At 58.9% G+C, this 56,069-nt stretch carries 49 protein-coding genes, 1 tRNA gene and 3 pseudogenes; 24 read left to right on the top strand and 29 right to left on the bottom strand.

Translation table 11 applies throughout. The features are described 5' to 3' along the window. Nucleotides 1-783: 783 nt before the first annotated feature. The 3 genes from ACVWZU_RS01965 to pyrR all read right to left on the bottom strand — a co-directional run bounded on the left by ACVWZU_RS01965 (nucleotide 784) and on the right by pyrR (nucleotide 3,007). Complete coding sequence (locus ACVWZU_RS01965) at nucleotides 784-1,356, bottom strand: metal-binding protein (protein WP_414341609.1); 573 nt, start codon at nucleotides 1,354-1,356, stop codon at nucleotides 784-786. 79 nt (nucleotides 1,357-1,435) lie between these two features. Continuing rightward, nucleotides 1,436-2,407, bottom strand: a complete 972-nt coding sequence (locus ACVWZU_RS01960) for a putative 2-dehydropantoate 2-reductase (RefSeq protein WP_414373596.1) — start codon at nucleotides 2,405-2,407, stop codon at nucleotides 1,436-1,438. 51 nt (nucleotides 2,408-2,458) lie between these two features. Then, a complete protein-coding gene (gene pyrR / locus ACVWZU_RS01955; protein ID WP_457443166.1) occupies nucleotides 2,459-3,007 on the bottom strand; it encodes a bifunctional pyr operon transcriptional regulator/uracil phosphoribosyltransferase PyrR in 549 nt (182 codons plus the stop codon). A gap of 160 nt (nucleotides 3,008-3,167) precedes the next feature. On the opposite strand from pyrR, the gene ACVWZU_RS01950 reads away from it, so the two are divergent. Next, nucleotides 3,168-3,698 carry a pentapeptide repeat-containing protein gene (locus ACVWZU_RS01950; protein WP_414356737.1) on the top strand — a complete coding sequence of 177 codons (531 nt, stop codon included), beginning with the start codon at nucleotides 3,168-3,170 and terminating at the stop codon, nucleotides 3,696-3,698. An 84-nt stretch (nucleotides 3,699-3,782) separates the two neighbouring features. On the opposite strand, the gene ACVWZU_RS01945 is transcribed toward ACVWZU_RS01950, so the two are convergent. After that, nucleotides 3,783-4,496 carry a biliverdin-producing heme oxygenase gene (locus ACVWZU_RS01945; protein WP_414351378.1) on the bottom strand — a complete coding sequence of 238 codons (714 nt, stop codon included), beginning with the start codon at nucleotides 4,494-4,496 and terminating at the stop codon, nucleotides 3,783-3,785. A gap of 593 nt (nucleotides 4,497-5,089) precedes the next feature. Here ACVWZU_RS01945 and rpoB point away from each other — a divergent pair. The 4 genes from rpoB (at nucleotide 5,090) to ACVWZU_RS01925 (ending at nucleotide 15,189) form a co-directional block, all read left to right on the top strand. Further along, nucleotides 5,090-8,509 carry a DNA-directed RNA polymerase subunit beta gene (gene rpoB, locus ACVWZU_RS01940; protein ID WP_457443070.1) on the top strand — a complete coding sequence of 1,140 codons (3,420 nt, stop codon included), beginning with the start codon at nucleotides 5,090-5,092 and terminating at the stop codon, nucleotides 8,507-8,509. Nucleotides 8,510-8,624: 115 nt separating this feature from the next. Beyond that, nucleotides 8,625-10,508: a DNA-directed RNA polymerase subunit gamma gene (locus ACVWZU_RS01935; protein ID WP_457443068.1), complete on the top strand. Its 1,884-nt coding sequence runs from the start codon at nucleotides 8,625-8,627 to the stop codon at nucleotides 10,506-10,508. Nucleotides 10,509-10,571: 63 nt separating this feature from the next. Continuing rightward, entirely contained in the window at nucleotides 10,572-14,486 is a 3,915-nt protein-coding gene (locus tag ACVWZU_RS01930) for a DNA-directed RNA polymerase subunit beta' (protein WP_457443066.1), read from the top strand. After that, nucleotides 14,467-15,189: a uracil-DNA glycosylase gene (locus ACVWZU_RS01925; protein WP_457441572.1), complete on the top strand. Its 723-nt coding sequence runs from the start codon at nucleotides 14,467-14,469 to the stop codon at nucleotides 15,187-15,189. The genes ACVWZU_RS01930 and ACVWZU_RS01925 overlap by 20 nt, the downstream gene beginning before the upstream one ends. On the opposite strand, the gene tenA is transcribed toward ACVWZU_RS01925, so the two are convergent. The 5 genes and pseudogenes from tenA to ACVWZU_RS01900 all read right to left on the bottom strand — a co-directional run bounded on the left by tenA (nucleotide 15,186) and on the right by ACVWZU_RS01900 (nucleotide 18,109). Beyond that, complete coding sequence (tenA, locus tag ACVWZU_RS01920) at nucleotides 15,186-15,839, bottom strand: thiaminase II (protein WP_457443165.1); 654 nt, start codon at nucleotides 15,837-15,839, stop codon at nucleotides 15,186-15,188. The genes ACVWZU_RS01925 and tenA overlap by 4 nt on opposite strands. Then, nucleotides 15,809-15,958 (bottom strand): annotated as a pseudogene (locus ACVWZU_RS01915) (RNA-guided endonuclease TnpB family protein); the annotation flags it as partial. The pseudogene ACVWZU_RS01915 and the gene tenA, both read right to left, overlap by 31 nt. 131 nt (nucleotides 15,959-16,089) lie before the next feature. After that, nucleotides 16,090-17,115, bottom strand: coding sequence for a long-chain acyl-[acyl-carrier-protein] reductase (locus tag ACVWZU_RS01910; protein ID WP_457443064.1), 1,026 nt, complete (start codon nucleotides 17,113-17,115; stop codon nucleotides 16,090-16,092). Nucleotides 17,116-17,142: 27 nt separating this feature from the next. Continuing rightward, nucleotides 17,143-17,292, bottom strand: a pseudogene (locus ACVWZU_RS01905) (RNA-guided endonuclease TnpB family protein); the annotation flags it as partial. A gap of 85 nt (nucleotides 17,293-17,377) precedes the next feature. Beyond that, a complete protein-coding gene (locus ACVWZU_RS01900; protein ID WP_041436745.1) occupies nucleotides 17,378-18,109 on the bottom strand; it encodes an aldehyde oxygenase (deformylating) in 732 nt (243 codons plus the stop codon). A 194-nt stretch (nucleotides 18,110-18,303) separates the two neighbouring features. On the opposite strand from ACVWZU_RS01900, the gene ACVWZU_RS01895 reads away from it, so the two are divergent. Continuing rightward, nucleotides 18,304-18,612, top strand: coding sequence for a hypothetical protein (locus ACVWZU_RS01895; RefSeq protein WP_414330858.1), 309 nt, complete (start codon nucleotides 18,304-18,306; stop codon nucleotides 18,610-18,612). Nucleotides 18,613-18,626: 14 nt separating this feature from the next. On the opposite strand, the gene ACVWZU_RS01890 is transcribed toward ACVWZU_RS01895, so the two are convergent. Then, nucleotides 18,627-19,121, bottom strand: coding sequence for a pentapeptide repeat-containing protein (locus ACVWZU_RS01890; RefSeq protein WP_414413465.1), 495 nt, complete (start codon nucleotides 19,119-19,121; stop codon nucleotides 18,627-18,629). Between the two features lie 100 nt (nucleotides 19,122-19,221). Between ACVWZU_RS01890 and ACVWZU_RS01885 the strand changes: the two genes are divergently transcribed. Next, nucleotides 19,222-19,530, top strand: coding sequence for a gas vesicle protein GvpV (locus tag ACVWZU_RS01885; protein WP_238376787.1), 309 nt, complete (start codon nucleotides 19,222-19,224; stop codon nucleotides 19,528-19,530). A 165-nt stretch (nucleotides 19,531-19,695) separates the two neighbouring features. Here ACVWZU_RS01885 and purU read toward each other — a convergent pair whose 3' ends face one another. The 3 genes from purU to ACVWZU_RS01870 are packed head-to-tail and all read right to left on the bottom strand — an operon-like array spanning nucleotide 19,696 to nucleotide 21,180. Beyond that, the gene (gene purU, locus ACVWZU_RS01880) at nucleotides 19,696-20,544 is read right to left on the bottom strand and encodes a formyltetrahydrofolate deformylase (protein ID WP_457443062.1); all 849 of its coding nucleotides are present in this window, start codon (nucleotides 20,542-20,544) and stop codon (nucleotides 19,696-19,698) included. A 57-nt stretch (nucleotides 20,545-20,601) separates the two neighbouring features. Then, a complete protein-coding gene (locus ACVWZU_RS01875) occupies nucleotides 20,602-20,862 on the bottom strand; it encodes a hypothetical protein (RefSeq protein WP_414409269.1) in 261 nt (86 codons plus the stop codon). Nucleotides 20,863-20,865: 3 nt separating this feature from the next. Further along, complete coding sequence (locus ACVWZU_RS01870; protein WP_457394579.1) at nucleotides 20,866-21,180, bottom strand: TatA/E family twin arginine-targeting protein translocase; 315 nt, start codon at nucleotides 21,178-21,180, stop codon at nucleotides 20,866-20,868. Between the two features lie 245 nt (nucleotides 21,181-21,425). Between ACVWZU_RS01870 and secA the strand changes: the two genes are divergently transcribed. Then, nucleotides 21,426-24,299 carry a preprotein translocase subunit SecA gene (gene secA, locus ACVWZU_RS01865; RefSeq protein WP_457443060.1) on the top strand — a complete coding sequence of 958 codons (2,874 nt, stop codon included), beginning with the start codon at nucleotides 21,426-21,428 and terminating at the stop codon, nucleotides 24,297-24,299. A gap of 289 nt (nucleotides 24,300-24,588) precedes the next feature. Here the strand turns inward: secA and thyD are convergent, their stop codons facing one another. Continuing rightward, nucleotides 24,589-25,515: a thylakoid membrane protein ThyD gene (gene thyD / locus ACVWZU_RS01860; protein WP_457443058.1), complete on the bottom strand. Its 927-nt coding sequence runs from the start codon at nucleotides 25,513-25,515 to the stop codon at nucleotides 24,589-24,591. 229 nt (nucleotides 25,516-25,744) lie between these two features. Beyond that, complete coding sequence (locus tag ACVWZU_RS01855; RefSeq protein WP_457443163.1) at nucleotides 25,745-26,938, bottom strand: RNA-guided endonuclease InsQ/TnpB family protein; 1,194 nt, start codon at nucleotides 26,936-26,938, stop codon at nucleotides 25,745-25,747. Nucleotides 26,939-27,392: 454 nt separating this feature from the next. Here ACVWZU_RS01855 and ACVWZU_RS01850 point away from each other — a divergent pair, with 454 nt between their 5' ends. Then, the gene (locus tag ACVWZU_RS01850; RefSeq protein WP_457443056.1) at nucleotides 27,393-27,731 is read left to right on the top strand and encodes a slr1601 family putative cell division protein; all 339 of its coding nucleotides are present in this window, start codon (nucleotides 27,393-27,395) and stop codon (nucleotides 27,729-27,731) included. Here ACVWZU_RS01850 and hemB read toward each other — a convergent pair whose 3' ends face one another. Next, entirely contained in the window at nucleotides 27,732-28,718 is a 987-nt protein-coding gene (hemB, locus tag ACVWZU_RS01845) for a porphobilinogen synthase (protein WP_457411533.1), read from the bottom strand. A 25-nt stretch (nucleotides 28,719-28,743) separates the two neighbouring features. Further along, a complete protein-coding gene (locus ACVWZU_RS01840) occupies nucleotides 28,744-29,703 on the bottom strand; it encodes an alpha/beta hydrolase (protein WP_457443054.1) in 960 nt (319 codons plus the stop codon). Nucleotides 29,704-30,089: 386 nt separating this feature from the next. Here ACVWZU_RS01840 and ACVWZU_RS01835 point away from each other — a divergent pair, with 386 nt between their 5' ends. Continuing rightward, nucleotides 30,090-30,206: a photosystem II reaction center protein I gene (locus ACVWZU_RS01835; protein ID WP_011434021.1), complete on the top strand. Its 117-nt coding sequence runs from the start codon at nucleotides 30,090-30,092 to the stop codon at nucleotides 30,204-30,206. Between the two features lie 293 nt (nucleotides 30,207-30,499). Here the strand turns inward: ACVWZU_RS01835 and ACVWZU_RS01830 are convergent, their stop codons facing one another. Together ACVWZU_RS01830 and ACVWZU_RS01825 are read right to left on the bottom strand one after the other, a co-directional pair. Next, nucleotides 30,500-30,940: a hypothetical protein gene (locus ACVWZU_RS01830; RefSeq protein ID WP_457411529.1), complete on the bottom strand. Its 441-nt coding sequence runs from the start codon at nucleotides 30,938-30,940 to the stop codon at nucleotides 30,500-30,502. 175 nt (nucleotides 30,941-31,115) lie between these two features. Continuing rightward, complete coding sequence (locus ACVWZU_RS01825) at nucleotides 31,116-31,748, bottom strand: biotin transporter BioY (RefSeq protein WP_457443052.1); 633 nt, start codon at nucleotides 31,746-31,748, stop codon at nucleotides 31,116-31,118. A 35-nt stretch (nucleotides 31,749-31,783) separates the two neighbouring features. Here ACVWZU_RS01825 and ACVWZU_RS01820 point away from each other — a divergent pair, with 35 nt between their 5' ends. After that, entirely contained in the window at nucleotides 31,784-32,632 is an 849-nt protein-coding gene (locus ACVWZU_RS01820) for an inositol monophosphatase family protein (RefSeq protein WP_011434024.1), read from the top strand. Here the strand turns inward: ACVWZU_RS01820 and ACVWZU_RS01815 are convergent. Next, on the bottom strand, nucleotides 32,617-33,204 hold the full coding sequence (locus ACVWZU_RS01815) for a thioredoxin family protein (RefSeq protein WP_041437584.1): 588 nt from the start codon (nucleotides 33,202-33,204) through the stop codon (nucleotides 32,617-32,619). The two genes, ACVWZU_RS01820 and ACVWZU_RS01815, sit on opposite strands and share 16 nt — an antisense overlap. A 207-nt stretch (nucleotides 33,205-33,411) precedes the next feature. Between ACVWZU_RS01815 and ACVWZU_RS01810 the strand changes: the two genes are divergently transcribed. From ACVWZU_RS01810 to ACVWZU_RS01800, 3 genes are all read left to right on the top strand, one after another. Further along, complete coding sequence (locus ACVWZU_RS01810; RefSeq protein ID WP_457443161.1) at nucleotides 33,412-34,191, top strand: TatD family hydrolase; 780 nt, start codon at nucleotides 33,412-33,414, stop codon at nucleotides 34,189-34,191. A gap of 225 nt (nucleotides 34,192-34,416) precedes the next feature. Then, entirely contained in the window at nucleotides 34,417-36,921 is a 2,505-nt protein-coding gene (locus ACVWZU_RS01805) for a sensor histidine kinase (protein WP_457443050.1), read from the top strand. Between the two features lie 4 nt (nucleotides 36,922-36,925). After that, nucleotides 36,926-37,297, top strand: a complete 372-nt coding sequence (locus tag ACVWZU_RS01800; RefSeq protein WP_457443048.1) for a DUF309 domain-containing protein — start codon at nucleotides 36,926-36,928, stop codon at nucleotides 37,295-37,297. Between the two features lies 1 nt (nucleotide 37,298). Here ACVWZU_RS01800 and ACVWZU_RS01795 read toward each other — a convergent pair. The 3 genes and pseudogenes from ACVWZU_RS01795 to ACVWZU_RS01785 all read right to left on the bottom strand — a co-directional run bounded on the left by ACVWZU_RS01795 (nucleotide 37,299) and on the right by ACVWZU_RS01785 (nucleotide 38,911). Continuing rightward, nucleotides 37,299-38,493, bottom strand: a pseudogene (locus tag ACVWZU_RS01795) (RNA-guided endonuclease InsQ/TnpB family protein). A gap of 75 nt (nucleotides 38,494-38,568) precedes the next feature. Beyond that, nucleotides 38,569-38,730, bottom strand: a complete 162-nt coding sequence (locus tag ACVWZU_RS01790; protein WP_011434030.1) for a hypothetical protein — start codon at nucleotides 38,728-38,730, stop codon at nucleotides 38,569-38,571. A 91-nt stretch (nucleotides 38,731-38,821) separates the two neighbouring features. Beyond that, nucleotides 38,822-38,911, bottom strand: coding sequence for a cytochrome b6-f complex subunit PetN (locus ACVWZU_RS01785; protein ID WP_244349857.1), 90 nt, complete (start codon nucleotides 38,909-38,911; stop codon nucleotides 38,822-38,824). Between the two features lie 156 nt (nucleotides 38,912-39,067). On the opposite strand from ACVWZU_RS01785, the gene ACVWZU_RS01780 reads away from it, so the two are divergent. Together ACVWZU_RS01780 and ACVWZU_RS01775 are read left to right on the top strand one after the other, a co-directional pair. Then, nucleotides 39,068-39,313: a hypothetical protein gene (locus ACVWZU_RS01780; RefSeq protein WP_049749597.1), complete on the top strand. Its 246-nt coding sequence runs from the start codon at nucleotides 39,068-39,070 to the stop codon at nucleotides 39,311-39,313. Nucleotides 39,314-39,467: 154 nt separating this feature from the next. Continuing rightward, nucleotides 39,468-40,052 (top strand): SRPBCC family protein, encoded by a 585-nt coding sequence (locus ACVWZU_RS01775; RefSeq protein WP_414329799.1) that lies wholly within the window; start codon nucleotides 39,468-39,470, stop codon nucleotides 40,050-40,052. A gap of 192 nt (nucleotides 40,053-40,244) precedes the next feature. On the opposite strand, the gene ACVWZU_RS01770 is transcribed toward ACVWZU_RS01775, so the two are convergent. Further along, complete coding sequence (locus ACVWZU_RS01770) at nucleotides 40,245-42,233, bottom strand: DICT sensory domain-containing protein (protein WP_457443046.1); 1,989 nt, start codon at nucleotides 42,231-42,233, stop codon at nucleotides 40,245-40,247. 185 nt (nucleotides 42,234-42,418) lie between these two features. On the opposite strand from ACVWZU_RS01770, the gene ACVWZU_RS01765 reads away from it, so the two are divergent. From ACVWZU_RS01765 to ACVWZU_RS01750, 4 genes are all read left to right on the top strand, one after another. Further along, nucleotides 42,419-42,862, top strand: a complete 444-nt coding sequence (locus ACVWZU_RS01765) for a 2TM domain-containing protein (protein ID WP_011434035.1) — start codon at nucleotides 42,419-42,421, stop codon at nucleotides 42,860-42,862. Between the two features lie 120 nt (nucleotides 42,863-42,982). Then, a tRNA-Gly gene (locus tag ACVWZU_RS01760) sits at nucleotides 42,983-43,053 on the top strand. 776 nt (nucleotides 43,054-43,829) lie between these two features. Further along, nucleotides 43,830-44,831: an ABC transporter substrate-binding protein gene (locus ACVWZU_RS01755; RefSeq protein ID WP_457443044.1), complete on the top strand. Its 1,002-nt coding sequence runs from the start codon at nucleotides 43,830-43,832 to the stop codon at nucleotides 44,829-44,831. A gap of 61 nt (nucleotides 44,832-44,892) precedes the next feature. Continuing rightward, the gene (locus tag ACVWZU_RS01750; RefSeq protein WP_414342291.1) at nucleotides 44,893-46,533 is read left to right on the top strand and encodes an ABC transporter permease; all 1,641 of its coding nucleotides are present in this window, start codon (nucleotides 44,893-44,895) and stop codon (nucleotides 46,531-46,533) included. Between the two features lie 22 nt (nucleotides 46,534-46,555). On the opposite strand, the gene ACVWZU_RS01745 is transcribed toward ACVWZU_RS01750, so the two are convergent. Both ACVWZU_RS01745 and ACVWZU_RS01740 read right to left on the bottom strand, forming a co-directional pair. Then, entirely contained in the window at nucleotides 46,556-47,047 is a 492-nt protein-coding gene (locus tag ACVWZU_RS01745) for a hypothetical protein (protein WP_457443042.1), read from the bottom strand. Beyond that, entirely contained in the window at nucleotides 47,037-47,243 is a 207-nt protein-coding gene (locus ACVWZU_RS01740; RefSeq protein ID WP_457443040.1) for a hypothetical protein, read from the bottom strand. The genes ACVWZU_RS01745 and ACVWZU_RS01740 overlap by 11 nt, the downstream gene beginning before the upstream one ends. 190 nt (nucleotides 47,244-47,433) lie before the next feature. Here ACVWZU_RS01740 and ACVWZU_RS01735 point away from each other — a divergent pair, with 190 nt between their 5' ends. From ACVWZU_RS01735 to gndA, 4 genes are all read left to right on the top strand, one after another. Further along, nucleotides 47,434-48,786 (top strand): ABC transporter substrate-binding protein, encoded by a 1,353-nt coding sequence (locus tag ACVWZU_RS01735; protein WP_457443039.1) that lies wholly within the window; start codon nucleotides 47,434-47,436, stop codon nucleotides 48,784-48,786. A gap of 112 nt (nucleotides 48,787-48,898) precedes the next feature. Continuing rightward, nucleotides 48,899-50,101 carry a carbohydrate ABC transporter permease gene (locus ACVWZU_RS01730; RefSeq protein WP_457443037.1) on the top strand — a complete coding sequence of 401 codons (1,203 nt, stop codon included), beginning with the start codon at nucleotides 48,899-48,901 and terminating at the stop codon, nucleotides 50,099-50,101. Between the two features lie 91 nt (nucleotides 50,102-50,192). Beyond that, entirely contained in the window at nucleotides 50,193-50,714 is a 522-nt protein-coding gene (locus ACVWZU_RS01725) for a pentapeptide repeat-containing protein (protein ID WP_457396412.1), read from the top strand. Between the two features lie 94 nt (nucleotides 50,715-50,808). Then, a complete protein-coding gene (gene gndA / locus ACVWZU_RS01720; protein ID WP_457443035.1) occupies nucleotides 50,809-52,227 on the top strand; it encodes an NADP-dependent phosphogluconate dehydrogenase in 1,419 nt (472 codons plus the stop codon). Here the strand turns inward: gndA and ACVWZU_RS01715 are convergent. The 3 genes from ACVWZU_RS01715 to nadC form a co-directional block, all read right to left on the bottom strand. Continuing rightward, nucleotides 52,224-53,717 carry an L-aspartate oxidase gene (locus tag ACVWZU_RS01715; protein ID WP_457443033.1) on the bottom strand — a complete coding sequence of 498 codons (1,494 nt, stop codon included), beginning with the start codon at nucleotides 53,715-53,717 and terminating at the stop codon, nucleotides 52,224-52,226. The genes gndA and ACVWZU_RS01715 overlap by 4 nt on opposite strands. A 29-nt stretch (nucleotides 53,718-53,746) precedes the next feature. Next, nucleotides 53,747-54,835: a quinolinate synthase NadA gene (nadA, locus tag ACVWZU_RS01710; RefSeq protein ID WP_414342299.1), complete on the bottom strand. Its 1,089-nt coding sequence runs from the start codon at nucleotides 54,833-54,835 to the stop codon at nucleotides 53,747-53,749. Between the two features lie 198 nt (nucleotides 54,836-55,033). After that, on the bottom strand, nucleotides 55,034-55,891 hold the full coding sequence (nadC, locus tag ACVWZU_RS01705; RefSeq protein WP_011434043.1) for a carboxylating nicotinate-nucleotide diphosphorylase: 858 nt from the start codon (nucleotides 55,889-55,891) through the stop codon (nucleotides 55,034-55,036). Nucleotides 55,892-56,069: the final 178 nt, after the last annotated feature.

Here is a 56,069-nt window from a genome sequence, read left to right as displayed (position 1 = left end):
TTCGGTCTTGTCTTCCGGTTCCCGAAGCCAGATTGCCCCCTTCCAAAGCCATAACCCTCAGCCGCTGTTGCTCCTTTACACTGCCACCTCCACAGATTGACATGAGCAAGCAAAAAATCTCTCTATCAACTGATTCTGACTCTCATTAGCACAGAACCTTGCTTAGCCTTGGAGAGGAGAAAAAGGGATCCCTGCTGACGCAGATGGCCAGCTCTGCCAGCACAGGATCCCTGCCGCATCCAAGACAAGAGAGGAAGACTGATGGATATGACTCCACCACTCAACTGAGTAACAGCATAGCTTTATTGAGATTGAATCGCAATACCTAGCCAACGTAAGAGGAAATGTTCTTGACAAAACTGCTTCAAGTAGTCGTTTCAAGTTAGGGTGAGACGCTTGGGCTACTGAGGAGAGCCTTCTGATTCCCTGTATTCAAGGCTTTAGGTATGGGTGCAGTGTCCCAGTTTGAATCGAAATGGCCACAAGCAGAGTACCTGGGCTAAAGGGTAATTGGCCAAGATTTGCAGTTTCAGCCCTCTTGAGAGGATAGGTCGCGGAGTTGTGGGCACAGCACAGGTTCAAGGGGGGGTGAGGGGCTGATAGCAGTCGTGGTTCTTATTCAACTGCTCGCGCAGCGGGCCGGAGGCCTTAGCAGGAAGCAACCGGTCGTTTGTTTCACCTTGACGGTGAGATAAATGACTACGCGTTGCGGAACAGTAGGTAACCTCACTGCCATTCAAATGCCGTGGCGGGCGAAAAATCAAACCTTGGCCCAATGGATCCCTAGCCACGATAGCTGAGTCGCCTGGCAGGAGATCGAACCTGACGGCGTTTTCTGCGCCAGCGTTTCCAGCGGGAGACCATCCAGTCGCTTAGGCTGTGGTTCACCGATCCCAGTTCCAACCCCATCCCAATCCAAAAGAGCATCTCGGCGTGAACTTGCAGCAATTGCCAGAGATCGCTGCCCCACACCCAGGGTTGCCACATCCACCAGCCCAACCGGGATCCCAGCCAAGCCCCCAGCAGGCCAGCTCCTCCTGCCCATAGGCTCAAGTACAGTACCCGCACGGCGGTGCCCACGATGGGCCCATGAGACCAAAAGGAGCGATGCCGCATCCACTTGCGGTAGGGCAGCCAAATCCAGCGCAAGAACAGCCAGCGTTGATACTGTCGGGAACAGGTGTCCAGATCTCCAGAAAACATCAGGCCGCTGAACAGATAGGCGGATCCCACAGCCAGGGCAACTGTGGTGCTGTTCCCCAACACACCGGCGGCTAGGGTGATGCCGGGGGCCGTCCAGAGGGTAATGCGATCGTGGGTGGATCCCAGCGGCATAAAGCCAGAGCAACAGTACACGACTGCGGCTCAGTCTACCCGCAAGCAAAGGAGAAAGCCTGCTCCAGCCCTGGGATCGCTCCGCCGGATCTTGAAAAACTTAAGCCTGCTGCTCCCCAGGGATCCCTCGATTCAGGCGATCCAACACCTGCAACTGTCGGTAGAGCATTTCAACCCGTGGCAGATGGATCCCAGCTTGTCGAGCGTACTGCAGTGGGTTGCCGAAGATCACCTGCAGTTCCAGAGGACGTTTGCGCTCATAGTCGATTTTCATGCTGGTGCGGTAGGGGGCCATTTTCTCGGTATTGGTGAGCATTTCTTGGATCAGGGAGTCGGGAAGCAGGCGATCACAAGCTGCAGCTCCCTGTATCACCTCCTGCATCAGCGTTTCCGCCAAAGCACGGGCCTCAGGGTCTCGAATCATTTGCTGAGTATCGGCATTGAACACCACCGAGAGGCCGTTGAAGGGAATATTCCAGACCAGTTTCTGCCAGCGGGCCAACATCAAATCTGGTGAGAGCGAAGTCGGGATCCCTGCCCGTTGAAAATCGGCTTGAACTTGTTGAAGGCGGGGCGTGATCCCTTGGGGGGCATAGCCAGGGCCGTACTCTGCCAGCAGCACCGAACCGTAATCCAGATGGTGAATGTGGCCGGGGCCAACCTTATTGGAGCTGATGAAGCAGAGGCCCCCCATGACCCGCTCTGGGCCAACGCAATCGGCAATCTCGGGTTCCACCCCCAGCCCGTTTTGCAACAAGATCACCACGCCATTCTCGGCCAACACAGGCGGGATCAAGTGCGGCAGAAGCGCATTTTGGGTGGCTTTCAAAGCCACGATCACGCCTTCGCAAGCCGGCATGTCCTCCACGGCTGCGTAGGCATTCACCTGGGGCAAATGAAAATCCCCCCAGCAGGACTGCACCCAGAGGCCGCTTTGGCGAACATGGTCATAGTCGCTGTGCAGCAGAAAATGCACCGAAAAGCCCGCCTGTTGCAATTTCGCCCCATAAAATCCTCCCAAAGCACCCGTACCCAAAACAGCGTAACGGCGAGTTTCCGGCAACCGAGGCATGGCAGTGAGTTTCGGCAGGTCATCCCCAAAATACCGCACCCCAGCGCTGGCTCAGGACTTGATCTTTGCCGTTTTGTCTATCAACAGCACCCGATCTTCCGCATCGGTTTCCCGCAGATGGACTCTCACCGTTTGCTCCGGTTCTGTAGAAAGCTGACAACCGCAGTAATCGGGCTGGATGGGAAACTGTCGGTGACCCCGGTCGATCAACACCGCCAATCGCACCCGTTCCGGTCGCCCAAAGTGGTTTAGAGCCTCCAAAGCTGCTCGCACGGTGCGACCGCGAAAGATCACATCATCTACCAGCACCACCTCTTGGCCGGTCAGGTCACGCGGCATTTCGCTGCGATCGGGGGTGCGCAACCCGCCGGCGCTCAAATCGTCGCGGAAAAAAGTGATGTCCAGCTCCCCCACTTGGGGCGGGATCCCCAGCAGAGTGGCAATCCGATCCCGCAGGCGGTAGGCCAGGGGAACTCCCCGGGTGCGAATGCCGATCAACGTCAACTTTTGGGGGTGGGGGTGATCCCTGCCGATCGCCTCTGCCAGACCCTCGATTAGCCCGGCCAACTGCTCCGCATCGAAGACCTCGATCTCGGACATGGATCCCTGTCGCCCCCTCGCCAATCGCGGATCTGGTCTGTAGAAGACTTTAGTAGAAGACTTTAAGATAGCCCAACCTGCCGGCGGGATCCCTATCCGGTAAGATAAAACCAGAAGCAATTCCCAAGCCATGGAGGTTTCCTTGAGGGAGGGATCCACGATGTCTGTTGCTTGGCTGGCTTCGGTTCTGGCGAGGCGGTCTTGGCTGAGCCGTTTCCTGCGGGGGATGGTGCTTTGCGGGCTGATACTGTGCCTGGGGGTTACTCCGCTGGGATCCCCGGCCCAGGCAGAGGACTACACCAAACGAGATCTGCAGGGGGTGAGCTTTGCAGGGCAAGACCTGAGCGGCTGGAAGTTTCTCAAGGCCAACCTGCGCCAAAGCGATCTCAGCCACGTGAAGGCGGCAGGGGCAAACCTATTCGGGGCCAATCTCAGCAAAGCCAACTTGCGCGGGGCCGACCTGCGGGGGGCCACTTTGGACATGGCCAACTTACAGGGTGCGGATCTGCGAGAAGCGCAACTGCAGGACAGCATGATGTGGCTGGCCCGAGTCGAAGGGATCCAAATTGATGGGGCCGATTTCACCAATGCCTTAATACGCCAAGACGCCCTCTCCATCCTCTGTGAACGGGCCACCGGCGTTAACCCTGTAACCGGTCGGGCCACCCGCGACACTCTTGAATGTGACTGATCCTCACCCCCGGCTCTTCTCCCAGAGGGAGAGGGGAGATAGGCAGCAGAACCCATCGCCTCACTGCCCTCTGGAATCCGGATTTTAGGAGCTGGGAGCGGCTGCCTCAGAACGGGCGGGCTTGCGTTGAAACTGGCTGAGCAGCGAATTCCAGGCCAAGCGGGCCATCGACAACAGCCAATTGCCCTCCAACTCCCTAAACAGATCCATGTTCAGCTTGAAGGCATAGTTGGCCTCTGCCACAATGCGGTCGATGGTGGTTTGATCCAGCTCCAACGCATCCAGCTGGGCGCGGTAGCGCTGCTTGAATTTGCCCTCATGAGGGATCTGCTCGAAATCGTAGAAGGCCGTTCCTTCCCCCTGCGGCAAGCCCATGGCCCGGCGGGCAATGTTTTTGAGGATTTGACCGCCCGACAGGTCGCCGATGTAGCGGGTGTAGGCGTGAGCGATCAGCAGAAGCGGATCTTTTTCCACCACTTCCCGAATGCGGTTGACATAGACCTGGCAGGCAGGGGAGGGCTTGACCACAGCGCGCCAATTGGGGCCGATAAAATAATTCAAGTCCTTCTCCAGGCTGGTCTTGCGCCACAGCTCCGGGTAGTAGAACCGGCCCACCAGCGGGTGCTCTCGCAGTTGGGCAAAGCCCTCTTCCAGAGCACTGTAGACAAAGTAGAAATTGCCCACGTAGCGGCTGTAGGCCCGCTTATCCACCACTCCCTTCAGGAAACACTTGATAAAGGCCATGTTCTCGGCCATGGTGTGGGACTGCTTGGTGCCCTCTCGCAACTGGGCCGACAAGCTGTGGTCCCGGTTATACAGATCACTTTTTTTATTCTGATTGTTCTGACTTTGACTCACAAAACCCTCCTCGCCAACAAACTGTGCTTCATTAGATCACCCGCAGATCACCCGCAAGCCATCCCGAGGTTCCCCCAGCCTGAGAAGCTTTGTAAACCCATTCCCGATCCTTTCTCATGATTGATGGCTCCGCGTCTTGCCCCCTAGCCTGCATCAACAGCGTGCATCTCAAAAGCGACAAAGACCGGCGCCGCGTCCACCCTGGCGACCGGCTGAGCCTGTCAGAACCACCCCTCCGATCCCCACGGTCGACCGGAAATCCGAGCTGGAGCAGCGGATGATCCGTAAAAACGGTCAAAGATTAGAATAATCTGCCTGAGTGTGAATGGATGTGAACAATCCTTAAGGCACGGTGGGAATCGTCCCTGCTCCGGCAGCCAAAAGGGGATCCCCAGCGGTTTTGCCGAGATTTTCCAGGTGCGCCCCCACGGGATCCGGACAGTCCCTCGGCCTTTGTAACGTTCGTTGACGATCGTTGGCGGGGTTTCTATAATGAGAAGCCTGACTGCAGCGCGACCCCTCCCGAGCAACGCATGACACAATTAGCAGTGCCATCCCCTGTCGCTCCTACCTTTCCTGACCTGGTGGAGATTCAGCGGGAGAGTTTCTTGTGGTTTTTGCGAGAAGGGTTTGAAGAGGAGCTTCTCAGCTTTTCCCCCATCGTCGATTACACTGGTAAGCTGGAGCTGCACTTCCTGCCTGAATATCGCCCTGGGGATCCCTCCAAAGGGTACAAGATCAACCGCCCCCGCTACGACCCCGAGGAGGCCAAGCGGCGGGATGCCACCTATCAAGCGCAGATCCGGGTGCCCACTCGCCTGATCAACAAAGAGACCGGCGAGATCAAAGACATGGACGTCTTCATCGGCGAACTGCCCTTGATGACGGATCGGGGCACCTTCATCATCAACGGCGCCGAGCGGGTGATCGTCAACCAAATTGTGCGCAGCCCCGGCGTCTATTACAAATCGGAGCTGGACAAAAACGGGCGTCGCACCTACAGCGCCAGCCTCATCCCCAACCGCGGTGCCTGGCTGAAGTTCGAGACCGACAAAAACGGCCTGGTGTGGGTGCGCATCGACAAAACCCGCAAGCTCTCGGCGGCAGTTCTGCTGAAAGCCTTGGGCCTGAGCGACTCCGAGATTTACGACAACCTGCGCCACCCCGAATTCTTCCAGAAAACCATGGAGAAAGAGGGGCCCTACACCGAAGAAGAAGCCCTAATGGAGCTGTACCGCAAGTTGCGGCCCGGGGAACCCCCCACCGTATCGGGTGGCCAGCAGTTGCTGGAATCCCGCTTCTTCGACCCCAAACGCTACGATTTGGGCCGGGTAGGGCGCTACAAGCTGAACAAAAAGTTAAATTTGAACGTAGCCGAAAGTGTGCGGGTGCTTACCGTCACCGACATTTTGGCCGTCATCGACTACCTGATCAATTTGGAGTACGACATCGGCCATGTGGACGACATCGACCACCTGGGCAACCGCCGCGTGCGCTCCGTGGGCGAGCTGCTGCAAAACCAGGTGCGGGTGGGCCTGAATCGCCTGGAGCGGATCATCCGAGAACGGATGACAGTCTCCGAGTCGGAAAACCTCACCCCGGCCTCTTTGGTCAACCCCAAACCCTTGGTGGCGGCCATTAAGGAGTTCTTCGGCTCCAGCCAGCTCTCCCAGTTCATGGATCAGACCAATCCCCTGGCGGAGCTGACCCACAAGCGCCGGTTATCTGCCCTGGGCCCCGGCGGCCTAAGTCGGGAACGGGCCGGCTTTGCGGTGCGGGATATCCACCCCAGCCACTACGGCCGCATCTGCCCCATCGAAACTCCAGAAGGCCCCAACGCCGGGTTGATTGGATCCCTGGCCACCCACGCCCGCGTCAACCAGTACGGCTTTATCGAAAGCCCCTATTACCGGGTCGAGAACGGCGTGGTGCGCAAAGATCTGGGCATGGTCTACCTCACTGCCGATGAAGAGGACGAGTACCGCGTGGCCCCGGGGGATGTGCCGGTGGATGCCGAGGGCCGCATCACTGCCGACTTGGTGCCGGTGCGCTACCGCCAAGAGTTCACCACCGCCCACCCCACAGAAGTGCACTACGTCCAAGTGGCGCCGGTGCAGGTCATCTCGGTGGCCACCTCCTTGATCCCCTTCCTGGAGCACGATGACGCCAACCGTGCCTTGATGGGAGCAAACATGCAGCGGCAGGCGGTGCCCCTGCTCAAGCCGGATCGGCCCTATGTGGGCACGGGCCTGGAAGCCCAGGCGGCACGCGACTCCGGCATGGTGGTGGTGTCGCGCACCAATGGCGTGGTGACCTATGTCTCTGCCGACGAAATCGTGGTGCGGCCAGACGACGGCGGGGATCCAATTGTCTATCGCCTGCAGAAATACCAGCGCTCCAACCAAGACACCTGCCTCAACCAGCGTCCCCTTGTCTATACGGGGGATCGGGTGGTGGCTGGCCAGGTGCTGGCGGATGGCCCGGCGACCGAAGGGGGCGAGTTGGCTTTGGGCCAAAACGTGTTGGTGGCCTACATGCCCTGGGAGGGCTACAACTACGAAGATGCCATCTTGATCAGCGAGCGGCTGGTCTACGACGATGTCTTTACCTCGGTACACATCGAGAAGCACGAGATCGAGGCCCGGCAAACCAAACTGGGCCCTGAGGAGATTACCCGCGAAATCCCCAACGTGGGGGAAGATGCCCTGCGGGACCTGGATGAGAACGGCATTGTGCGCATTGGGGCTTGGGTGGAGGCCGGCGACATTTTGGTGGGCAAAGTCACCCCCAAAGGGGAGTCGGATCAGCCCCCAGAAGAGCGGCTATTGCGGGCCATTTTCGGGGAAAAGGCTCGGGATGTGCGGGACAACTCGCTGCGGGTGCCCAACGGCGAGCGCGGTCGGGTGGTGGATGTACGCATCTTTACCCGCGAACAGGGGGATGAGCTGCCTCCCGGCGCCAACATGGTGGTGCGGGTCTACATTGCCCTCAAGCGCAAAATCCAGGTGGGGGACAAGATCGCGGGCCGTCACGGCAACAAAGGCATCATCTCCCGCATCTTGCCGATTGAGGACATGCCCTACCTAGCGGACGGCACACCGGTGGATGTGGTGCTCAACCCCTTGGGGGTGCCTTCCCGGATGAACGTGGGCCAAGTGTACGAGTGCCTGCTGGGCTGGGCAGCAGAACATCTGGGAGTGCGCTTCAAGCTGATGCCCTTTGATGAGATGCACGGTTTAGAAGCCTCCCGTCTGACGGTGGAGGCCAAGCTGAGGGAAGCCCGAGAGAAGACCGGCAAGGACTGGATCTTCAACCCGGAAGGCAAGTACTGCGGCAAAATCCAGGTGTTTGATGGTCGCACCGGGGAGCCCTTCGACCAGCCCGTTACGGTGGGCCGCGCCTACATGCTGAAGCTGGTGCACTTGGTGGACGACAAGATCCACGCTCGCTCCACCGGCCCCTATTCTTTGGTGACCCAGCAGCCGCTGGGGGGCAAGGCGCAGCAGGGCGGCCAGCGCTTTGGGGAGATGGAGGTGTGGGCTTTGGAGGCGTTTGGGGCGGCCTACATCCTGCAGGAGCTGCTCACCGTCAAGTCCGACGACATGGTGGGGCGCAACGAGGCTCTCAACGCCATTGTCAAGGGCAAGCCGATCCCTCGACCCGGCACGCCGGAGTCCTTCAAGGTGCTGGTACGGGAGTTGCAGTCCCTCTGCCTGGATGTGTCGGTACACAAGGTGGAGGTGGACAGCGAAGGGCAAACCCACGATGTGGAAGTGGATCTGATGGCCGATACCTCCAACCGTCACACTCCCTCTCGACCCACTTATGAATCGGTTACGGCTGAGGATCTCTCGCCATCACCCGCCTTTACCAGAGTGCTCCGCACCGCTGACGCGAATGCCAGCCGTAGCCGTGAGGAAGATGAGGACGGAGAAGAGGAAGAGGACTTTTGAGTGTTGAGAGGGCTCCGTGCCGCTGACGCGAACGTGACGGGGATCCCATTCAACCCACGAAGGAGGGTGGGGCTTCCCTCTCCTTTGGGTTCAGCAAGCCAGGAGGAAAACGGCGATGGCCAAAACAGAGCAACGCTTTGACTATGTCAAAATCGGCTTGGCTTCTCCAGAACGGATCATGGAGTGGGGCCAGCGCACCCTGCCCAATGGTCAAGTGGTGGGGGAAGTCACCAAGCCCGAGACCATCAATTACCGCACCCTCAAGCCGGAGATGGATGGTCTTTTCTGTGAGCGCATCTTTGGGCCGGCCAAAGACTGGGAATGCCACTGCGGCAAGTACAAGCGGGTACGGCATCGGGGGATCGTCTGCGAGCGCTGTGGGGTGGAGGTGACCGAGTCGCGGGTGCGCCGCCACCGCATGGGCTACATCAAGTTGGCTGCCCCCGTCACCCACGTTTGGTATTTGAAAGGGATCCCCAGCCACATCGCCACCCTGTTGGATATGCCGCTGCGGGATGTGGAGCAGGTGGTATACTTCAACGCCTACGTAGTGGTGGATCCGGGCAATGCCCAGAATCTCTCCTACAAACAACTGCTGACGGAGGATCAATTCCTCGAGATCGAAGATCAGATGTACGAGGAGGGATCCGAACTGCAACTGCCGGAGAACTGGGCGATGATCGGGGCGGAGGCCATCGAGCGCCTGCTCAAGGATATCGACCTGGAAAAAGAGGCGGAGCAACTGCGGGAGGAGATCACCACTGCTCGCGGCCAAAAGCGGGCACGCCTGATCAAGCGGCTGCGGGTGATCGACAACTTCATCGCCACCGGATCCCGTCCGGAGTGGATGGTGTTGCGGGTGCTGCCGGTGATCCCGCCGGATTTGCGTCCCATGGTGCAGTTGGATGGGGGCCGCTTTGCCACCAGCGACCTCAACGATCTCTACCGTCGTGTGATCAACCGCAACAACCGCCTGGCCCGGCTGCAGGAGATCATGGCGCCGGAGATCATTGTGCGCAACGAAAAGCGCATGCTCCAGGAGGCGGTGGACGCGCTGATCGACAACGGTCGGCGGGGGCGCGTAGTGGCGGGGGCCAACAACCGTCCCCTCAAGTCCCTCTCCGACATCATCGAGGGCAAACAGGGGCGCTTCCGGCAAAACCTGTTGGGCAAACGGGTGGACTACTCCGGGCGTTCGGTGATCGTGGTGGGGCCCAACCTGCGCATGCACCAGTGTGGCCTGCCCAAAGAGATGGCCATCGAGCTGTTCCAGCCCTTTGTCATCCACAAATTGATCAAGCGGGGCATTGTCAACAACATCAAGGCTGCCAAAAAGCTGATCCAGAGCAATGACCCACAGATTTGGGATGTGCTGGAAGAGGTGATCGACGGCCACCCTGTCTTGCTCAACCGCGCTCCCACGCTGCACCGCCTCGGGATCCAAGCCTTTGAACCGATCCTGGTGGAGGGAAGGGCGATTCAACTTCACCCTCTGGTTTGCCCCGCCTTCAATGCTGACTTCGACGGCGACCAGATGGCGGTGCATGTGCCCCTGTCGTTGGAAGCCCAGGCGGAAGCTCGCCTGCTGATGCTGGCCACCAACAACATCCTCTCCCCGGCCACCGGCGCTCCCATCATCACCCCCAGCCAAGATATGGTGTTGGGGTGCTACTACCTGACGGCGGACAACCCCCACGCGCCAGATATTGGCGATCGCTTCTTCGCCAGCTTGGAAGATGCTCTCATCGCCTACGACCGCGGTGCTATCGGCCTGCACAGCAAGGTCTGGGTGCGCTACCACGGCCCGATGGAGTTGGGCAAGGGCGAAAAAGAGTCCGAGCCGCAAATCATCGAAGAACCGGGCGGCATTCGCCTCAAGATCACCAACTACCGCCGTATCCGCGAGGATCAAGACGGCAACGTGATCAGCCAGTACATTCGCACCACGCCGGGCCGGATCATTTTTAACAAGACCGTGCAAGATATTTTGTCTGCGTAGTTCATCCTCTGCCGTAGGACGGCTCTTCTCTCCCCTCTCTCCTCTTCTCTCTAGCGAGGCATCATGAGCGAAAAAGGACGATTTTCCGCTGGCCTGGCGCGGCAGGCTGCCGACGGCAACAAAGCCGACACCCCCTTGCCCCCTGTGCCCTTTCGCAACTATCAAATTGGCAAAAAAGAGCTGCGCAACCTAATTGCTTGGTCTTTTGCCCGCTACGGCACGGCCCGCACTGCTCAGATGGCGGATGCTCTGAAGACCCTGGGCTTCAAATACGCCACCCAGGCAGCCGTCTCCATCAGCGTTGAAGACCTGCGCGTTCCCCCCAGCAAGCGGCAGTTGTTGGCACAAGCGGAAGCCGAGATCGAGGCGGCCACCGAGCGCTATACCCGTGGAGAAATCACAGAGGTGGAGCGCTACCAAAAGGTGATCGACACCTGGAACCAGATCAACGACCAGATCAAAGAGGAGATGCTCAACAACTTCCGGCAGAACGATCCCCTCAACTCCGTTTACATGATGGCCAACTCGGGGGCAAGGGGGAACGTCTCCCAGGTGCGCCAGTTGGTGGGCATGCGCGGCCTGATGGCCAATCCCCAGGGGGAGATCATCGATTTGCCCATCAAAACCAATTTCCGCGAGGGCCTGACCGTTACCGAATACATCATCTCTTCCTATGGGGCCCGCAAGGGCTTGGTGGATACGGCCCTGCGCACCGCCGACTCCGGCTACCTCACCCGCCGTTTGGTGGATGTGTCTCAGGATGTGATCGTGCGGGAATCTGACTGCGGCACTGAGCAGGGCATCCTTCTGGAATACCTGATGGACGGGGACAAGGTGGTGGTGTCTCTGGAGGAGCGCTTGGTGGGCCGAGTGTTGGCGCGCGACGTGGTGCATCCACAAACCCAGGAGATCCTCGCCCGCCGCAACCAAGAGGTGGATCACGACTTGGCTAGAACCATTGCAGAGGCTGGCATCCGCCAGGTGATGGTGCGTTCTCCCCTCACCTGTGAGGCCAACCGCTCCGTGTGCCGGATGTGCTACGGCTGGAGCTTGGCCCATTCCCGCTTGGTGGATCTGGGGGAAGCGGTCGGGATCATCGCCGCCCAATCGATTGGGGAGCCGGGCACCCAGTTGACGATGCGCACCTTCCACACGGGAGGCGTGTTTACAGGGGAGGTGGCCCGCCAAATTCGCGCCCCCTTTGCCGGCGTCGTGCGCTTCCCGAAAAACCTGCGCACCCGCCCCTTCCGTACCCGCCACGGCGACGATGCTCTACAAGTGGAGGTAAACAACCAAATCATCTTGGAAGGCCCAGACGGTCAACGGGAGTCCTTCGACATGACCCAGGGATCCACCCTGCTGGTGCGGGACGGAGCCCAGGTGCAGCGGGATCAGTTGATTGCAGAGGTGTCCCTGGCCAAGGCCAGCCGTAAGAGCACCGAGAAAGCCCAGAAAGAGGTGGTGGCCGACCTGGCTGGAGAAATTCGCTTTGCCGATCTGCCCATCGAGGAGAAGACTGACCGCCAGGGTAACACCACCTACACTGCCCAGCGGCAGGGATTGATCTGGGTGATGTCTGGACAGGTGTACAACCTGCCTCCGGGGGCCGAGCCGGTGGTGAAAAACGGGGATCGGGTGCAGGCGGGGGATGTGATCGCCGAAACCTCGCTGGTGACGGAGCATGGCGGCATTGTGCGGCTACCGGAGCGCAGCGACACCAGAAGTGGGCGCGAGGTGGAGATCATCAACGCTTCGGTGGTGTTGCGGGAAGCACGGGTACGGGTGGAATCCCACCAGGGGCGGGAACAATTTTTGCTGGACACTTCCAGTGGGCAGACCTTTGTTCTCAAGGCTACTCCGGGCACCAAAGTGGGCAACGACGAGGTGGTGGCGGAGCTGATCGACAACCACTTCCGCAGTCAGACGGGAGGCTTGGTGAAGTTCGCCGGCATTGAGGTGGCACGGCGCGGCAAGGCCAAGCAAGGTTACGAAGTCATCCAGGGCGGCACCCTGCTGTGGATCCCAGAAGAGACCCACGAGGTGAACAAGGACATCTCCCTGCTGAACGTGGACGATGGCCAGTATGTGGAAGCAGGCACTGAGGTGGTGAAAGACATCTTTTGCCAGAATGCCGGTGTTGTCGAAGTCATCCAGAAGAACGACATTCTGCGGGAGATTGTCATCAAGCCGGGATCCCTGCATCTGGTGGACAACCCCGCCGACTTGGAAGTGAAAAGTGGCACCCTAATCCAGCCAGGGCAACCGGTGCTCAGCAGCATCGTTCCCGACCGACTGGTCTACCTGGAACACGTGGAAACTCCCGAAGGCCCAGGCTTGCTGCTGCGTCCGGTGCAGGAGTACGAGATCCCCGACCGGCCCTTGGTGCCCACTCAAGAGTCCACCAGCGAGTCCGGTCGCTCCATTCGTCTGCGGGCGGTGCAGCGGGTTCCCTTCAAAGATGGGGAGCGGGTGAAGTCGGTAGGCCCTGTAGAGCTCCTGCGCACCCAACTGGTGCTGGAAATCGATACCGACGCCCCACAACTGAAGGCCGATATCGAGCTGATCCAAGATGAGAAGGATCCAGATATTCGCCGCCTGCAACTGGTGATTCTGGAAACCCTGTTGCTGCGCCGCGACGTGGAAGCGGATCTGACGCAGGGGAGTACCCACACGCGGCTGTTGGTGAAGGAAGGAGACTCCATCGCCAGCGGAGATGTTATCGCCCGCACCGAAATCCAAGCCAAAAAGGCCGGGATCGTCCAAGGGATCCGCCAGGGAGCGGAGGTGGTACGGCGGGTGCTGGTGATTACCGACGACGATCTGGTGCAGGTGCCCCTGACGGGCCCAGCCAATGTGGAAGTGGGGGCGCTGGTGCGGGCTGGGGACGAGCTTGCTCCCGGGATCCCTTCTCCACAGTCAGGACAGGTAATGCAGATAACGGACGGCCAAGTCCTGTTGCGGATGGCGCGGCCCTACTTGGTTTCTGCGGGTGCCATTCTGCAGGTACGAGATGGCGATCTGGTGCAGCGGGGGGATTCCCTGGCCCTCCTGGTGTTTGAGCGGGCCAAGACGGGGGACATCATCCAGGGTCTGCCGCGGATTGAGGAGCTGCTGGAGGCCCGCAAGCCCAAGGAAATGTGTGTGCTGGCCAAGCGGCCCGGCACCGTTCAACTGAGCTGGCGGGGAGAGGAGCCGGATTTGAAGGTCATCGAAGCCGATGGCACGGTTAGAGACTATCCTGTGCTGCCGGGGCAGAGCTTGATCGTGGTAGATGGACAGCCGGTGGGGGTGGGGGATCCCCTTACCGATGGCCCTGCCAACCCCCACGACCTCTTGGAGATCTACTACGAGTACCATCGCCAAACCTTGGGAGATGACCAAGCCGCACGGTTGGCTCTGCGGGAGGTGCAGCGCTTCTTTGTCAACGAAGTGCAGAACGTCTACCGCTCCCAGGGGGTGGAGATCTCCGACAAACACATTGAGATCGTGGTGCGCCAGATGACCTCCAAGGTGCGGGTGGATGATGGTGGCGACACCATCCTGTTGCCGGGGGAGCTGGTGGAGTTGCGGGAAATCCAGCAGATCAATGCCACCATGGCCATTACCGGAGGGGCGCCAGCCAAATATACGCCCGTCCTGCTGGGGATCACCAAGGCCAGCTTGAACACTGACAGCTTCATCTCGGCGGCCAGCTTCCAGGAAACCACCCGCGTGCTGACTGAGGCGGCCATCGAGGGCAAATCCGACTGGCTGCGCGGGTTGAAAGAAAACGTGATCATCGGGCGCTTGATCCCGGCAGGCACGGGCTTCACCACCTACGAGGAGATTGCCGCCGAGCCGGAGCCTGACGAAGAGGAGGAAGAGCCTGCGGTGTTGCCGGAGCTGCCGCCTCGTTTGATCTTGGAAGATGATCAATTGATCGACGATTCCACCCCTGCCTTCGACGAGCTAGAGGAGGATGACGACGAGGAGGAGTGAGGCGCTGGGTCTCCAGGATTGGGCCACTTTGCAAACTGAAATCGTCAGTTGCTGCCGCTGCCCCCGCTTGGTGGCCTGGCGAGAGTCAGTCGCCCTTCAGAAGGTGGCCCGTTTTCGGGAGCAGTCCTACTGGGGCAAGCCCGTTCCGGGATTTGGGGATCCGCAGGCGCGGCTGTGGGTGATCGGGTTGGCGCCGGCAGCCCATGGGGGCAACCGCACCGGGCGCGTGTTTACCGGGGATCCCAGCGGGGACTGGCTGTTTCGCGCCCTGTACCGAGCCGGGTTTGCCAATCAGCCCACCTCTACCCACCGAGAGGATGGCCTGCAATTGCAGGATTGCTACATCTCGGCAGTGGTGCGCTGTGTGCCCCCGGAGAACCGCCCCACCGCCATAGAAGCCAAGACCTGCCTGGGCTACCTGAAGCAAGAGCTGGAGCTGCTAACCCAGGTGCGAGTGATCCTGACGTTGGGGCATTTTGCCTTCCAACACGCTCTGACGCTCTTGCCACCTCTCAGGCCCCGTCCCCGCTTTGGCCACAACTGCGTTATTCCCCTGGCAGAGGGTCGCTATTTGCTGGCGTCTTACCATCCCAGCCGGCGCAACACGGCCACACGGCTGCTGACGGAGCCGATGTTGGATGCCGTTTTCGCGCAAGCCCAGCAGTTGCTGTCTGGTAAGCCAGCCCGACCGGCTGAGGATTAGGCGGGTTGCCAAGATTCGAGGCGATAGGCACTGTCCCAAAACAGCCATTCCAACCGGGAGGCAGTGACAAAAGCTGCCCTCATCTTTTCCCGCAGCGGTTCTGTAGCCTGCTGAGCGACGGAGTCGGTGATGTCCAAAGCCTGCTGCACCACTTGGGCAAATTCTTCCCCGGCGTAGGTGTCGATCCACTGTTGGTAGGGATTGTCAGGCTGCGCGGTGCGATAGATGGCGGATCCCACCTCTCGGTAGATCCAAAAGCAGGGCAGCACAGCGGCAATGGCCACCTCATAGGGATCCACAGCCGCCGCAGCCAACAAAAAACGGGTATAGGCGAAGCAGGCAGGGGCATAGGCTGTTTCGGGTTGAATGTCGTAGAGGCGAAAATAGCTTTCGTGCAGGCTGCGTTCGGCCACAATGGCTCCCAGGGCAAAGTTCAAGAAACTCACCACCTGCTCAGCCCCTTCGGAACGAGCTCCAATCAAGGCCAGGGCGCGGGCAAAGTCGGTGAGATAAAGAGCATCCTGCTGCAAGTAAAACTGGAACCGCTGCCGCGATAGGCTGCCCGCTGCCAACTCTCGGTTGAAGGGGTGATCGAGGATTTGCTTGTAGATGGGGTAAACTACCCGACTCCGACCGCTAAAGCAGTACAGGGCGGGCTTTCGGTAGCCCTGAGCCTGCTCTGCCCTACCAGAGAACAAAACAGGCCCGAACCTCTAGGCTGGTTTACAGCAGCCCCCAAGAGCGCAATTACGTTTGCACCATTAAGGTCCATTGTACTTCATCAAAGCGCATTCCTCCCAACACTGAACCTACGGGTACAGTGCGGGGCTCCTGCGATTTCTAGCTGACCAGGGCCAGCACCTCTGCTGGGGCTGAGGCTTTCTTCATTTTGAATCTCAATTAGGCTTCGGGCATGAGGGGGCGGAACCCATGCTTGCGGGAAAGCTGCCCGATCAGATCCAATTTCTCAAGGGTGATCAAATTACGGCCCCAACTGAAATTGGTGTACAGCCCCTCAAACTCCAGCAGCATGGATTCAGCAAAGCAGGCAAAAAGCTGACGGGCCGGGTTGGCCACATTCAAAAACTGCATGATGTTCCATTCAATATCCAAAGAGTGCTCCACCATCCCCCCGTCAATGACGTAGAGTCCCTTTCGCTGCAAGCTGGAGGCGATGTTCTTCGGGTAGCCACCGTCGATGATGACACAGGGATCCGGCAAAACTTGGGGATTGAGGGCCATGCCTTGGCTCATGCTGGCCACCCAAACGATAAAGTCAGCGCGGGGCAGGGCCTCTTCCAGCGAAGAGATCTCCCCCTGCTTGAGCTTGGCCTGCAATTCCTCCAGACGCCGTCGCTCTCGGGCGATGAGCAACAATTTGCCCAAGTGAGTGCGGGCCACCAACCATTGACAAATGGCGCTGCCGATATCTCCGGTCGCCCCCACCACCGCAACCGTAGCGGCTGCCAAGTCCATGGCGTAGCGCTGGGCCGCCAACTGCAGTTGCTGACAGATGATGTAGGCCGTGTGGGTATTGCCGGTGGTAAAGCGTTGGATCTCCAAGTCAATGTTGCGGACTCGCCGGAGACTGTCGAGGCGAAAAGTCTCAAAAATGATGCTGCTAAATCCCCCCAAAGCCGTAATGTTCAAGCCGCGCCGCTGGGCTAGGGCCATGGCATTCAACACTTTCCGACAGGCGGCCTTTACCCGTCCCCCCGCCAACATCTCCGGCAAGAAACAGGATTCGACGTACTGCCCATAAATCTTTTGGCCGGTGATGCTGGTTACCGTGATCTCGTCCACCACCTGAGGGGGAGCCATGCACCAGAACTCCAGGTCGCTCTCCGCATATTCGGAATAACCCAGCTTGTCTGCCACCCGCTTCGCATGGGCCAGGCTGGTCAAGTGCCCGATCAGGCCGAACATAAAGGTTTACCCGCTTGGATAAGTAAACTACCCGACTCCGACCGCTAAAGCGTTACGGGGCGGGCTTTCAGTAGCCCTGAGCCTGCTCTGCCCTACCAGAGAACAAAACAAGCCCGGACCTCTAGGCTGGTTTACAGCAGCCCCCAAGAGCGCAATTACGTTTGCACCATTAAGGTCCATTGTACTTCATCAAAGCGCATTCCTCCCAACACTGAACCTACGGGTACAGTGCGGGGCTCCTGCGACTTCTAGCTGAGGTGGGTCATGCTGCCCGCAAACCCTGGGCTGAGAGGCGCATCACCTCGCGGGTGCTGAAGCCGATGTTGGCCAGCGCCTCGCCATAGGCAATCATAAAATCCTCGACGATGGCCTCGCGATCCATATAGATGGCTTCTACATCCTGGTCCACCTGCTGCAGCATCTGCCAGACCAAGGGCAGGTTCTGGGCGTTGGCCGCTTCGATCTGCCCTTTGACCTCGCCAAAATGCTCCCCTAGCCAGCGCTCTCCAAAATTGAGGTGCAGATATTCATCCTTGACCACCCCCTCGGTGATCTTGCGGGCAAACTCATCGGCGACGGGGATGTAAATGTTGTAGGCGGCAATGGCAAAGCATTCGATGATCAGCGACTGAATGACCAAGCAGGTAACTAGGTCTCCGGCTGCTGCCGCTTTTTGGAAATTGTTGCGCAAAGGGGCGAAGAAAGTGCGGGCAAACTCCCTATCCGGCTCTACCTGCAGGTTTTTGCCGCAGGATTGAAAGCCTTTCATGTGCCGCAATTCCATCTTGGCCAGCTTGTGCAGCTCCTCTGCCCCTTCCGGCAACATCTCGGCCAGCTTGAGGTAGTTGTCGTGGGCTTCTTGTTCCCCTTCGATCACAATGCCGTTGATGCGAGAGTAGGCCTGCCGGTAAACCGCGCTGCCATAGTCCAAGGTGGTGCCACCCTCATCGGCTAAAGGCTGGGGGGTATTGGGCAGGACGTTCACTGGGGCCATACTCATGCATCTCCTCTCGGTGTTGTTTGGGTGTTGTTGATTGTCTATGCTGACTCGACAATCGCCTCGATTGCAGTTGAATCGCTCTCTTAATCAGAATAGCTGTAGCTGCCGCAGAATTGGCGGGATTCCTTTTGCGGAATGATAGGGGTCTGCTAGGGTGAGGGTTCGAGTGCCGTTGTGGAGCCTGCTGTATGTCTGCTCTTGGGGATGGCCTGAACCAACTGCGCCAGTTGCTGGTGGAGCTGGAGGAACGATCCCTCGATCAGCCGATTGGCAGTGCCGAGGAGGTGTTGCAGGCCATTGAGCTAGCCACGGCTTTTGAGCTGTTTGAGGCGGAGAGCAGCGGTTTGCTGCTGCAGATTGTGGCCAATCTCTGGGATCGGGTACGGCAGCAGGATTTGTCTCCAGGGGAGATTCAGACGGTATCGGAGAAGTTGCGGGCGGTGGGCTATACCGATGCCGAAATTCAGGAGATCCTGGACTTGGAGCCGGAGGACTAGCCCCATTTCCCCCTCTAGGCTTGAACCATGCCCAGCTCCACCGGTGTAACACCCGCTTCCATCTGAGTGGTGGCGTCGTAGCAAGCCCCTCGCAGGTTGGCCAGCTTGAGTTTGCACCGGGCCAGAAGGGCTCCTCTCAAGTTGGCCCCGGTGAGATTGGCCCCTGCCAGGTCCGCTTGGCTGAGATCGGCTTCGCTCAAGTCCGCTTCCGCCAGGTTGGCCCCACGCAAGTTGGCTCCTTGCAATCGGGATCCCTGCAGCTTGGCTTTCTCTAGGTTGGCCAGCCGCAGGTTGGATCCCTGCAGATCCGCTTGGCTGAGGTCGGCGCCGCTCAGGTAGGCCCGCTCCAGGTTGGCAGAGGCCAGCTTTGCCTGGCGGAGAATGGATCCCCCCAAGTCGATCCCGGCCAAGTCGGCCCCGGCCAGATCAGCTCCGGCCAGTTGGCTGTTGCTGAAGTCGCGCTCACCGCTGCCGTAGCGTTGCAACAGGTCTGCTCCAGTTTCCACCATCGCTGTTTTCCACACCGGACGAATGGATCCTACCTAGGAATAGAAGGGCCGCCAAGAGCACGCTAGGATAGGCGCAAGCCGTTTTCCGGGATCCCCCCTTATGAGCTTGCCCCGTGTGCCCCGAACTCGACCTCGCCCCAAGCTGCGCTCGATCCCTCGCCGCCAAACCGAATCCGCCCTCTATGCCGAAATGCAGCAGCTCACTGTCGAAAAGCAGCGGCTCAACCAAGAGCTAGAGTTTATTCGAGAGCGGCAAGGGCAAATCCACGCGCGACTTCAGGAAATCGAGCAGGCCATGCAGCACCTTCAGCAGGAGGCAAAAGCCTTCCGGGATCCCGCTCCTGCCTCTGAACCCGCCCAGCTCAGATCCCGCCCTTCCCGCTTCCCGCCCATGACCTTCGAGTATTGAGGGATCCTATAAATCTCAAAGAAGACCCAAGATTCAAAGCAGACCTAAGCAACAAGTCAGGGGATTCTGTAGCCAACTTAACTATTTGCTGCTTATCTCAACCCGACTCCAGAATCTGGGCCAGCGAACAGCTGTTCTCAAGCTGGCTGCACAGTTACCTGAACTTCAGGCAAACACCACCGTTTTGTTGTGGTACACCAGCACCCGATTCTCCAGGTGATACCGCACTGCCCGTGCCAGGACTAGGCGTTCCATGTCGCGGCCTTTGCGGACGAGGTCGGCAACGGTATCGCGGTGACTGACCCGCACCACGTCTTGCTCGATGATCGGCCCTTCGTCCAGATCTTCGGTGGCATAGTGGGCAGTCGCGCCGATGATCTTCACCCCCCGTTGATGGGCGCGGTGGTAGGGGTTGGCTCCGGCAAAGGCGGGCAGGGTGGAATGGTGAATGTTGATGACCGGCGGGGCTTGGCGGAGCAGCGACCCACTCAAGACCTGCATGTACTTGGCCAACACCACCAGGTCAATTCGATATTCCTGCAGGAGAGCGAGCTGACGGGCTTCGGCTGCGGCTTTGCCCTCTGGAGAAACGGGGATGTGGTAGTAATCGATACCGAAGGAGCGGGCCACCGATTCCAGGTCGGGGTGATTGCTGATGATCAAGGGGATCTCGGCGGGCAGTTCTCCGGCCCTTTGCCGCCAGATCAGATCCAAAAGGCAGTGGCTTTGCTTGCTGGCCCACACTGCAATGCGACGGCGAGTGTCGGAAAAATGCAGTTCCCAGTTGGCTTGGATCCCACGGGCAATGCCTGAAAAGGCGGGGACAATTTCCGCTCGCTCCAGTTGGAAGCCCTGCAAGTCCCACTCGATGCGGCTCAAGAACAGTCCTGCCTCGGGATCCGTATGGTGATCGGCGTGAATGATGTTGCCGCCGTAGCTGTAGATGAAGCTGGAGAGCTTGGCTACCAGCCCTTTTTGATCAGGGCAAGATACCAACAGGGTGGCACTGGGCATCGGTAGACAACAGCCTCAACTTTGTGGGGACTGGCTCTCCCCAAGAGCAATCCATTCTCAATCTACCCGGTTGATCTCTTCCAATAGCCAGGGATCCACCGGCTGGCCATCCCAACGCTTCAAGTCGATGCGAATCCACATCGCCGCAGAAGAGCCGGCAGGGGGCAGTTCCTGGTGAAACGAGATCTCATAGTCAGACGGGTTTTGGCCATGCTGCCGCAGCCAGGTCTCCACCTTAGCAGGAGCAAAGTAGGACTGCCCTTGCTCGAACAGGCGCGTGATTTCCAGGCCGAAGCAAAGGGGGTTGAAGCGGGCCATAGGTTAGGCAGCGTCTGCTGTTTGAGCGTCGTCGGCTGCGGATGGGGGGGGAGCCATCTCTGAGGTGGGTGTATCGGCTGTGGCGACCGACTCGGCTTTGGGCTCAGCCGCGGCTGCTGTTCGGGAAGCCTTGGGAGTGGCAGCAGCCGTTGTCCCGCGGGTGGCTTTCTCCAGCTCTTGGGCCTCTTTGTTCAGTTGCGCCTCGAACTCTCTGGAAGCATCCTGCAGGCTGCGCAGGGTTTTGGCCAGCGTGCGACCAATCTCCGGCAGTTTGCGGGGCCCGAAAACCAGAAGAGCCACCGCAAAGATAACCAACATTTCCGGCAGTCCAACACCCAAAAAATTCATGAGCTTTGCAGAGTACGGTTTGCTCGGGAGCCCTTCCCTAGACTGACATTTTCTCGCCGCGGACTGCAAGTAACTGCCGGCTCTCCTCATCTATCCGATGGCTCTGGTGTTTTGCTCTCAGCTCATCCAGGCCAACCTCTCCCTGGCCGGCCAAGTCAAAATGGTAGAATTGCATCGTTAATCAATCAATGTCCTTCATTGGCCTAGGCTTGCCCATGCTCCAAACCCTACAAAAGCTCCTCGGGGATCCTAACGATCGGAAGATCCGGCAGTACCGTCCTGTCGTCAAGCTGATCAACTCGCTGGAGATCGAGATCGCCTCTCTTTCGGATGCGGAGCTCAAGGCCAAGACCACAGAGTTTCGCCAGCGCTTGGACAGAGGAGAATCTCTGGACGATCTCTTGCCGGAGGCATTTGCCGTGGTGCGGGAGGCCGCCAAGCGAGTTTTGAACTTGCGCCATTACGACGTACAGCTCATCGGCGGCATGGTGCTGCACGAAGGCCAGATTGCCGAAATGAAAACCGGTGAAGGGAAAACCCTGGTCGCCACCCTGCCCGCCTATCTCAACGGTCTCACCGGGAAAGGGGTTCACATCGTTACCGTCAACGGCTACTTGGCGCGGCGCGACTCGGAGTGGATGGGACAAGTGCATCGTTTCTTGGGCCTGACGGTTGGTCTGGTGCAAGAGGGCATGTCGCCCGAAGAAAAGCGCCGCAGCTACAACTGCGACATTACCTACTGCACCAACAGCGAGCTGGGCTTCGACTACCTGCGGGACAACATGGCCACCGATATCAAAGAGGTGATGCAACGGCCCTTTAACTACTGCATCATCGACGAGGTGGACTCAATCCTTATCGACGAGGCCCGCACTCCCCTGATCATCTCCGGTCAGGTGGCTCGCCCCTCCGAAAAATATCTGCGGGCAGCCCAGGTGGCGCGGGAGCTGATCCGAGATGAACACTATGAGGTGGATGAAAAAGCCCGCAACGTCATCCTTACCGACGAGGGGTTTGAAGCCGCCGAGCGGTTGCTGGGAGTCTCTGACCTGTTTGATCCCAAGGATCCCTGGGCGCACTTTGTCTTTAACGCGGTGAAGGCCAAAGAGCTCTTCATCAAGGATGTCCACTACATCGTCCGCAATCAAGAGGTGGTGATCGTGGACGAGTTCACCGGGCGGGTGCTCCCCGGCCGCCGCTGGTCTGATGGGCTGCACCAGGCGGTGGAGGCCAAAGAGGGGGTGCCGATTCAAAGCGAGAGCCAAACCCTGGCCACCATCACCTACCAAAACCTTTTTCTGCTCTATCCCAAGCTTTCCGGCATGACGGGCACGGCTCGCACTGAGGAGGCCGAGTTCGGCAAAACCTACAACCTGGAAGTTACGGTGATCCCCACCAACCGACCCATCCGCCGCAAAGATGCCCCCGACTTGGTGTACAAGACCGAAAGGGGCAAGTGGCAAGCGGTTGCCGAGGAAATTGCCCACATGCACGCCCAGGGGCGCCCCGTCCTTGTGGGCACCACCAGCGTGGAAAAATCCGAACGCCTCTCGGCCATGCTCAAGGAAATGGGGATCCCCCACAACCTCCTCAACGCCAAGCCGGAAAACGTGGAGCGGGAGGCGGAGATCATCGCCCAGGCGGGGCGAAAAGGCGCTGTAACCATTGCTACCAACATGGCCGGTCGAGGCACGGACATCATCTTGGGAGGCAATGCGGAGTACATGGCCCGCCTCAAGCTGCGGGAACGGCTGATGCCCAAGCTGGCTCAATTGGACGCCGACAACCCCTTGGGATCCGTTCAGATGGTGGGACGGGGGGGTGGCCAGGGATTTGGTGGGACAGCACCCAAGCCGAAAAAATCCTGGACGGTGGTCTCCCCCAATTTTTACCCCTGTGAGCTGTCGGCCCGCACCAGCCAAGCCTTGGACGAAGTGGTGGCGGCAGCGGTGACCAAGTATGGGCTGAACCGTCTGCCAGAGCTGGTGGTGGAGGATCTCATCGCAGTAGCTTCCGAGAAAGCGCCGGTGCAGGATCCGCTAATTTTGCAACTGCGGGAGGTTTACAACAGCATCAAAGCCGAGTACGAAAAAATTACTGAGGCCGAGCACGAAGAGGTGGTGAGGCTGGGGGGCCTGCATGTGATCGGTACGGAGCGCCATGAATCCCGCCGTATCGACAACCAGCTGCGGGGCCGCGCCGGGCGACAAGGGGATCCCGGCTCCTCGCGGTTTTTCCTCAGCTTGGAAGACAACCTGCTCAAGATTTTCGGTGGCGAGCGGGTAGCCAAGCTCATGGACATGTTCCGGGTGGAGGAGGATATGCCCATCGAGCACCCGCTGCTCAGCAGCAGCCTGGAGAATGCGCAGAGAAAAGTGGAAGTGTACTACTTCGACATGCGCAAGCAGGTGTTCGAGTATGACGAGGTGATGAACAACCAGCGGCGGGCCATCTACTCAGAGCGGCGGCGCATCTTGGAGGGGGAAAACCTCAAGACCAAGATCCTCGACTATGTGCGCAAAACCGTTGGCGAGATCGTGCGAGCGCATGTCAACCCAGAGCTGCCCCCGGAAGAGTGGGAAATTGACAAGCTGACCGCCAAGATGCAGGAGTTTGTGCCGCTCCTGAAGCAAAACCTCAAGGTTGAAGACCTGCAGGATCTCTCCTACGAGCAGATCTTGGACTACCTGATCAAGCAGGCAGAACTGGCCTATGAGGCCAAAGAGGCTTTTCTGGATACCTTTGAGCCCGGTTTGATGCGCAAGGCAGAGCGCTTTTTCCTGTTGCAACAGGTGGACACCCTCTGGCGGGAACACCTGCAGCAGATGGAGGCGCTGCGGGAAGCTGTGGGCCTGCGAGGCTACGGTCAGAAGGATCCCCTGATCGAGTACAAGAACGAGGGCTACGAGCTGTTCCTGGAGATGATGGACAACATCCGCCGCAACACGGTGTACAACCTATTCATCTTTACTCCCCAAATTGTGCAAGTGCCCCAGGCATCGCGACCGGCTCCGGCACCCACTGCGGCTGCCAGCCCTGATCCCAGCTCTGCTTCAGGGGTGGTGGAAGCCGATTTCACGGAAGAATAATTGGCGTAGAGAGAAGTCAGCGGGGGAGCATGACTCTAGTCAATGATAAGCTCAACTATACTGAAAATAATGTATAATATGTTCAGTACGGATTACTACCAGTTGATCTTTCTGTTTACTTTCGAGTCTGCCAACATGGTAGCCAAAGCAAAGCAGAAAATTGGTAGTAAGACGACACGGAAACTGCGCTTTGGGTATTCTACTCAAAGCTTTGCGGGATACCGCCATTCTGTTTGGAAACAAACAGAATGCTATCGCTGCATAGTTGAACAGTGATGTTCAGCAGTGTTCAGCGTAAATGTATCAGGAGGATCTGTCGTAATGCCTCTTTCAGTTGTGGGTACTGGAAGGTAAAGCCCATCTGCAAAGCCGCTTGCGGGATCACTTTCTGCCCCGTCAAAACCACTTGAGCTGCCTCGCCCAACAGCAGTTCCAACGCCAGCTCCGGCACAGGCAACCAAGAGGGGCGACCCAAGACCTGGCCTAAGGTTCGGCAAAACTCTTCCATCTGCACCGGGTTGGGAGCGGTGGCGTTGAACACTCCGGATCCCTGCTCCAGCAGGAAGCAGACCAAGCTCACCCAATCCTCGCGGTGGATCCAAGACAGCCATTGTTTGCCGGAGCCGATCGTTCCGCCGATAAAGAACTGAAAGGGGGCCAGCATCTGCCCCAGCGCTCCTCCATCCGGACCCAACACAATCCCCGTGCGCAGGATGGCCAAACGGATCCCCAATTCCTCAACCGGCCGGGCGGCAGCTTCCCAAGCTTGACAGACTTCTGCCAGAAAATCTTGGGCCGGGGGATCCGTCTCTGTTAAGGGTTCTCCTGCCGGATGGGATCCGTAGTAACCCACCGCCGAGCTGCTGATCATCACCTGGGGCTTTTGGTTGAGGGAGGCGAGGGCTTGGACAAGGGCCTGGGTGGTTTCCACACGGCTACGACGGATTTCTTTTTTCTTGGTCTCTGTCCAGCGAGAAGAAGCCAAAGGCTCTCCGGCCAAGTTGACAATCCCCTCGTACCCTTCCAGGGCGGCTGCCCAGGCTTGCGGTTGGTAGGGATCGTAGGGCAGCAGCTTGAGGCTGGGGGATTCCCCCAAAATGCGGCGGGCCTGCTCCAGGCGGCGGGTCAAGACCAAAACCTGATCCCCTTGCTCCAGCAGACGGGCCACCAAGCGACGCCCGATAAAACCACTTCCACCTGTGATGACAATGCGCATGATGTGGATCCGACTTGCATCTGCACAAGCCCTGTGCCGCCCTTGTCCTTTGAACGGTGCAGAGCCTTTCCGCTATTCGAACCTCTAGCCTAGCGCGTTTCCTGCCCCGCGTTGGCCATTGCCTGGGATCCCGCCATCCGTTTGCTGAGCTTGGCGAAGTGGCAGAGCCCAAGAAAGCCCAAGAATAAAAATGTTTTGCGGCAAAGCGTAAACTACCCGACTCCGACCGCTAAGCGGTACGGAGCGGGCTTTCAGCAGCCCTGAGCCTGCTTTGCTCTACCAGAGAACAAAACAGGCCCGAACCTCTAGGCTGGTTTACGACAGCCCCCAAAAGCGCAATCACATTCGCACCATTAAAGTCCGCATCCCCTTCCCATCCACAGTGTCCACACTTGAACGACTTACCACTGCGGTAGGATTGCGCAGGGTCGGGATGGATGTGCAGGCACTTGTGGCAGGTCTGGCTGGTGTAGGCGGGCGGCACCAGCACCACAGTCACCCCCGCAACTCTCGCCTTGTATTCCAGAAACTGCCTCAGTTGGTAGAACGCCCAACTGTTGGCCCGCCTACGCTCTGTCTTGCTGCGTGGCTGTTGATTGACCCTTTCCCGGATCCCTGTCAGGTCTTCCAGAGCAATAGCGCTGTTTGTCGCCTTTGCCCTAGAGACAATAGCTTTGGAGATGCGATGATTGACCCACACTTGAAAGCGTCTCTCCTTGCCAGACAGCCGTTGCAACAGTTCTCTGCATCTGCGCCGCGAACTGCGTGTGCCCTTACTGGCTTTGCGTTGGAGTACCGCCCTCAACCGGGAGTAGTGGTCGCGGACTCTGTTCAGCTGCTGTCCATTCCAGTTGTCCCCTTCTGAGGTATGAGCGATATCCGTCCTTCCAAAGTCCACCCCGATCACCTTGTCGGTATCTTGTTGCTTGGGTGGCTTTCCCTCTACGCAAATCTGGATGTAGTAGGAGCCATCCTTCCGCTGGACTAGGGTGGCCGATTTGGGGTTAGAGCCAGCCAGCATCCCACGCTGGTAGTTACCAATGGCCAGTCCAAAGCGCTCTCGCCCTTCCACCGTGGTCAGCGACACTGTCCGGTCTTTCTCGCGGAACGAGAAGATACGAGCGTCGTAGGTAGCGAACCTACGCTTGAACTCTTTAACTGGACGGTTGCGCTGTCTCGCCACTTTGCGGGCGCCGGCCACCCGTCTGCAGACCTGCTGGGCCAAGTTACTGGACAAGCCGAATCGGGCGCGAATCTCGTAGTAGCAAAGGGACTGCAGTTTGACCGCATTGACGATCTTCTCCGGCGTGTTCTGGTTGACCCAGTTCAGTGCCTGCATAAAGGCATCCATCGTCGCGTCCAATTTAGCGGCTTGCGACTGGGACACCTTGAGCTTGCAGGATATGGTCAGGACTTGGCTCATAAGTTCATTGTACTTCATCAAAGCGCATTCCTCCCAACACTGACCCTACGGGTACAGTGCGGGGCTCCTGCGCTAGTAAGCTGACACACCTGGAAAAATCGGCTTCAATAGGCCCTAGCTGCGCTTCTTGGCAGCAGAGGTGGTTCATCGTCCCCCTATTTTCTTCCCTTCACCCGTGACACCCAAGTCTTCTTCCCGTACCCCGGCTCGCCACGTGTCTGTGCGTGCAGAGCAGGTTGCTGGGCCTCGGCTGGACATCTCTGTTGCTCCACGAGTGCATCGCTCCCAAGGGCAGGGATCCCTGGTGCGAGCAAACCTTCCCCCTAGGCAAGGATCTCCGTCTTCTCCCCCAATTTCCAGTCGGCGGACGAGCCCTGTCCAGCGCTCCCGCTCCTCGACTCGATCCCGCCGACGCGGACAGCAAGAACCTGGCCACGAGCCTCCAGTCTGGGAGATGGCCTGTCACATCGGGGTGAATGTCTTGTTTACGGTGGCTGCCCTCAGTGGTTTGTATCGCCTCTTGCCGGTGCAGTTGGCCCAGCATCACCGGCTCCAGGTTCTGGAGCGGCATATCGAGGTCTTGTCCACTCGGATTTCTCGGCTGCAGGAGGGGGTGGATCGGGGTATGGATCCCTTGCAACAAGAGGCCCTGATCAAGGAACGGCTGAATCGGGTGCCGCCCAATCAAATTCAGGTGCGTTTGGTGGATCCCAGTACTCTGGTGGCGGACGATGAGAAGGACGCCCCCCCTTCCTGGATCGGGCAGTCCACCCAGTCGCCTGCCAGGCCGTAGCTAGGATTGTTTGAGAAGCAGGGCCACCTCTTTGGCAAAGTAGGTGAGGATGATATCGGCGCCAGCCCGCTTCATGGCCAGCAGGGATTCCAACATCACTTTTTTGCCGTCGATCCAGCCCTTTTGTTCGGCGGCTTTGATCATGGCGTACTCGCCGCTGACGTTGTAAGCGGCCACGGGCAGATCCGTTGATTCCTTGACTCGGTAGATGATGTCCAGGTAGGCCAGGGCCGGCTTCACCATCACCATGTCCGCCCCCTCGGCTTCGTCCAGCTCCACTTCCTTGATGGCTTCCCGAGCATTGGCGGGATCCATTTGATAGCTTTTCTTGTCTCCCGATTTGGGTGCGGATCCCAGGGCATCGCGGAAGGGACCGTAGAAGGCAGAGGCATATTTGGCAGAGTAGGCCAGGATCGCCACATCGGTATAGCCTTGGTCGTCCAGGGCCTCCCGAATGGCGCCGACGCGACCATCCATCATGTCCGAGGGGGCCACAATGTCGGTTCCCGCCTCTGCTTGGGAGAGGGCTTGCTTGACCAAAACTTCCACCGTCTCGTCGTTGAGGATCACCCCATCCCGCACAATGCCGTCGTGGCCGTCGCTGTTGTAAGGATCCAAAGCCACATCGGTTACCACCAAGATCTCGGGGATTTCCTGTTTAATCCGCCGCACCGCCCGCTGGATCAAGCCTTCCGGGTTGAAGCACTCCCGCCCGGTGGGATCCTTTTTCTCTTCCGGCACCACCGGGAACAGGGCCACCGCCGGGATCCCCAGTTGAGCGGCTTCTTCCACCTCCTTTAGCAGCAGGTCTAGGGTGTAGCGGTAGCAGCCGGGCATCGACTCCACTTCCTGCCGCTGGTTCTCCCCCTCCATGACAAACAGGGGATAGATCAGATCCTGCACCCGCAGGTGGGTTTCCTGAACCATCTGGCGGAAGGCTTCTGTGCGCCGCAGCCGACGGGGACGGTAGATCAGGTCTTGGCTCATGGGAGCAGCAGGAAAGAGGGCGTTTCTATTTTGCCATGAGGTCGGTAGGGGCTGAGCTGGTCGTTGGGCGAGGGGCGACATCCGGGGCAGAGGGGAAATGCCGGGCCAGCCAGCGGTGGAGGGTCTCTTTTACCGCTTCCGCTTGGCAGTCGTGCAAAAGATCGTGGCGCGACCGGGGAAAATCGTGGATCTCTCCCTGGGGCAGCCGACGGGCAAAATCCACAGCTCCGGCAGGATTGACGACGATATCGGCAGAGGTGTAAAGCAGCAAAACCGGCAGGCAGAGCCGATGGGCTTGATCAAGGCAGCGCTGCCCGCTGCGCGCCAGTTCGGCTGTAAATCTGGCCCGCGTCACACCGCACATGTAGGGATCCGCCGCAAAGGCGGCTTGCTGCTCGGGTAGGGAAGTCACCCGCGCCGGCTCGTAGAGGCCAGTTAAGGCCAGCTGGGGAGCAACCCTGTCCAAAACTTGCAGAAGGGCGTGGGTAAAAGGGGTGAAATAGTGGTCGATGCGAAAAGCCGGAGAGATGAGAACCAGGCCCTGCACCTGGCCGGGATGGGCGAGGGCATATTCCGTAACCCAGTTGGCCCCCGCGCTATACCCACACCAGATCTGCGGGATCCCTTTCTGCGGCCAGACCTGCTGGGCGATCCTCTCCAGATCCGCTTGATATTGGCTGAAGCGGTCGATCCAGCAGCGGATCCCGCCGGAGCGACCAAATCCCCGCATGTCAGGCGCCAAAACCTCCCACCCTTGAGCAGCCAACTCGCCGGCCAAAGGGCAAAACCCGCCGCCGTGATCCCCTTTGCCGTGCAAAAGCAACACCCTTCCACAAGGGGATCCCTGGGGCCAGTGGTGCAGAAAAGCTGGGATCCCATCGGAAAGCAGCAACTCCTGGGGCCGATAGATCCCCGACGAAGGTTGCGGCTGAGCTCCCGACCGCCCATCCAGAGCCTCTAAGTCACCTAACCGATCAAAAGGCATGGGCAAATCCAACACACGTCCGGCAAGACCCGGCAAAGCCACAAATCCTATCTTCCTATGTCCCAGTCGCCCGCGAGCGCTGCCGCCGCTGAGGAGTTGCAATCTTTGTTTCCAGTCCAAAATATTTCTTAACAATCTCTGCTCTTGCCGGGGATCCCCGACATGCCGGGCTTTGCAGCCTTTTCTGAGGATGGGATGAAAGGATCTCTCGGGGGGAGACTGGGGCCATTTGCGGGAAAAAGGCCCTCTGAGAGGTATGATGTTGTGAAGAAGTTTTGCGGGGTCTCAGGTTTGACGGGATCCCCTCTCTGGGGTGGTTCACCCTTGTTTTACGATTGCCTTATCGCTTCATCAGTTCACTCAGTCGGAAACGGGTTGCTGAAACTATGCTGTTACTGAAAATCTCTGTTTACGCGGTTGTCATCTTTTTTGTGGGGCTTTTTGTGTTTGGTTTTTTGAGCAACGACCCCTCCCGCAACCCCAACCGTCGAGACCTGGAGTAGGGGATCCCGCCTTGGGCAGCTTGCGAACTCCAGTGATAACTGGCTCATCGCTTGAGGGAGCATGCCTCTGGCCCTGTTTTTGCCGAACCTTGCTGGTTGCCCTAGCTATGGGAGAACGGATGCCCAGGGAGCTCCTGCTGGCGGGGTAGCGACAAAGTTGCTGCTGGTCATGGGTTGCAGCAGCGGTGAGCGAGATTCAGTCTTGTTGCAACTCCGTCCCGCTGGCACGACCTGTGGCAGCCATTCCCCTCTGGAGTGAATGGCCTCGCCTCAAAGCTGGCAACTCGGCTGGCTCACTGGAAGGCGGTAATCAGCAATGTCTGGGATCCGGAGCGATTCTGTTGGTCAAACGCGGTAATCCGGAACTGCCAAACGCCGATGGGATCCCCGAGGGCAACGCGGAAATCGGTACTGAAGCTACAAAAGGTGGCCCCAGGGTTACAGCCGGCCTGCTGTGGGCTGAAGAATTCCCTTTGCACGCGCACGCCACTGGGGTTGAAAGTTTCCAGCTCGATGAACTGCGTTGGACGAGCACCGCCGGGCACACTCACCTGCACCGTAAAAGCCGGCGTGGAGGTGCCCACCCGCACCGAGGTGGGCGCATTGATAAACGAAACCGTTGGGCCTTGGGGTGGGGGCAGGATCGAGCCCCCTGAGCTGCCGCCATCTCCACAAGCAGCCAGCCCAGTGGCCAAAAGGCCGGTGGCCAAAAGGGTGAGAGCAGTCCGTTGCATCCCGCAGTTCCTCACGAAAACCCGTCAATCCTCACAAGACCTGACTAGAATCTACACTCCCCTCAGGGACTGCCGTTAGCACGGCTCTAAGCTACTTTCTGCCTCCACAGCCTGAGAAAGGAGGCGCCCCGACCCAAATCTGCATGGGCCTTTGTGCAGAGTTGATTCCCTTGCTTCAGAGCAGCAGCAAGCGCCGCAACAGCAACGCTATCACTGCAACAAAGCTGGCCACGATGAGCTGTCCCGGCAGAGTATAGCCAGAGTAAAGCCCTATCAACCTCAGCAACTCCTCGTTCCAGGGTTGCGTGGCCAAAAGGTAGAGAATCCCGGTCAGGTGAACCAAGGCCAAAGCCACCAAGCTGCCGGATCCCAACTCTTGGAGGCCCACCGGGGAGTCAGGGATCCCTCCTGCCAACCGCTTCCCATCGACAGCACGTTGGCGGGCCAGAGGAGAAGGGGGTGGATAGGGATCCCGTTGCGGAAAAGCAATTGTCCCGCAGGCCCAAGCTCCTGGCAGAAACCCCAGCAAGTAGCCAAAGGCAGGCTGGTATAGGTACTGCCACCCTCCCCCTTGGGCAAACACCTGTAGCCCTGCCAGCCCCAACCCCAGGTAGACGATCTGGGCGCACACCGCCGCCACCGGCCCCGCCAAACAAGCCGTCAGCAACACGCCCCCAATTTGCAGCGAAAAGCTGTATCCCCCCAACCCAGGCAGCCCGGGCGGAAAACTCAAATGGGTTAGGGTGCCCAAAATGGTCAGGAGGACCCCAATCGCCGTCCAAAGCCATTCCAGAGGAGTTAAGAGCAAGCCAGACCGCATAAACCGAGAGGAAATTTTTCCCTATGCTAAGAAAGGGAAGGGGCAGATGGGGTGGGCAAAAGGTGGTCAAGGCAGAGTGGATTGAACTGGCCCAGGCCCTGGCCGATGCTGCCGGAGCGGTGATTCGCCCCCTGTTTCGCGGAGAACTGCAAGCCGAATACAAAGAGGCCCGCTCCCCAATTGTGACGGTGGCCGACCGGGAGGCAGAGCGGGCCATGCGAGCTTTGCTGATGGCCCAAGTGCCAGAACACAGCATCCTTGGCGAAGAGTTTGGTTTTCACCAGACGGGATCCCTCTATACTTGGGTTTTGGATCCCTTGGATGGCACCATCGCCTTTTCCACCGGCAAGCCCACCTTTGCTACTCTGATTGCCCTCTTGGAAGAAGACCGCCCCATTTTGGGCATCATCGATCAGCCGGTGTTGCGCGAACGCTGGCTGGGGGTACGGGGACAGCCCACTCAATGGATAACCCCCTCCCACCGGCAAGCCGTCCGAGCCAAGGCCAATACCGACCTCAGCCGCGCCTACTTGAGCTGTACCACCCCTGATTTGTTCACCCAACCCGACCAACAACGGTGCTTCCAGGGGCTCAGCCAAGCAGTTCACATTACCTCCTATGGGGGCGATGGCTACCAGTACGGCCTGCTGGCCAGCGGCTGTGTGGATCTGGTGATGGAGTGTGGCCTTGCCCTCTACGATTTTGCTGCCCTTGTGCCGGTGATTGAGGGATCCGGTGGCGTGATTACCGATTGGCGAGGGGATCCCTTAACCCGCACCTCCACGGGAGAAGTGTTGGCGGCAGCCAACCCCAGCTTGCATCGACAGGCCCTGGCCGCGATTCAAAAAAGCGGGATCTACCCAGCGAAATAAGCAGGCTCATTGCCAGGTTTCCACTTGATGTTGCAGCCCAGGCTGGGCTTTTGGTCGGGATCGATGGGCTTGCCGGCCAGAAGGTTATCCAGCGCCGCCCGCAAATCTTTGCCCGTCACCGGCACATCGGTCAGGCTGGGACGGCTGTCGTCCAGTTGACCCCGATAGACCAACTTGCGATCCGCGTCGAACAAGAAAAAGTCGGGGGTGCAGGCGGCGGTGAAGGCTTTGGCCACCTCTTGGGTTTCGTCGTAGCAGAAGGGGAAGGTAAAGCCCAAGGTCTCGGCCATCTTCTTCAAGTTCTCTGGGCTGTCATCCGGGTATTTCTCCACATCGTTGGCGCTGATGGCTACAATGCCGACGCCGCGATCCTTGTAATCTCTGCCAAGGCGGGCCAGCTCCTCTTGCACGTGCTTCACATAGGGACAGTGCTGGCAGATGAACATCACCAGCAGGGCCGGCTTGTCGGCAAAGGTGGAGAGGGAGATGGTTTGGCCGCTCACCACATCCGGCAGGCTGAAGTCAGGGGCTGGGGTGCCCAAAGGCAGCATGGTCGAGGGGGTACGGGCCATAACAAACCTCCGGCGTAAGGTTTCCTCAATCATTGTGGATCATCCTGCTCCCACAGGAGCCGTCGCAAGGGGATCTCGCCGGCAAACGGGAGCGCCGGAAGGGATCCCAAGCAGGCCGGGGACAGCTTTTACAATTGGATAAGGTTGGCAACACGATTGTTGGGGAGCTGAGCCTTGAGCACCGCCGTCTTACCTGCTGCTCCTTTGGTGGATACTCACGTCCACCTCAATTACCCCGATTTTGCCGCGGATCTGCCCCAGGTGGCCGAGCGCTGGCGTCAGACGGGGATCCGGCGTTTGGTGCATTCTTGTGTAACACCAGCAGAATTCCCCCAGTTGCAGGCCATTGCCGACCAGTATCCGGAAGTATTTTTGTCGGTGGGGCTGCACCCTTTGGAGGCGGGCCAGTGGCAGCCCGATTTGGCCGAAAAGATCGCCCACCTGGCCGCCAGCGACGAGCGAGTGGTGGCTATCGGGGAGACGGGCCTGGATTTCTACAAGTCCAACCCGGCGGATATCGAGCGGCAAAAAGAATCCTTCTGGGCCCAGATTGCCATTGCCCAAGCGCAGGATCTGGCGTTGATCGTCCATTGCCGCGAGGCGGCAGCAGCCACCTACGCCATCCTCAAGGAGGCCATGGCCACGGGGGGGCCAGTGCGGGCGGTGATGCATTGCTGGAGCGGATCCCCGGAGGAGACGCGGCTGTTTGTCGAGCTGGGCTGCTTCATTAGCTTCAGCGGCATTGTCACTTTCAAAAATGCCGAGACTGTCCGCCAGTCGGCCTTGGAGGTGCCCCTATCCCAGCTTTTGGTGGAAACCGATTGCCCTTTTCTGGCTCCCACCCCCTTCCGCGGCAAACGCAATGAGCCGGCCTATGTGCAGCGGGTGGCCCAAACCTTGGCGGAGCTGCTTGGGATCCCACCGGAAAAACTGGCAGAAGAAACCAGCCAAAATGCCGCTCGCCTGTTTCAGCTGCCTCTCCTCTAGCTCTGCTTTCCGAGGGCGCGGGTGGACCGTAGGCCATTCCCGACCCTAGATCTCACCCGATCTCAGGCGATTCCAACCCGGGAAACCCTGAGTTACCATTTTTAACTTTTTCTTTAACTTTTCTTTTGAACTCCGACTGCTCTTCTCAAGGGCATCCTATGCTGGAAAAAAGGGATGTATTTTTAGGTACTTTCCGCTAATTCCAGGGGCTAGGGGCTTGCAACTATGGATACTGAAACGTGGGCTGCCGCAGCTCGACCCAGCCGAGACGCCCTCATCAACCGCATCACCCACCAGATTCGGCAATCCCTGGAGCTGGATCAGATCCTGAGGGCGACGGTGGAGGAGGTGCGCGCCTTTTTGGGTACGGATCGGGTGAAGGTTTACCGCTTTGATCCCGAAGGTCACGGAACGGTGGTGGCGGAAGCACGAGGCGGGGAGCGGCTGCCCTCGCTCTTGGGGCTGACTTTTCCGGCAGGGGACATTCCCGAGGAGGCGCGGCGGTTGTTTCGCCTAGCTCAGGTGCGGGTGATTGTGGATGTGGAGGCGCAGAGCCGTTCCATCAGCCAGCCGGAGTCCTGGGGGTTGTCTGCTAGGGATCAGCTGGGCGAGCCGCTACAGCGGCCTGTGGATCCCTGCCATGTTCACTATTTGAAATCCATGGGGGTGGCCTCTTCCTTGGTGGTTCCCCTGATGCATCACCAGGAGCTATGGGGGCTGTTGGTCTCCCATCATGCTGAGCCTCGTCCCTACTCCCAAGAAGAGCTGCAGGTGGTGCAGTTGCTGGCGGATCAAGTTTCCATTGCCATTGCTCAGGCGGAATTGCTGGAGCAGGCGCGGCAGAAGGCGCAGCAGGAACGCCTCATCAACCAAATTGCTGCTCTAGTTTACTCGCCCCTGCACCCGGAGACGACCTTGACCACGGTGCTGGAGCAGCTTGCTGCCGGTTTGCAGGGGATCGGGGCACGGCTGCGGATCCACTTTATGGGCTCAGATACCCTCTGTTGTCATGGCGTGCAACCCCCGGCCAGCTACGACACCTGGCTACAGGAGCAGCTCGGAAGGGCCGGAGGAGCGGGGGGCTGGGTCAAGATGTGGTCGCTCTCCCACTTGGAGAAATGGCCGGAGCTGCAAGAGCAGATGAAGCAGACGCCCATTCGTGGCCTGCTGATGGTACAGCTTGTCTGGAATGACCAGCCCGTGGGCTGGCTGAGCGTGTTTCGCGCGGCCATCTGCCAAGAAACCCACTGGGCGGGTTACCGTTGGTTTGCTCAGGGGGATCCCAGACAAGAACTGCCTTTGATCTCTTTTGCTGCCTGGCGGGAGCTGAAAATTGACGAGCCTAAGGCTTGGTCAGCTGCAGAGCAAGAGCTGATGAGTCGGGTCGGGGTACATTTGGCCCTGTCCATTACGCAAAATCAGCTCTACCGGCAGTTGCAAACCCTCAACGCCCGTCTGGAGCAGGAGGTGCAGGAGCGGACGGCGGCCCTGCAGCGATCTCTGGCTATGGATGCCCTCTTGCAGCGGGTCACCGACCAGGTGCGCAGCAGTTTGGAGGAAGCCCAGATCCTGCGGGCAGTGGTGCAAGAATTGGCTCTGGGGCTGTCCATCCAAGGGTGCGATCTCTGTCTCTACGATTGGGCAGCCGGCCAAGCCACGGTGCGCTACGAATACACCTCTGCCCTACCGCCCGTCGGCGGGATTACCCTGACTTTGGCCGACTACCCCGATCTCTACCGGCACCTGCAAGGGGGTCAAGCGGTGCAATTCTGCCATTTGCCTGGGCAGGGCTGGATCCCCCGCCGGGAAGGGCTGACCCTGCTGGTGTGCCCGCTGCGGGATGACCAAGGGGTGCTGGGGGATCTCTGGCTGGCGAAGCCGGCAGCCGAGTGCTTTGATGAACTGGAGGTGCAGGTGGTGCAGCAGGTGGCGGATCACTGCGCCATTGCCATCCGCCAGGCCCGCCTCTACCAGGCTTCTGTGCAGCAAATTGGTGAGCTGGAGCGCCTCAACCGCCTCAAAGATGATTTTTTGAGCACCGTCTCCCACGAGCTGCGCACCCCCATCACCAACATGAAGATGGCCATCCAACTGCTGAAAACCGCCCGCGCCCCCCAAAAACGAGAGCAATATCTCAAGATTTTGGAGCAGGAGTGTGAGCGGGAGGCGGAATTGGTGAACGACCTGCTGGATCTGCAGCGGTTGGAGCAGGGATCCAAAACGCTCCATCTGGAAGAAGTGCCGCTGGCAACCTGGCTGCCCAGCGTGCTGGAGCCGTTTCTACAGCGGGCCCAGGCCAACCAGCAACGGTTGCAGTGGCAGATCGCGCCGAATGTGGGCAAGGTGCTCACCGATCAAGGTGGCCTGGAGCGGGTGGTGCAGGAGCTGGTCAACAACGCCTGCAAGTATACTCCCCCAGGGTGCAGCATCTGGGTAACAGCGCAGCGCTCTGGCCCGCAGCAGGTGGAAATTCGGGTGATCAACGAGGGAGTAGAAATTCCCCACAGCGAGTGGGAGCGCATCTTCGAGAAGTTCTACCGCATTCCCAGCGGGGATCCCTGGAAACGGGGCGGCACCGGCCTGGGCCTGGCTTTGGTCAAGCAGTGGATGCAGCGGCTGGGGGGCAGCGTCTCGGTGGAGAGTTCTCAAGGCAAAACCTGCTTTACCCTGGTGTTGCCGCAGGGATCCCTGCCTGTGCAGACCTCACCCCTAGCCCACAACTGTGCCTAGCCACATGAGCAATGCCCACTCAGAAGCGTTGCGTTTGGCCGCCGAGCAGTTTAACCGGGGGGAATTTTACGCCTGCCACGACACCCTAGAGGCCCTGTGGATGGAGGCAGTGGATCCAGAGCGGCGTTTTTACCAGGGTCTATTGCAGACGGCAGTGGCCTACTATCACCTGCAGAACGACAATCGCCGTGGCTGCATGATCCTGCTGGGGGAGGCCAACCGCAAGCTGGCGGACTTTCTGCCCACCTACGCTGGATGGGATGTGCAAGCCCTGTGGCAGGCTAACCAGGGCATCCTGCGGCATCTTTCTCAACTGCAACCCCAGGATCCCTTGCCTTATCTAGCCGTCCCCACCCTGAGTTGGGTTGAAGAGTAAACTACCCGACCCTGACTGCTTCGCAGTACAGGGCGGGCTTTCGGTAGCCCTGCAGTTGGCAAGCCAACCACGAACCTCTAGGCTGGTTTACAGCAGCCCCCAAAAGCGCAATCACATTCGCACCATTCAAATCCGCATCCCCTTCCCATCCACAGTGTCCACACTTAAACTTCTTTCCACTGCGATAGGATTGCGCAGGGTCGGGATGGATGTGCAAACACCGGTGGCAGGTCTGCGACGTGTAGGCAGGCGGAACAAGAATCAGAGAAACCCCTGCAGCCCTCGCCTTGTATTCCAGAAATTGACGTAGTTGGTAGAACGCCCAACTGTTGGCCCTGCGCCTTTCGGTTTTGCTGCGGGGTTGTTGATTGACCCTTTCCAGAATCCCTGTCAAGTCTTCCAGAGCAAGAGCGCTGTTTGTCGCCTTTGCCCTAGAGACAATAGCTTTGGAGATGCGATGATTGACCCACGTTTGAAAGCGTCTTTCCTTGCCAGACAGCCGTTGCAACAGTTCTCTGCATCTGCGCCGCGAACTGCGTGTGCCCTTACTGGCTTTGCGTTGGAGTACCGCCCTCAACCGGGAGTAGTGGTCTCGTACCTTGTTTAACTGCTGTCCATTCCAGTTCTTCCCCTCTGAGGTATGAGCGATATCTATCCTTCCCAAATCCACCCCGATCACCTTGTCGGTATCTTGTTGCTTGGGTGGTTTTTTCTCTACGCAAATCTGGATGTAGTAGGAGCCATCTTTGCGCTTGACCAGGGTGGCAGATTTGGGGTTGGAGCCCGCCAACTGTTCTCTCTGGTAACGGCCAATCGCCAGCTCAAAGCGCTCTCGACCCTCCACTGTGGTCAGCGACACCGTCCAGTCTTTCTCGCGGAACGAAAAGATACGAGCGTCATAGGTCGCGAAGCCCCCCTTGAACGCTTTGACGGGGCGGTTTTTCTGTCGGGCAACCTTGCGGGCACCGGCCAGCCGTCTGCAGACCTGCTGAGCCAAGTTACTGGACAAGCCGAACCGGGCACGGATTTCGCAGTAGCACAGAGATTGAAGTTTAACGGCGTTGGTGACTTTCTCGGGCGTGTTTTGGTTGACCCAGTTCAACGCCTGCACAAAGGCATCCAAGGTCGCGTCCAACTTTGCGGCCTGCGACTGGGACACCTTAGAGCTTACAGGAGACGGTCAGGACTTGGGTCATGGTTCTATCGTAACTTCCGCATTCCTCCCGACACTGACCCTACGGGTACAGTGCTGAGCAGGCCCAACAGCGGCCCTAGCGCTTGGAGCGACGGGCTTTGCGCTCAACTTCGTTGCGTCGCCGCCGATCCCGCCAGTCGATGAAGGTAATGTAGCCAACGCCCAGTGTTACGGCTGTCAACAGCAAAAAGATGCTTCCGTAGGCGATGCGGGCGACCAAGGGAAGATCGGTTTCCATGGTGTGAGCGGGGGTAACCCCGTCAATATCGGCGGCAGGAACAACAAGATGAATGCAAGATGGATGTGAGGCTCAATCCAGGCATGACAAACTACATGCCGTTGCGCCCCCAGACCACCAGGGCAATGGAAAGAACGAAGAAGGTGGGGACGGCAATCCAGCCAAGGGTGATGATGTCCATAGGTCTAGCCCAGCTAAAGAGGGGTTATCTCGAGGTGATCCCATTTTACGAGAGGAGATCCCTTGTCAACGGACATCTACGAACACCTGTTTTCAGTTCAAGCTGGCTACAGTGGAGTTAAATCTGAAACATCTGAGCCAAACGAGGTGGGATCCGATGGTACTGGACACATTGCCGCTGGTTGCCGCTGTAGCCATCGCCATTTTTATGCTGGTTTTTTGGGTGCGGGTGGTTCGAGAGGCCATCTGGACAACGGTGGGGATTGTAATCATCTTGGCCGTGTTGTACGTGGTCTTTAGAATTGGCCCGCGGCAGGTGCTGCAGGAGTTGCGGGATCCCTTTGCCCTTCTAGAACAGGTTTGGCAGGTGATCGTCGGCTGGTTCCAGGCCCTTCTCCCCTAGAGTTCGTTATCTGCTATACAGTTCCCTGATACAATAGAAAACACAGGGGGGCAGCCTATTGGAACTGCTGGCGAATGGTTTGTCCAGTCAAAAATCGATTCCCTCTCCGGTTTCCGCACTGCTCTACAGCACCTACGCGACTGAAGTTCTCGCCATGCCTTCTGACCCTGAATGGGATCCCCAAGACCCCACCCCAGAAGATGGGATCCCCATTCCTGCTGGCGTCAGCGGGACGGAGTCCTCAGACATCCAGGTGGAGGTGGAGGATTTGGGGGAGCGCCGCTGCCAAGTGCGAGGTCGCGTCCTGATTCCGGTGGAGCGGCAGCAGGTCTGGCAGGTTTTGACCGACTACGACCATCTGGCGGAGTTTATTCCCAACTTGGTGGAAAGTCGCGTCATTGGCCGTGAGAATGGCCGCACACTGGTACGTCAAGTGGGATCCCAAAAGGTTTTATTTGCCCAATTTTCTGCTGCGGTGGTGCTGGCTATCGAGGAGATCTTTCCTCAGCAGCTTCGCTTCCAAAAAACACAAGGGGATTTTCTTATCTTCGAGGGGTTTTGGGATCTGGCCGATTGGTCGGCCCATCAAACCTTGCTCACCTACCACCTGCAGGTCAAGCCTCCCCGCAGAATGCCTGTCGGTCTGGTGGAGCGCCGCATTTGCCAAGATTTGGCCCTGAACTTACAAGCCATTCGGGAGCGCTGCCTGAGTTTGTCGGATCATTCCAAGCCCGTTTGAGGCGCGCCCAATAGGTACCTCGTTCCCCAAGCGCTCCGCGCCGCTGACGCGACCACTCTCAGCCCTTCTGCCAAAGAAGAGGGGGGCTGGGGAACAGCTTTATTGCCATTTGTGGGATTTGATATTCGAGCTGGAATTTGCCAGGTGGATCCCAGAGGCAAAGTGGGCCGGTGGTCCTTCACCTTTCGAGTCTCAAGCAGCGATCGAGGGCTGTCCTTGGGTGTGTGGGTGCGCTATCGGCAGGGTGAAGTGGAAGGCACTGCCCTGATTGATCCCCCCCGATTCTGCCCAGATGCGCCCCCCCATGGCCTCAATGATCAGTCGGCAAATGGCTAGCCCCAAGCCCGTCCCACCCACCGAGCGCCGCAGGGATCCCTCTGCTTGATAAAACCGCTCGAAGATGGCTTGCAACCGGTCTGGCTCAATGCCGCGCCCGGTGTCGGCAACAGTGAACTTCACCATCGCCCCCGTCGATCCACCGGCTGGTGGCTCCACTTCTGCCCGAATCCAGATCCGTCCGGTGGAAGGGGTAAATTTGCAGGCATTGTCCAGCAGCTTACGCAACACCTCCACCAGCCACTCCCCATCCGCCCTAACCATTGGCAGCCGTTTGGGCAGCACCTGCTCGATGGTGGGCAAGTCTTCGTGCCGCCGTCGCGCTTTGACATTGCTCAGGGCCAGCTCCACACATTCTTGAGCAGACAACGGCTCGATATGCCAGCGAACGCGACCACTTTCCAGCTTGGAGAGGGTGAGAAAGTCCTGCACCAACTCCCGCAGCCGATCGGCATCTTGCAGGGCTGTGTTCAACATTTCCTGGCGCATCTCCAGGGGCATGTCGGGGTCGCTGGCCAAAGACTCCAAACACACCTGAATGGTGGACAGCGGGGTGCGCAGCTCGTGTCCGGTCACGGCAATCAGCTCTGATTTGGCCTGATCCAGAGCTGCCAACTGGCGATTGAGCTCTTCTAGGTGCTGATAGGCTTCTGCCTGCAAGAGGGCTACCCCCACTTGGTTGGCAATGGCTTCTGCCAACTCCAGAGTGGCCGGCTGCCAGCGGTGAGGGTGTTCGTGGTGTAGCTCCAATAGGCCCAGCAACCGCCCTTGATAGAGAATCGGCATGGCCACCCAAGCCCGAATTTGGGCCCGCTGCCACAGCTCCGGCACTCGCTGCAGGCGGGGATCCTTTTGGGTATCCTCGCAGCACACCGCTTGTGCCGAGGCTACTGCCTCCCGCAAAAAAGGGTTGCTGGGAAGAGGCCACAGGGATCCCTTAAGGCTGCCCATCGTTAGGGTGCGGTACTCCTGCTCAATCTGAACAGCAGGGGCCTGGCCATCGTAACGGTAGATCAAACATCGCCCCACCTCTGCCACTTGCCCCAGCTCCTGCACAGCAATTGCCAAAATCTCGCCGGGATCCAAAGACTGGCGAATGGCACTGCTGATGCGGTTGATCAGATGCTCTTTGCGCTCTTGCACCCGAATGGTGCGGTAGGCCCGCTGCAGTTTGTATTGCCCTGCCTGGAGATAGGTGATCAGCCGCTCGGTAAAGGGGCCTGGATTCAGTTGGCTGGCGGAGTTTTGCGGGGATCCCTTGAGGTACTGGCGAAGGGGCTCAAGGCGAGGTTCCAGATCCGGTCGGTAACTGAGGATCTTGGGCAACAGGGCCAAAGCCGCTTGGACTGTAATCTGACGATCAAATGACCAGATCCCATCAAATTGGCGAGCTGCATCCATATCGCTGCTTTGCCAAGGACGCTCCCGCTGCATCTGCAAGCGTTCTCGACACACGAGGCAGGTGGCATAGTGGGCATCGATGACGATCAAGTGCCACTCCTGCACCAAGGGATCCTCTGGATCCAAGGGAATGGTGTGGTAGGGCAGGTCTGTCTGAGCAAAATCCTTTTCTGGGGTCGCCAACACAAACACGTCTTGGGCCATTGCGCTGATGCGCTGGTAGCGCCGTGCCTCCTGGCGGTAGTAGCGCTCCTTTTGAAAGTTAGCGAATACCCACGGGGATCCCTGCCCTTGCAGCACCTGATCCTCAATGGCGTGGCTGAGGGCAACCAAAGAGGATTTGAAATACAGTTGTGGGCGCAGGTGCGGCAAAGCCTGCAGCAGATCGCTCAATAGGGAGGTACGACTCTGGCGAAGGTAAGATCTAGAGCGGGTGGAGGCCATAACCCTACTGGCAAGCACAGATCACAGGCAGTACAGGGACACTTAACCCCAGAGAAGGAGGCTCGCAGTCTAGGTTTAGTCTAACGGTTGGGATCCCGCGGCGGAGGGAGCTTCATAAGGCGCAAGATCCAGCTAGCCCAAACTAAGAGATATAAAGTTTACGAAGTTATATGTAAGTCAGCCAAATGTCGGGATCCCGGTACAGCCAAGAGGACGTGCAGCAGATCCTCCAGCGGGCCATTGCCCGCCAGCCACGCCTGGGCGAGTTCACCCGCTCCCAACTGCAGGAGATGGCTGCCGAACTGGGGATCTCCCCCCAAGAGCTGGACTTGGCCGAGCAGGAATGGAAGGCCTGGCAAGAGCTGAACAGCCAACACCGAGAATTCCAGCGCTACCGCCGTCGGCAGTTTTACCAACTGCTGGGCCGCTATGGAATTGTCAACAGCTTTTTGCTGGGCTTAGACTGGCTCTCCGGTGGAGGGCTATCTTGGTCGCTGTTTATACTCATGGGGTGGGGCTTGACCGTTGCCCTCAAGGGCTGGAACGCCTACCAAACGGAGGGTGAACGCTACGAGAAAGAGTTTCGCCAATGGCAAAGGAAACGCCAGAAAGATCTCCAGAGCAAGTAAGCCCAGCCTACCGGAGAAGTCTGTCCCGCTGATGGAGATGGATTTTTCTCCAAACTCTGAGTGGGAAGGGGCACCGCCGAGAGATGCTACCATAGATATTCAGCATCGCTGAATGCCCGTGCGGGCGTAGTTTAATGGTAAAACCGCAGTCTTCCAAACTGCTGTTGTCGGTTCGATTCCGTCCGCCCGCTTCCCAACACTGGGCAGGCCTTAAACTAAACCTCAAAACTCGCCTGCTGTAGGCCTTTCCGGGCCCAACCTAGCCCCAAGGCAACGGTTGAGTTCGGGGCGAAAAGTGTCTGCGAGGGGGGTGGAGAAGGAGCAAAGCAGGAGGAGTCTTGTGAGCTTTTGGTCTGACCGTGGCGTATCGCGGCTGGGGTGGTACTACCGTGGAAGGCGTTACCGGTTGTCGACGGGGGTGCCGGATACGACGGCAAGCCGGCGGGTGGAGTCGGAAGCTGGTTGCCTTGGTTAAGCTTCTCTAGGAGGAGCTAGATAAGGAAGACGCTTTCGGATCCCTATAGCCAAAGTACAGGGTATGTGGTTCCAAAAAGCATAGCTGGTTGAACCAAGCTGTGCTTTTTCCTCTCACAATCTGGCCGGTAATTTTTCTTAATCAGAACTTAATCTCAAAATAACTAGAAAATAACTTTTGGATGATTTTATTGAGGTATTCTGAGCTGTATTCAACTCCTAAAATAGGGGGAAACCTGGGAACCCCGAAGCCAAAGCTTCCCCCGGCTTCCTGCGAGTTTTGTGAGCGAAGTGGGATCCCTGCTACGCAGGGGGTGCTTCTATCCATATCCATGTGGTTGTGACTTATAGTGGCTGTGATAGATGTTGTCTGAAAAGCTGCAATACAGGCTTATTCTCCGGTGAATTTGGGCAATGCTCTCATTTGTGCCAGATCGGCAGTAAAGTGAGAGTAAATGCAAAAACCGATTTTGGAATGGTTAGGAGAATCACCGTGCGTCCTCTATCTTTGTTGGCGGTGCTTTGCAGCGTGGCTTTTGCCCAGCCTTTTGCGTGGGGATCCTTGAGCTCAGCCTGGGCTAAGCCTTCCGGGACGTTGCGTTTGTACACCTCCCAACCCGATGCAGATGCTCAGAAAACTGTTGCTGCATTTCGGGAAGTTTATCCAGAGGTTTCGGTGGAGATCTTTCGCTCCGGCACCGAGGAGGTGATCAGCCGCTTTCTTTTAGAAGCAGAAAAGGGCAGCCCCCAGGCAGATGTGTTGTTGGTGGCCGATGCGCCCACCTTTGAGCTGCTGAAAGCCCGCAATTTGCTGGAGTCCTACTGCAGCCCTGAGGCCAAAGCCATCGCTGCCACCTACTACGACCCAGACTGCCACTACTTCGGCACCAAGATCTTGGCCACGGTGATCGTTTACAACACGGCCAAAGCCCAGCCCATCGATAGCTGGGCAGCCCTGGCCCAGGTTCCTGAAGGCCAACTGGTGATGCCCAGCCCTACCTATTCGGGCGCCGCCGCCTACAACTTGGGGGTTATCACCCGCACCCCCGGCTTGGGCTGGGAGTGGTACGAAGCCCTGAAAAAGAACAAGGCAGTGCTGGTGCAAGGCAATGGCGCTGTGGCTCGCAACGTCGCCAGTGGCGAACAAAGCTACGGCATGGTGGTGGACTTTCTCGCCATTCGCAGCCGCAACGAGGGATCCCCAGTGGAGGTGGTCTATCCCAAGGAGGGTGTGCCATTGATTACAGAGCCGGTGGGAATTGTAAAAGGAACGCCCAACCTGGAAGCTGCCCAGGCTTTTGTGGACTTCTTGCTGTCTCAGAAGGGGCAGGAGGTTGCTGCAGGGATGGGCTATATGCCACTGCGGCAGGATGTCACACCTCCGAAAGGGTTCCCCGCCTTGAGCGAGCTGAAGATCTTAAGCGTGCCGGCGACGGAGTTGTCCGAGAGCCGCGAGGCCGACAAGGCTCGCTTTGCTAAGTTGTTTGGGGAATAGGTTGACATCAAGCTGGCCAGACGCTGGCCAAGTCTTGCGGTGGAAGGACTTGAGCAAAGGGTTGAGGCACCCCATTATCCCCTGGCTGGTGGCTGTAGCCGCCCTTGTGACTCTGACCCACGTCTATCCCCTCTGGAGGCTGCTGCAGCGGGCCTTGGGCGGCGAAGGTGAGAACATCCGCTGGTTGCTGGAAACGCCTCGCGTCCATCTGGCGCTACGCCATAGCCTTTGGGTGTCCGCGGCCTCAGCGGCGCTGGCTCTTGGGGCCGCTCTGCTGCTGGCGGTGCTCACCACCCAGACGGATCTGCCGGGCCGCGGGATCCTACGGCTGCTCTTTTTGTCTCCTCTGGTGATTCCGCCCCAGGTTTTGGCCTTGGCCTGGATCCAGTGGGCTGGGCCGGTGGGCTATCTGCAGCAGGGGCTGCGCTGGATTTTGGGAAAGCAGGGATCCCTGTGGAGCCTCTACACACCGGCGGGGATCATCCTGTTGCTGGCTCTTTTTGTGCTGCCGATTGCCTATCTGACGCTGGTGGCGGGCCTGAGCCGGCTCTCCAAGCAGGCTCAGGAGGCGGCCCAACTGGATGGGGCAAACCTGCTGCAGGTTTGGCTCTACGTCACGCTGCCTCTGTTACGGCCCTCTGTGGCGGCAGCAGCAGCACTGGCGTTCCTGGGGGCCTGGGGCAATTTCGGGATCCCGGCCTTGCTGGGGATCCCGGGGCGCTACCTGACCTTGCCCACTCTGCTGTACCAGGAGGTGATCAACTTCAGCGGCGATGGGTTTGGGCGCAGTGCGGCGCTGGCGTTGCTCTTTGGCCTGCCGGCCCTCTTCTTCTTGAGCTGGCCCCAGCGGAGTCAGGAGGGGTTGGATCCCGGCGAGGCGCCTCCGGATCCCTATCGCCTGGGCTGGCTGGGTTGGCTGCTCAGCGGGATCCTTTTCGCCGCAGCTCTGCTGGTCGTTCTTGGGCCCTTGCTGGCCATGGCTGCGACTGCCCTGCTGCGGGCCTATGGCCTGCCCCTGACCTGGTCTAACCTAACCCTGGAGCATTTCCGCATGGTTCTTTTTGATCTGGAGCGGGCCCGCCGCGCCACGCTGCACAGTTTGGGCTTGGCGGGAGGAGCGGCACTGCTCTGCAGCGGGATAGGGACGATCTTGGGCTATGCCCTGACCCGCTTGAAGGTGCCGCTGTTGGCCCTGCTCAGCTTCATCGTGGACTTGCCCTATGCCCTGCCGGGCCTGATTTTTGCTTTGTCTCTCATCTTGGTGTGGTTGCCTCCTCCCCTGCCGGGGCTGAGCCTCTACGGCACCCTATGGCTGATCCTGATGGCCTACCTGGGGCGGTTCTCGGCCCTGGCACTGCAGCCCCTGCAAGCGGCGTGGCGCAGCTTGGATACCAGCCTTGAGGAGGCAGCCAGTATTGACGGGGCCTCCCTGCTGCAAACCTTTCGCCACATCTTGGTGCCGCTGCTGGCGCCAGCCCTGACGGCGGCAGTGTTGCTGGTATTTCTGCAATCTTTTGCCGAGCTGACCCTCTCCGCCCTCTTGGTGACCTCCCGCTCGGAGACCTTTGGGTGGCTCATCTTTGGCTTGCAACAAGGGGGCTATACCCAGCAAGCGGCGGCCCTAAGTACCTTGCTGCTGATCGCGCTCTTTGCCCTGGCCGCGGGGATCCAGGCGCTGCGGCGGCATGCCAAGCCAAGCTGAGGAGGGGATCCCTGCAAATCCTTCACGGATTGGGGCCGACTGTGGTGGTGCGGCGGATCGGTTGACCTTTCAGGGTATTGCCTTCTACTGTTTTCACCCAGCCTTGCCCTGGTACAAATCGGTACTGCACATCGGTATCAGAGCCACCGAGCAGATCCCCTTGGGCATTGAAGACGCGAGTTTCCCGCTGCCAGTGTCCTGGCCCGGTCGGTGTGCTGCTCGACTCGGTGGTGTAGGTTTGGCCGCGAGCATTGTTGAATTGGCCGCTGTGCTGCCAGCCTTGCCCCGCTTGGCCCTCGATAAGGCTCGAGCTGCTGCCCACCGTCTTGCCCTCGGCGTTTTGCAGGGTGGTGCTGCCCTGCCGTTGCCAACCCTCATGTGTGTGAGTAGTGGTGTGCTGATGGTTCAGGTTCCAGGTCTGACCTTGTTGGGTAGTGACTTGGCCGGAATAGTCTCCTTCCACCCCCTGACCGGGAATGAATTGCCGGGATCCCTGGCCGGAATTAGGTGCCACTACCCGATCTGCCACTTGGCCCGGTGCGAGTGTAGGTGCCGGAGTGAGTGAAGGTGCGCCCACCGCGCGGGGCCAGGGATCCACCCGTTGGCGTGGTGGCTGTGGCAGTGCGTTGACGGGGGCGAGCCTGCGCAAAGGGAGCAAGCGCCATCAGGAGGGCAGTAACCAATAACAGGCAAAAGCTTGCGGTTTTCATTTTCATTCTCATTTTTCGAGACCCCTTGAGAAATTGCCAATCATGACCCAGGCTAGGTGCTCACCTCATCTGACTCTGACTTCGGCCTGAGGGTTCACCTCCCGAGGGGATCCCAGCCAGATATAACCTGCTCTTAATGTCGGTGCTGTAATCTCAGAGGTGCCTTTAGCGAATGCGACTGCATTTTTCTATGAATACCCGTCGTACTTTCCTGGCTGTTGCGGCTGGCCTCGTGGCTGCTTCTGCTGCTGCTCTTCTGGCTGCCGACAGCTTTGCTCAGTCTCCTGCCGAAGTCAAAGTTTGGATTGCCTTTACCGATAACCGCCTGGATTGGGCCCGCGGAAAAGCGGCAGAGTTCAACAAGCAATTTCCTCAATACAAAGTTACGGTCGAAGGCTACGGCAACTACGAAGAAATTCAGCAAGCTACCGACCTGGCCATTCAACAAAATGCTGCTCCTTCGGTGGTGCAGTGGTTTGAGGTGGGCACCCAGCGGGCACGGGATTTTGGTTACTTCAAGTCCATTGCCGAGGCTCTGGGCAATCGCACCGAAGTGAACGGGATCCCAGTGAATTTCGACGATTTTATCGAGCCGGTGGTGAGCTACTACACCCTGGATGGCAAATTTACGTCCATGCCCTGGAACAGCTCCAGCCCCATTCTCTACTCCAACACGGCCATCTTGAAGAAGGCTGGGATCGAAAAGCCGCCGGCCACCTGGCAAGAGCTGGAGGCTGCTTGTCAAAAGATCATGGCCCTCCCCGACGCTCCCCAGGGCTGTGTGACCTGGCCCAATCACGGCTGGTTCTACGAGCAGTGGATGGCCCAGCAGAATGCCCTCTTGGCCAACAACGACAATGGCCGTGCCGCCCGTGCCACCCAGGTCTTTTTGGACTCGGAGCCGTCAATTGCCATCGCCACCTGGTGGAAAGGGATGTATGACAAAGGCTACTACATCTACAGCGGCAAGCAGCGGGATTGGGCAGCCACCGAGCAGGCCATCCAGACCGGTACCGTCGCCATGGCCATCACCAGCAGCGCCGATGCCGCCAACATCACCAACGCTGCCAAGCAAAACAACATCGAGCTGGTCACCACCCGCATGCCCTACAACGCCGACAAGGGTTGGACGGGGAACTTGATCGGGGGAGCCAGCCTCTGGCTGGTGAAGGATCTGCCCAAGGAGGTGGAAGAGGGGGCGCTGACCTTCATGCTGTGGCTCAATAACACCGAAAATGCTGCCGAGTGGCACAAAGTGACCGGCTACTTGCCCATTCGGAAAAGCTCGGTAGCCTTGCTGGAGTCGAAGGGCTGGTTCAAGGAAAACCCCAACTTCTTCACCGCCAGCGACCAAATCAACAATTCCAAGGTGACCCCTGCCACTCGGGGGGCGCTGCTGGGGGCTTTCCCCGAAATTCGCAACGTGGTGACCCAAACCATGGAAGATCTCATGGTGAAGGGCGGGGATCCGGCCCAGGCCATAGCCAAGGCCAACCAGGAGGCCAACCGCCTTCTAGCCGAGTACAACTCCCTCTACCAGTAACCTGGATGTCGATGGGCTGACGGTGTCATTGAGGGATGGGGGTGGGCGGCGGCCTGCCCCTTTTTGGGTTTTGACGAGGCTCTTGTGAAGAGCAAAGCCGAGGTGAGAGGCGATGTTGGGATTCATCCAAGTGCTGCTGCCCCTGTTGGCGGGGTTGCTGGGATCCCTCTGGATGGGGCTCCGTTTTCGACGCATCGAGTGGCCTGTGCCGGTGGGGGCAGTGCTGGGGGGCCTAGCAGGAGGGCTGGGATCCCTGATTTTTATGGCGCCCCTGGATTTTTGCACTTTTGAGCCGGAGCGCAAGGCCATCGACATGGCCTTTGGCGTGGGGCTGGTGCTGGCGGGCATGGCCATTCCCCTCTGGCCGCTGTTGGCGTGGACGCAGAAGGAGCAGGAGCGCCGCCTGGGGATCCCCGGCCCAGCTGTTCAGGAGAGGGGCATCTTTAAGCAGTGGTGGCTGGCGTGGCTGCTCTTGTTGCCCACCTTCACGATCTTGGTGGTGTTTCTCTACTACCCAGGGCTGGATACCTTCCGCCTTTCCACCCTGCTCACGTTTGTGGGGGCGCCGCGCAGCCGCTTCGTCTGTGTGGATAACTTTACCGCTTTGCTGACGGATTCCACCTATCTGCGCAGCCTGGGGATTACCTTTGCCATTTCGGCGGCCATCATAGTGCTGGGTTTGAGCGGATCCCTGTTGATTGCCACGCTGGCCTACCAGCCGATTCGGGGGGCGGCGATTTATCGGGTGTTGCTGATCTGGCCCTACGCCATCTCTCCGGCGGTGGCCGGGATCATCTTCTTTATCATGTTCAACCCCTTGGGAGGGGTGGCCAACCACTTGCTGGGCCTGGTGGGGATCCCCCGTTTAAACTGGCTCAGCGATCCCAACTTGGCCCCTTGGGTGGTGATCTTTGCTAGCGTTTGGAAGCAGATGGGCTACAACATTTTGTTTTACCTTGCCGGCCTGCAAAACCTGCCCAAGGATTTGCTGGAAGCGGCTGCCATCGACGGGGCCGGGGCAGTGCGTCGCTTTTTTGCCATCACCCTACCGCTGCTTTCTCCCATCACCTTCTTTTTGGTGATTACCAACATGACCTATGCGTTTTTCGATATCTTTGGCACCATTGACTTGCTGACTGCTGGGGGCCCTTCCGGATCCACCTCGGTGTTGATCTACGAGATCTACAAAATCGGAGTGTCTTCTGGCAATTTGGGTAGGGCTGCCGCGCAATCCATCGTCCTGTTTCTCATTGTGGTGGGGCTGACGATCCTGCAATTTCGCACCACCGAGCGGAATGTGACCTACGGCGGATAAGGGCTGTCTCTGCTGCAACGCAATGATCCCAGTTCTCAGTGGGCAAGGGGAAAATCGGCAAGAATGGGGGTAGAGAATCTAGGGATCCTCGATGGCCCCAAAATCCAACGCCTCGACTTGCTGGCGCGACTTCGGGAAGCTGGGCATGCTGCTGGCGGCCACTCTGCTGCTTTGGCTCCTCTGGGGCTCCATAGCGGGCAGCCAAGCCCGTCTCAACTTCAACAACGCCGATCTGCAAGGTCAAGATCTATCCGGCCAAGATTGGCGGGGCAGCAGCTTTGTCAGCGCCAACCTGCAGGGCGCCGATCTGCACGGGGCCAACCTTGCGGGGGCGGCATTCACCAAGGCCAATCTGGCGGGGGCCAATCTATCCGGTGCCGATTTGAGCAATAGCCTTTTGGATCTGGCCAATTTGGCAGGAGCCGATCTCAGAGGGGCCAAGCTCACGGGAGCCATTGCCGCACGGGCGGTTTGGCAAGGAGCGCAGATTGCCGGCGCCGATTTCAGCGAAGCCTATGTGGATCGGGCGGCAAAGCGGCAGTTGTGTGAGCAAGCTGAGGGATCCCACCCGATAACCGGCGTAACCACCCGTGAGAGTTTGGGCTGCCCTTGAATCAGGGCCGGCAAAGGTGAAGAAAACAGGATCCCTGAGCCCCGTCGGTCAGATTGGCCTCTAGATTGGGTGAGGTGTCGATAGTGCCCCAACCATGAGCAAGCCCAGCTTTGCGGTGATTGGCCTAGCGGTGATGGGGGAAAACCTGGCCCTCAACGTCGAGCGCAATGGCTTCCCGGTTGCCGTCTACAACCGCACCAGCTCCAAAACCGACCAGTTCATGCGGGAGCGAGCCCAAGGCAAACGGATCACCCCCGCCTACAGCCTGCCGGAATTGGTGCAACTGATGGAGCGGCCCCGCAAATTCTTGATCATGGTCAAGGCGGGTGCGCCGGTAGACGCGGTGATTGACGAGCTTAAACCCCTGCTGGATCCGGGGGATATCATCATCGACGGCGGCAACTCCCTCTACACCGACACCGATCGCCGTGCCGAAGCCCTCGCCCCCACCGGGATCCACTTTGTCGGCATGGGAGTGAGCGGCGGGGAAGAGGGAGCCCTGAACGGCCCCAGCCTCATGCCCGGCTGCAGCCCAGAGGCCTACCAACAACTGGAGCCCATCTTGGCCAAAATTGCCGCTCAAGTGCCAGACGGCCCCTGTGTCACCTACCTGGGGCCCAAAGGGGGCGGGCACTACGTGAAGATGGTACACAACGGCATCGAATACGGCGATATGCAGCTGATCGCCGAGGTCTACGACCTAATGCGCAGGGCTTTGAAGCTGTCGGCCTCGCAGATGCAGGAGATTTTTCAGGCTTGGAATGAAACGGAGCTGGAATCTTTCCTAATTGAAATTACCGCCAAGATTTTCCAAACCCTGGATCCGGAAACCGGCAAGCCGTTGGTGGATCTCATTCTGGATAAGGCTGGGCAAAAAGGCACCGGTTTGTGGACAGTCAAGGACGCTCTAGATTTGGGGGTACCAGTGCCCACCATTGAAGCGGCGGTGCAAGCTCGTATCCTCTCGTCGATGAAAGAGGAACGGGTGGCTGCCTCTGCCCAGTTGAAAGGGCCGGACGCCACTTTTGAAGGGGATCCCGACCGCTTTATCCAAGATCTGCGCGCCGCCCTCTACTGCTCCAAAATCTGCTCCTATGCGCAGGGGATGGCCCTGCTCAAAAAAGCCACCGTTGCCCACGGCTACGTCTACACCTTCAGCGAGATTCCGAGGATTTGGAAGGGGGGCTGTATCATCCGTGCCCGCTTCCTGGGTGAGATCCAATCGGCCTACAAACGGGATCCAGAGCTGGTGAACCTGCTGTTGGATGAGGAATTCGAGCAGGCCATCCGGGAGCGGCAGGGATCCTGGCGGCGGGTGGTGTCCACGGCGGCTGCCCTGGGGATCCCGATCCCGGCCATCAGCGCTTCTTTGGCCTACTACGACAGCTACCGTACCGCCAACCTGCCCCAGAACCTCACCCAAGCCCAGCGGGACTTCTTCGGGGCCCACACCTTCGAGCGCATCGACAGGCCGGGCGTCTTTCACCATGAGTGGAATGCCTGTTGCCGTTAGCGATGCGTAGCATCAAGAGGTCTCCGGAAAAAAGTTGAACCGCGCACCTCCGTATGGAAAGGCTCCCCTTCCTGAGGAAAATCCTCGCGGAAATGGGCCCCGCGGCTTTCCTCCCGCAGCAGTGCCCCCTGCGCTACCAGACGGGCCAGCAAAAGCAGACTGCCTGCCTCGGCCTCTTCCCGGGTGGCCCAAGGCTTTTCCTGCAGGGGAAGTGCCTTGACAAAGGTCAGAAAAGCCCGCAGCCGTGTTCCCTCCCGCACAACGCCCAAAGCTTCCCCAACTCGATGCCTGAGAGCCGGCAGGATGTCGGGAGACGTCGCCAGAACGGGTAGCCTCTGCAGCTGTCGGGGAAAGCTCACCTCTCCCAAATCTTGCAAGGCAGCCAAGGCGGCCCGCTTGCCCATGACCAGCCCTTCCAAAAGGCTGTTGGAAGCCAAGCGATTGGCTCCGTGCAGACCCGTGGAAGCCACCTCCCCAGCAGCATAAAGGCCCGGCAGGCCGGTGAAGCCGAAAGTGTCCGTTCGGATCCCACCCATCACGTAGTGAGCCGCGGGAACAACTGGGAGCAGATCCTTGGTGGGATCCAGCCCCAAGGCGCGGGCAGAGGCAACAACGGTGGGAAAGCGCTCCTCCAGATGTTCGACGACCCGCAGATCCAGGTAGGTTCCCCCTGTCTGCTGCCGCTCCCAGAAAACGGCCCGAGCTACCACATCCCGCGGCGCCAGCTCTCCCAGCTCCGCATAGCGAGGCATAAAACGCTCCCCCAAGGCGTTGAGGAGAACAGCCCCTTCTCCTCTTACTGCCTCGCTCACCAGCGCTCCATTGGGCAAGGCCGTGGGGTGAAATTGCACAAACTCCAGATCCCTGAGAGTGGCCCCTGCCCGCCAGGCCAGCACCATTCCGTCGCCGGTGGCCCCCGGGGGAGCTGTCGAGACGGGGAAAAGGCTGCCAAATCCTCCCGTAGCCAGGAGAACTGCCCCGGCCCTCACCTCCACCGGCCCTTCAGGGCCAAGCAGCAAGGCCCCCCCTACCCTGTCCCCCGCCAGCAAAAGGCTTAGGGCTGTGTAGCCCTGCAAAGGCAGCCTGTTGAGGCGAGCCAGCAAACCTCTCAGAAGCCACAGTCCGCTCCGATCCCCCCCCAGATGGCGAACCCGCGCTTGGGAGTGGCCCCCCTCCCGGACAGGTTGGGGATGGAAAGGAAGGCCCCAGCGTAAAAGCCTCTCCAGGTGCAAGGGTGCTTCCTCCACAATGGAGCGGGCCACCTTTTCTTCCACCAGGCCACGGCCCGCTTGCAAGGTGTCTCGGATATGGGCTTCTACGTCCGCCTCATCCACAGGAAAAGCCACCCCACCCTGCGCCCAAGGGGTAGAGCCAGAGGGAAGGGGATCCTTGCTTACCACCAGAGTTGTCGCCCCCTGGGCTTCGGCCCACAGGGCTGCGTACACCCCCGCCACCCCTGCTCCCAGGATCAACAGGTCTGTTTCTAACAAGGGCGGCGCCCCGTTCTTCCCCTCCACCTCTAGGCTCCGGCGGGCACTGCCAGCATGGCCAGGATGGAACGGCGAGCCTTCTCAGCCACCTCCTGGGGCACCTGGATCACGTAGCGCATCTCCTGCAGGGAGCGGTAAATCTTTTCCAAGGTAATCTTCTTCATGTACTCGCAGACGGCTTCTGCCTTGACAGGGATGAACGTTTTGTCTGGAGCTTCTTTCTTGAGCCGGTGAAGAATGCCCACCTCGGTGGCCACCACAAACTCGCGGCTTTCTGAAGCTTTGGCGTAGCGCACCATGCCCTCGGTGGAGAGCAGCTTGGCATCCGGTTTGAGGAAGAGACAGCTAGAGCCGCAACTGCACTCCGGGTGAATGAGGAACTCTGCTCCAGGGTGCTCTTCCACCATCGCCTTGAGGTGCTCTTCCCGGATGCCAACATGCACGTGGCACTCTCCCGGAAAGAGATCCAGCTCCCTTCCGGTTACTTGAGCAACGTGGGCTCCCAGAAACATATCCGGCACGAAGAAGATGGGGCGATCCGGGGGCAGGCTGGCCACCACTTGAACTGCGTTGGCGCTGGTTACGCAGACATCTGCCAGAGCCTTGATCTCGGCAGCGGTGTTGACGTAGGCCACCACCAGGCCCTCAGGGCAGGCTGCCTTCCACCGCAGCACATCTTGCGGGCGAATGCTATCGGCCAAGGAACAGCCCGCCTCCAGATCCGGCAGCAGCACCGTCTTTTCCGGGTTAAGGATGGCAGCCGTCTCCGCCATAAAATGCACGCCCGCAAAGACAATCACCTGGGCGCTCGTCTTTTGAGCCTCCCGAGCCAGTCCTAAGGAGTCTCCCACAAAGTCCGCCACCTCTTGAACTTCGGGGAGCTGATACGAATGCGCGAGGATAACTGCCTGCCTTTCCTGTTTGAGCCGGGCAATCTCCTGGACGATTGTGGCAGTGTTGTGTAGCAATGGGGTTTCTCCCTTCATTTTCGACTTCTTGTCGCGGCAGCGTTGCGTAGCAATAACGGTTTTGTTCCTCTGGAGGCTGGACACGATCTGAGGACTTTGTCCCGCTAATGCGTTTGCAGGAGCAGCGCGCAGCAATAACGGAAAGCCCATCTCCTGGAGTTGGTCGACTCTGCTTTGGGGGGTATCTGAGCCGGCAAGAGAAGCAACCCCCAACCCAGATGCCCGGCGAAGCCTTTCGCGGCGCCCGGTTGAGCTGGAGCTGGGCTTAGGTTGTCTTCTCAAAGTAGCATCAGTCGCAACAGCGTTGCGTAGCAATAAAGCAGTGTCCAGCGAGGACTTGGCTCAGGGTCACACCACCAGCAAAGAGAGATCCAAAGCCTTGGCCGAGTGGGTGAGCGCCCCGACGCTGACGTAATTCACGCCTGCCTCGGCCACTTGCCTGGCCCGTTCTGGGGTCATGTTGCCGCTGGCCTCCAGGGGAACTCTCCCTCCCACCCGTTGGACGGCGGCCTGGGTTTCTTCCAGGGTGAAGTTGTCCAGAAGGATGAGATCGGCTCCTGCTGCCAAAGCCTCTTCCAGTTCCTGGAGATCCCGCACCTCCACCTCCACCTTGAGGTGGTGGGGAGCACCTTCCTTGGCCCGCTTGACGGCTGCCAAAACGCCTCCCGCGCCGCGGTCGCAACAGCGTTGCGTGGCAATGATGTGGTTTTCCTTGATCAAAATGCCGTCGAACAGCCCAAAGCGGTGGTTTTTGCCGCCCCCTACCCGTACAGCATACTTCTCCAGGGCGCGCAGGCCGGGAGTGGTCTTGCGGGTGTCCAGAAGCTGGGTTGAGGTTCCCCGGAGAGCCTCTACATAGGTGCGGGTGAGGGTGGCAATGCCGGACAGCCTTTGGAGAAGATTGAGCGCCAGCCTCTCCCCCGCCAGAATGCCCTTCAGGGATCCCTTGAGGTGGGCCACCTCTTGACGGACAGCCACCCTGGCCCCTTCCTCCACTCCAGGGATGAACTCCACCTGGGGATCCGCCAGCCGAAAAACCCGCTTGGCAATCTCCAGGCCGGCCAGGATCCCTGTCTCCTTGGCCAGGATTACCGCCTCACCCTCCAGTCCTGGGGGTAGGGTCAGCTCTGTGGTGAGGTCGCCGTGCCCCAGGTCTTCCCACAGCCAAGCGCAAAGGGTCTCCTCTGGTAAGTAAACTTCTTCCATTTTCGGTTTGGTTTTAGCTAGGTCGTGTTGATCTTATGTTAGGATAGAGAGAATAATTTATAGAGGAAAGAGGATGAAGTTGGTTTTTTAGATGAAAACAAATGGCAGAAGATATTGGCTTTTTTACAGACAGAAGAGAGAGTTAACATTGGGAAAGAAGCAAACTGCAAACAGTTTA

The sequence above is a fragment of the Thermostichus sp. MS-CIW-26 genome (genome assembly GCF_054059115.1).
The sequence above is the reverse complement of the archived record's forward strand: the minus strand, read 5'-3'. Positions and strand labels throughout refer to the sequence as shown.

Excerpts from the sequence above, each read along its gene's own strand:
- ACVWZU_RS01960 (WP_414373596.1), bottom strand. The coding sequence starts at position 2,407 with ATGCCTCGGTTGCCGGAAACTCGCCGTTACGCTGTTTTGGGTACGGGT.
- pyrR (WP_457443166.1), bottom strand. The coding sequence starts at position 3,007 with ATGTCCGAGATCGAGGTCTTCGATGCGGAGCAGTTGGCCGGGCTAATC.
- ACVWZU_RS01950 (WP_414356737.1), top strand. The coding sequence starts at position 3,168 with ATGTCTGTTGCTTGGCTGGCTTCGGTTCTGGCGAGGCGGTCTTGGCTG.
- rpoB (WP_457443070.1), top strand. The coding sequence starts at position 5,090 with ATGACACAATTAGCAGTGCCATCCCCTGTCGCTCCTACCTTTCCTGAC.
- ACVWZU_RS01935 (WP_457443068.1), top strand. The coding sequence starts at position 8,625 with ATGGCCAAAACAGAGCAACGCTTTGACTATGTCAAAATCGGCTTGGCT.
- ACVWZU_RS01930 (WP_457443066.1), top strand. The coding sequence starts at position 10,572 with ATGAGCGAAAAAGGACGATTTTCCGCTGGCCTGGCGCGGCAGGCTGCC.
- ACVWZU_RS01925 (WP_457441572.1), top strand. The coding sequence starts at position 14,467 with ATGACGACGAGGAGGAGTGAGGCGCTGGGTCTCCAGGATTGGGCCACT.
- ACVWZU_RS01910 (WP_457443064.1), bottom strand. The coding sequence starts at position 17,115 with ATGTTCGGCCTGATCGGGCACTTGACCAGCCTGGCCCATGCGAAGCGG.
- ACVWZU_RS01900 (WP_041436745.1), bottom strand. The coding sequence starts at position 18,109 with ATGGCCCCAGTGAACGTCCTGCCCAATACCCCCCAGCCTTTAGCCGAT.
- ACVWZU_RS01895 (WP_414330858.1), top strand. The coding sequence starts at position 18,304 with ATGTCTGCTCTTGGGGATGGCCTGAACCAACTGCGCCAGTTGCTGGTG.
- ACVWZU_RS01890 (WP_414413465.1), bottom strand. The coding sequence starts at position 19,121 with ATGGTGGAAACTGGAGCAGACCTGTTGCAACGCTACGGCAGCGGTGAG.
- ACVWZU_RS01885 (WP_238376787.1), top strand. The coding sequence starts at position 19,222 with ATGAGCTTGCCCCGTGTGCCCCGAACTCGACCTCGCCCCAAGCTGCGC.
- purU (WP_457443062.1), bottom strand. The coding sequence starts at position 20,544 with ATGCCCAGTGCCACCCTGTTGGTATCTTGCCCTGATCAAAAAGGGCTG.
- ACVWZU_RS01875 (WP_414409269.1), bottom strand. The coding sequence starts at position 20,862 with ATGGCCCGCTTCAACCCCCTTTGCTTCGGCCTGGAAATCACGCGCCTG.
- ACVWZU_RS01870 (WP_457394579.1), bottom strand. The coding sequence starts at position 21,180 with ATGTTGGTTATCTTTGCGGTGGCTCTTCTGGTTTTCGGGCCCCGCAAA.
- secA (WP_457443060.1), top strand. The coding sequence starts at position 21,426 with ATGCTCCAAACCCTACAAAAGCTCCTCGGGGATCCTAACGATCGGAAG.
- thyD (WP_457443058.1), bottom strand. The coding sequence starts at position 25,515 with ATGCGCATTGTCATCACAGGTGGAAGTGGTTTTATCGGGCGTCGCTTG.
- ACVWZU_RS01855 (WP_457443163.1), bottom strand. The coding sequence starts at position 26,938 with ATGAGCCAAGTCCTGACCATATCCTGCAAGCTCAAGGTGTCCCAGTCG.
- ACVWZU_RS01850 (WP_457443056.1), top strand. The coding sequence starts at position 27,393 with ATGGCCTGTCACATCGGGGTGAATGTCTTGTTTACGGTGGCTGCCCTC.
- hemB (WP_457411533.1), bottom strand. The coding sequence starts at position 28,718 with ATGAGCCAAGACCTGATCTACCGTCCCCGTCGGCTGCGGCGCACAGAA.
- ACVWZU_RS01840 (WP_457443054.1), bottom strand. The coding sequence starts at position 29,703 with ATGCCTTTTGATCGGTTAGGTGACTTAGAGGCTCTGGATGGGCGGTCG.
- ACVWZU_RS01835 (WP_011434021.1), top strand. The coding sequence starts at position 30,090 with ATGCTGTTACTGAAAATCTCTGTTTACGCGGTTGTCATCTTTTTTGTG.
- ACVWZU_RS01830 (WP_457411529.1), bottom strand. The coding sequence starts at position 30,940 with ATGCAACGGACTGCTCTCACCCTTTTGGCCACCGGCCTTTTGGCCACT.
- ACVWZU_RS01820 (WP_011434024.1), top strand. The coding sequence starts at position 31,784 with ATGCTAAGAAAGGGAAGGGGCAGATGGGGTGGGCAAAAGGTGGTCAAG.
- ACVWZU_RS01815 (WP_041437584.1), bottom strand. The coding sequence starts at position 33,204 with ATGGCCCGTACCCCCTCGACCATGCTGCCTTTGGGCACCCCAGCCCCT.
- ACVWZU_RS01805 (WP_457443050.1), top strand. The coding sequence starts at position 34,417 with ATGGATACTGAAACGTGGGCTGCCGCAGCTCGACCCAGCCGAGACGCC.
- ACVWZU_RS01800 (WP_457443048.1), top strand. The coding sequence starts at position 36,926 with ATGAGCAATGCCCACTCAGAAGCGTTGCGTTTGGCCGCCGAGCAGTTT.
- ACVWZU_RS01790 (WP_011434030.1), bottom strand. The coding sequence starts at position 38,730 with ATGGAAACCGATCTTCCCTTGGTCGCCCGCATCGCCTACGGAAGCATC.
- ACVWZU_RS01785 (WP_244349857.1), bottom strand. The coding sequence starts at position 38,911 with ATGGACATCATCACCCTTGGCTGGATTGCCGTCCCCACCTTCTTCGTT.
- ACVWZU_RS01780 (WP_049749597.1), top strand. The coding sequence starts at position 39,068 with ATGGTACTGGACACATTGCCGCTGGTTGCCGCTGTAGCCATCGCCATT.
- ACVWZU_RS01775 (WP_414329799.1), top strand. The coding sequence starts at position 39,468 with ATGCCTTCTGACCCTGAATGGGATCCCCAAGACCCCACCCCAGAAGAT.
- ACVWZU_RS01770 (WP_457443046.1), bottom strand. The coding sequence starts at position 42,233 with ATGGCCTCCACCCGCTCTAGATCTTACCTTCGCCAGAGTCGTACCTCC.
- ACVWZU_RS01765 (WP_011434035.1), top strand. The coding sequence starts at position 42,419 with ATGTCGGGATCCCGGTACAGCCAAGAGGACGTGCAGCAGATCCTCCAG.
- ACVWZU_RS01740 (WP_457443040.1), bottom strand. The coding sequence starts at position 47,243 with ATGAAAACCGCAAGCTTTTGCCTGTTATTGGTTACTGCCCTCCTGATG.
- ACVWZU_RS01735 (WP_457443039.1), top strand. The coding sequence starts at position 47,434 with ATGAATACCCGTCGTACTTTCCTGGCTGTTGCGGCTGGCCTCGTGGCT.
- ACVWZU_RS01730 (WP_457443037.1), top strand. The coding sequence starts at position 48,899 with ATGTTGGGATTCATCCAAGTGCTGCTGCCCCTGTTGGCGGGGTTGCTG.
- ACVWZU_RS01725 (WP_457396412.1), top strand. The coding sequence starts at position 50,193 with ATGGCCCCAAAATCCAACGCCTCGACTTGCTGGCGCGACTTCGGGAAG.
- gndA (WP_457443035.1), top strand. The coding sequence starts at position 50,809 with ATGAGCAAGCCCAGCTTTGCGGTGATTGGCCTAGCGGTGATGGGGGAA.
- nadA (WP_414342299.1), bottom strand. The coding sequence starts at position 54,835 with ATGGGCTTTCCGTTATTGCTGCGCGCTGCTCCTGCAAACGCATTAGCG.
- nadC (WP_011434043.1), bottom strand. The coding sequence starts at position 55,891 with ATGGAAGAAGTTTACTTACCAGAGGAGACCCTTTGCGCTTGGCTGTGG.